At 65.4% G+C, this 56386-nt stretch carries 53 protein-coding genes, 5 tRNA genes, 1 pseudogene and 2 riboswitches (1 of these 61 cut by a window edge); of the genes and pseudogenes, 30 read left to right on the forward strand and 29 right to left on the reverse strand.

Annotated elements, in window-relative coordinates:
• Positions 1-17 precede the first annotated feature (17 nt).
• From rplL to H6844_00050, 10 genes are all read right to left on the reverse strand, one after another.
• Positions 18-407, reverse strand: a complete 390-nt coding sequence (gene rplL / locus H6844_00005; protein ID MCB9927792.1) for a 50S ribosomal protein L7/L12 — start codon at positions 405-407, stop codon at positions 18-20.
• Between the two features lie 89 nt (positions 408-496).
• Positions 497-1042 carry a 50S ribosomal protein L10 gene (rplJ, locus tag H6844_00010; protein ID MCB9927793.1) on the reverse strand — a complete coding sequence of 182 codons (546 nt, stop codon included), beginning with the start codon at positions 1040-1042 and terminating at the stop codon, positions 497-499.
• A 405-nt stretch (positions 1043-1447) separates the two neighbouring features.
• Positions 1448-2152 (reverse strand): 50S ribosomal protein L1, encoded by a 705-nt coding sequence (gene rplA, locus H6844_00015; GenBank protein ID MCB9927794.1) that lies wholly within the window; start codon positions 2150-2152, stop codon positions 1448-1450.
• Between the two features lie 10 nt (positions 2153-2162).
• Complete coding sequence (rplK, locus tag H6844_00020) at positions 2163-2594, reverse strand: 50S ribosomal protein L11 (protein MCB9927795.1); 432 nt, start codon at positions 2592-2594, stop codon at positions 2163-2165.
• Positions 2595-2686: 92 nt separating this feature from the next.
• The gene (gene nusG, locus H6844_00025) at positions 2687-3220 is read right to left on the reverse strand and encodes a transcription termination/antitermination protein NusG (protein MCB9927796.1); all 534 of its coding nucleotides are present in this window, start codon (positions 3218-3220) and stop codon (positions 2687-2689) included.
• A gap of 4 nt (positions 3221-3224) precedes the next feature.
• Positions 3225-3416 carry a preprotein translocase subunit SecE gene (gene secE / locus H6844_00030; protein MCB9927797.1) on the reverse strand — a complete coding sequence of 64 codons (192 nt, stop codon included), beginning with the start codon at positions 3414-3416 and terminating at the stop codon, positions 3225-3227.
• Between the two features lie 197 nt (positions 3417-3613).
• Positions 3614-3689 (reverse strand) — tRNA-Trp (locus H6844_00035).
• A gap of 64 nt (positions 3690-3753) precedes the next feature.
• Complete coding sequence (gene tuf / locus H6844_00040; GenBank protein MCB9927798.1) at positions 3754-4944, reverse strand: elongation factor Tu; 1191 nt, start codon at positions 4942-4944, stop codon at positions 3754-3756.
• A gap of 88 nt (positions 4945-5032) precedes the next feature.
• Positions 5033-5106: transfer RNA gene (locus H6844_00045), tRNA-Gly, on the reverse strand.
• Positions 5107-5160: 54 nt separating this feature from the next.
• Positions 5161-5246, reverse strand: a tRNA-Tyr gene (locus tag H6844_00050).
• A 156-nt stretch (positions 5247-5402) separates the two neighbouring features.
• Here H6844_00050 and rlmB point away from each other — a divergent pair.
• The 4 genes from rlmB (at position 5403) to H6844_00070 (ending at position 7947) form a co-directional block, all read left to right on the forward strand.
• Positions 5403-6236 carry a 23S rRNA (guanosine(2251)-2'-O)-methyltransferase RlmB gene (gene rlmB, locus H6844_00055; GenBank protein MCB9927799.1) on the forward strand — a complete coding sequence of 278 codons (834 nt, stop codon included), beginning with the start codon at positions 5403-5405 and terminating at the stop codon, positions 6234-6236.
• A gap of 16 nt (positions 6237-6252) precedes the next feature.
• Positions 6253-6328, forward strand: a tRNA-Thr gene (locus H6844_00060).
• Between the two features lie 340 nt (positions 6329-6668).
• Positions 6669-7532, forward strand: coding sequence for an acyl-CoA/acyl-ACP dehydrogenase (locus tag H6844_00065; protein MCB9927800.1), 864 nt, complete (start codon positions 6669-6671; stop codon positions 7530-7532).
• A 7-nt stretch (positions 7533-7539) separates the two neighbouring features.
• Positions 7540-7947, forward strand: coding sequence for a hypothetical protein (locus H6844_00070; GenBank protein ID MCB9927801.1), 408 nt, complete (start codon positions 7540-7542; stop codon positions 7945-7947).
• Between the two features lies 1 nt (position 7948).
• Here H6844_00070 and H6844_00075 read toward each other — a convergent pair whose 3' ends face one another.
• The 4 genes and pseudogenes from H6844_00075 to H6844_00090 all read right to left on the reverse strand — a co-directional run bounded on the left by H6844_00075 (position 7949) and on the right by H6844_00090 (position 14798).
• Positions 7949-8566, reverse strand: a complete 618-nt coding sequence (locus H6844_00075) for a ferric reductase-like transmembrane domain-containing protein (GenBank protein ID MCB9927802.1) — start codon at positions 8564-8566, stop codon at positions 7949-7951.
• Between the two features lie 17 nt (positions 8567-8583).
• Positions 8584-9096 (reverse strand): twin-arginine translocation pathway signal, encoded by a 513-nt coding sequence (locus H6844_00080; protein ID MCB9927803.1) that lies wholly within the window; start codon positions 9094-9096, stop codon positions 8584-8586.
• A gap of 723 nt (positions 9097-9819) precedes the next feature.
• Positions 9820-10922: pseudogene (locus H6844_00085) on the reverse strand (IS3 family transposase).
• A gap of 2058 nt (positions 10923-12980) precedes the next feature.
• Positions 12981-14798, reverse strand: coding sequence for a DUF262 domain-containing protein (locus H6844_00090; protein ID MCB9927804.1), 1818 nt, complete (start codon positions 14796-14798; stop codon positions 12981-12983).
• A 113-nt stretch (positions 14799-14911) separates the two neighbouring features.
• Between H6844_00090 and H6844_00095 the strand changes: the two genes are divergently transcribed.
• The 5 genes from H6844_00095 to H6844_00115 all read left to right on the forward strand — a co-directional run bounded on the left by H6844_00095 (position 14912) and on the right by H6844_00115 (position 19054).
• On the forward strand, positions 14912-15331 hold the full coding sequence (locus tag H6844_00095; GenBank protein ID MCB9927805.1) for a transposase: 420 nt from the start codon (positions 14912-14914) through the stop codon (positions 15329-15331).
• Positions 15220-15681, forward strand: a complete 462-nt coding sequence (gene tnpB, locus H6844_00100) for an IS66 family insertion sequence element accessory protein TnpB (protein ID MCB9927806.1) — start codon at positions 15220-15222, stop codon at positions 15679-15681. Before H6844_00095 ends, tnpB begins: the two co-directional genes overlap by 112 nt.
• Before the next feature lie 55 nt (positions 15682-15736).
• Positions 15737-17323, forward strand: a complete 1587-nt coding sequence (locus H6844_00105) for an IS66 family transposase (protein MCB9927807.1) — start codon at positions 15737-15739, stop codon at positions 17321-17323.
• Positions 17324-17840: 517 nt separating this feature from the next.
• Complete coding sequence (locus tag H6844_00110; GenBank protein ID MCB9927808.1) at positions 17841-17984, forward strand: hypothetical protein; 144 nt, start codon at positions 17841-17843, stop codon at positions 17982-17984.
• 104 nt (positions 17985-18088) lie between these two features.
• Positions 18089-19054, forward strand: coding sequence for an ISL3 family transposase (locus tag H6844_00115; GenBank protein MCB9927809.1), 966 nt, complete (start codon positions 18089-18091; stop codon positions 19052-19054).
• Here H6844_00115 and H6844_00120 read toward each other — a convergent pair.
• A protein-coding gene (locus H6844_00120) for an IS5 family transposase (protein ID MCB9927810.1) occupies positions 19051-19817 on the reverse strand; the annotation gives its coding sequence in 2 pieces (ribosomal slippage) (positions 19051-19502 and positions 19502-19817; 768 coding nt in all). The two genes, H6844_00115 and H6844_00120, sit on opposite strands and share 4 nt — an antisense overlap.
• A gap of 119 nt (positions 19818-19936) precedes the next feature.
• Complete coding sequence (locus tag H6844_00125; protein ID MCB9927811.1) at positions 19937-21844, reverse strand: hypothetical protein; 1908 nt, start codon at positions 21842-21844, stop codon at positions 19937-19939.
• Positions 21845-22311: 467 nt separating this feature from the next.
• On the opposite strand from H6844_00125, the gene H6844_00130 reads away from it, so the two are divergent.
• Together H6844_00130 and H6844_00135 are read left to right on the forward strand one after the other, a co-directional pair.
• Positions 22312-22767 (forward strand): transposase, encoded by a 456-nt coding sequence (locus H6844_00130; GenBank protein ID MCB9927812.1) that lies wholly within the window; start codon positions 22312-22314, stop codon positions 22765-22767.
• The gene (locus tag H6844_00135; protein ID MCB9927813.1) at positions 22764-23336 is read left to right on the forward strand and encodes a plasmid pRiA4b ORF-3 family protein; all 573 of its coding nucleotides are present in this window, start codon (positions 22764-22766) and stop codon (positions 23334-23336) included. Before H6844_00130 ends, H6844_00135 begins: the two co-directional genes overlap by 4 nt.
• A gap of 101 nt (positions 23337-23437) precedes the next feature.
• Here H6844_00135 and H6844_00140 read toward each other — a convergent pair whose 3' ends face one another.
• Positions 23438-23665, reverse strand: coding sequence for a hypothetical protein (locus H6844_00140; GenBank protein ID MCB9927814.1), 228 nt, complete (start codon positions 23663-23665; stop codon positions 23438-23440).
• A 64-nt stretch (positions 23666-23729) separates the two neighbouring features.
• Between H6844_00140 and H6844_00145 the strand changes: the two genes are divergently transcribed.
• A tRNA-Leu gene (locus H6844_00145) sits at positions 23730-23813 on the forward strand.
• Positions 23814-23920: 107 nt separating this feature from the next.
• Here H6844_00145 and H6844_00150 read toward each other — a convergent pair.
• Together H6844_00150 and H6844_00155 are read right to left on the reverse strand one after the other, a co-directional pair.
• On the reverse strand, positions 23921-24106 hold the full coding sequence (locus tag H6844_00150; GenBank protein MCB9927815.1) for a hypothetical protein: 186 nt from the start codon (positions 24104-24106) through the stop codon (positions 23921-23923).
• A 220-nt stretch (positions 24107-24326) separates the two neighbouring features.
• Positions 24327-25469 (reverse strand): transporter substrate-binding domain-containing protein, encoded by a 1143-nt coding sequence (locus H6844_00155; GenBank protein ID MCB9927816.1) that lies wholly within the window; start codon positions 25467-25469, stop codon positions 24327-24329.
• 275 nt (positions 25470-25744) lie between these two features.
• Here H6844_00155 and H6844_00160 point away from each other — a divergent pair, with 275 nt between their 5' ends.
• The 3 genes from H6844_00160 (at position 25745) to H6844_00170 (ending at position 30016) form a co-directional block, all read left to right on the forward strand.
• The gene (locus H6844_00160) at positions 25745-28186 is read left to right on the forward strand and encodes an outer membrane beta-barrel protein (GenBank protein MCB9927817.1); all 2442 of its coding nucleotides are present in this window, start codon (positions 25745-25747) and stop codon (positions 28184-28186) included.
• A gap of 208 nt (positions 28187-28394) precedes the next feature.
• Positions 28395-29561: a hypothetical protein gene (locus H6844_00165; protein MCB9927818.1), complete on the forward strand. Its 1167-nt coding sequence runs from the start codon at positions 28395-28397 to the stop codon at positions 29559-29561.
• Positions 29562-29650: 89 nt separating this feature from the next.
• Complete coding sequence (locus H6844_00170; GenBank protein ID MCB9927819.1) at positions 29651-30016, forward strand: hypothetical protein; 366 nt, start codon at positions 29651-29653, stop codon at positions 30014-30016.
• A gap of 69 nt (positions 30017-30085) precedes the next feature.
• Here the strand turns inward: H6844_00170 and H6844_00175 are convergent, their stop codons facing one another.
• Entirely contained in the window at positions 30086-31645 is a 1560-nt protein-coding gene (locus H6844_00175; protein MCB9927820.1) for an altronate dehydratase, read from the reverse strand.
• A gap of 290 nt (positions 31646-31935) precedes the next feature.
• Between H6844_00175 and H6844_00180 the strand changes: the two genes are divergently transcribed.
• From H6844_00180 to H6844_00210, 7 genes are all read left to right on the forward strand, one after another.
• Positions 31936-33426 carry a SulP family inorganic anion transporter gene (locus tag H6844_00180; GenBank protein ID MCB9927821.1) on the forward strand — a complete coding sequence of 497 codons (1491 nt, stop codon included), beginning with the start codon at positions 31936-31938 and terminating at the stop codon, positions 33424-33426.
• 11 nt (positions 33427-33437) lie between these two features.
• Entirely contained in the window at positions 33438-34292 is an 855-nt protein-coding gene (locus tag H6844_00185) for a universal stress protein (protein MCB9927822.1), read from the forward strand.
• 98 nt (positions 34293-34390) lie between these two features.
• Complete coding sequence (locus H6844_00190; protein MCB9927823.1) at positions 34391-35110, forward strand: SDR family oxidoreductase; 720 nt, start codon at positions 34391-34393, stop codon at positions 35108-35110.
• A 35-nt stretch (positions 35111-35145) separates the two neighbouring features.
• Entirely contained in the window at positions 35146-35970 is an 825-nt protein-coding gene (locus H6844_00195) for a phytanoyl-CoA dioxygenase family protein (protein MCB9927824.1), read from the forward strand.
• A 130-nt stretch (positions 35971-36100) separates the two neighbouring features.
• Positions 36101-36274, forward strand: coding sequence for a hypothetical protein (locus tag H6844_00200; GenBank protein MCB9927825.1), 174 nt, complete (start codon positions 36101-36103; stop codon positions 36272-36274).
• A 34-nt stretch (positions 36275-36308) separates the two neighbouring features.
• Positions 36309-37523: an MFS transporter gene (locus tag H6844_00205; protein ID MCB9927826.1), complete on the forward strand. Its 1215-nt coding sequence runs from the start codon at positions 36309-36311 to the stop codon at positions 37521-37523.
• Positions 37524-37638: 115 nt separating this feature from the next.
• Positions 37639-39309 carry a Na/Pi cotransporter family protein gene (locus tag H6844_00210; protein ID MCB9927827.1) on the forward strand — a complete coding sequence of 557 codons (1671 nt, stop codon included), beginning with the start codon at positions 37639-37641 and terminating at the stop codon, positions 39307-39309.
• 35 nt (positions 39310-39344) lie between these two features.
• Here H6844_00210 and speE read toward each other — a convergent pair whose 3' ends face one another.
• From speE to H6844_00225, 3 genes are all read right to left on the reverse strand, one after another.
• A complete protein-coding gene (gene speE / locus H6844_00215; protein ID MCB9927828.1) occupies positions 39345-40199 on the reverse strand; it encodes a polyamine aminopropyltransferase in 855 nt (284 codons plus the stop codon).
• Positions 40196-40780 (reverse strand): adenosylmethionine decarboxylase, encoded by a 585-nt coding sequence (gene speD / locus H6844_00220; GenBank protein ID MCB9927829.1) that lies wholly within the window; start codon positions 40778-40780, stop codon positions 40196-40198. The genes speE and speD overlap by 4 nt, the downstream gene beginning before the upstream one ends.
• Before the next feature lie 250 nt (positions 40781-41030).
• The gene (locus H6844_00225; GenBank protein MCB9927830.1) at positions 41031-42806 is read right to left on the reverse strand and encodes an acyl-CoA dehydrogenase; all 1776 of its coding nucleotides are present in this window, start codon (positions 42804-42806) and stop codon (positions 41031-41033) included.
• A gap of 130 nt (positions 42807-42936) precedes the next feature.
• A riboswitch (glycine riboswitch) is annotated at positions 42937-43036 on the forward strand.
• Positions 43037-43158, forward strand: a riboswitch (glycine riboswitch).
• Between the two features lie 51 nt (positions 43159-43209).
• Between H6844_00225 and gcvT the strand changes: the two genes are divergently transcribed.
• From gcvT to H6844_00250, 5 genes are all read left to right on the forward strand, one after another.
• Complete coding sequence (gene gcvT / locus H6844_00230) at positions 43210-44352, forward strand: glycine cleavage system aminomethyltransferase GcvT (GenBank protein MCB9927831.1); 1143 nt, start codon at positions 43210-43212, stop codon at positions 44350-44352.
• 62 nt (positions 44353-44414) lie between these two features.
• Positions 44415-44795 (forward strand): glycine cleavage system protein GcvH, encoded by a 381-nt coding sequence (gene gcvH / locus H6844_00235; GenBank protein MCB9927832.1) that lies wholly within the window; start codon positions 44415-44417, stop codon positions 44793-44795.
• A 147-nt stretch (positions 44796-44942) separates the two neighbouring features.
• On the forward strand, positions 44943-46298 hold the full coding sequence (gene gcvPA, locus H6844_00240) for an aminomethyl-transferring glycine dehydrogenase subunit GcvPA (protein MCB9927833.1): 1356 nt from the start codon (positions 44943-44945) through the stop codon (positions 46296-46298).
• Complete coding sequence (gene gcvPB / locus H6844_00245; GenBank protein ID MCB9927834.1) at positions 46295-47860, forward strand: aminomethyl-transferring glycine dehydrogenase subunit GcvPB; 1566 nt, start codon at positions 46295-46297, stop codon at positions 47858-47860. Before gcvPA ends, gcvPB begins: the two co-directional genes overlap by 4 nt.
• A 187-nt stretch (positions 47861-48047) precedes the next feature.
• Positions 48048-49274 carry an FAD-dependent oxidoreductase gene (locus H6844_00250; protein ID MCB9927835.1) on the forward strand — a complete coding sequence of 409 codons (1227 nt, stop codon included), beginning with the start codon at positions 48048-48050 and terminating at the stop codon, positions 49272-49274.
• Positions 49275-49643: 369 nt separating this feature from the next.
• Here the strand turns inward: H6844_00250 and H6844_00255 are convergent, their stop codons facing one another.
• From H6844_00255 to H6844_00270, 4 genes are all read right to left on the reverse strand, one after another.
• Positions 49644-49922, reverse strand: coding sequence for a nitrile hydratase accessory protein (locus H6844_00255; GenBank protein ID MCB9927836.1), 279 nt, complete (start codon positions 49920-49922; stop codon positions 49644-49646).
• Between the two features lie 76 nt (positions 49923-49998).
• The gene (gene nthB, locus H6844_00260; GenBank protein ID MCB9927837.1) at positions 49999-50658 is read right to left on the reverse strand and encodes a nitrile hydratase subunit beta; all 660 of its coding nucleotides are present in this window, start codon (positions 50656-50658) and stop codon (positions 49999-50001) included.
• A gap of 4 nt (positions 50659-50662) precedes the next feature.
• Positions 50663-51304 (reverse strand): nitrile hydratase subunit alpha, encoded by a 642-nt coding sequence (nthA, locus tag H6844_00265; GenBank protein MCB9927838.1) that lies wholly within the window; start codon positions 51302-51304, stop codon positions 50663-50665.
• Between the two features lie 76 nt (positions 51305-51380).
• Entirely contained in the window at positions 51381-52631 is a 1251-nt protein-coding gene (locus H6844_00270; protein MCB9927839.1) for a CoA transferase, read from the reverse strand.
• 156 nt (positions 52632-52787) lie between these two features.
• On the opposite strand from H6844_00270, the gene H6844_00275 reads away from it, so the two are divergent.
• From H6844_00275 to H6844_00285, 3 genes are read left to right on the forward strand one after another with little or no spacing between them, the layout of a single operon-like run.
• The gene (locus H6844_00275; GenBank protein ID MCB9927840.1) at positions 52788-53825 is read left to right on the forward strand and encodes an LLM class flavin-dependent oxidoreductase; all 1038 of its coding nucleotides are present in this window, start codon (positions 52788-52790) and stop codon (positions 53823-53825) included.
• The gene (locus H6844_00280; protein ID MCB9927841.1) at positions 53822-54397 is read left to right on the forward strand and encodes a UbiX family flavin prenyltransferase; all 576 of its coding nucleotides are present in this window, start codon (positions 53822-53824) and stop codon (positions 54395-54397) included. Before H6844_00275 ends, H6844_00280 begins: the two co-directional genes overlap by 4 nt.
• Positions 54398-54418: 21 nt before the next feature.
• Positions 54419-54850 carry a DUF1489 domain-containing protein gene (locus tag H6844_00285; protein MCB9927842.1) on the forward strand — a complete coding sequence of 144 codons (432 nt, stop codon included), beginning with the start codon at positions 54419-54421 and terminating at the stop codon, positions 54848-54850.
• Positions 54851-55008: 158 nt separating this feature from the next.
• Here the strand turns inward: H6844_00285 and H6844_00290 are convergent, their stop codons facing one another.
• Entirely contained in the window at positions 55009-55824 is an 816-nt protein-coding gene (locus H6844_00290) for an enoyl-CoA hydratase/isomerase family protein (protein MCB9927843.1), read from the reverse strand.
• Between the two features lie 80 nt (positions 55825-55904).
• Positions 55905-56386 carry the 3' portion of a hypothetical protein gene (locus H6844_00295; protein MCB9927844.1) on the reverse strand. Its footprint extends 19 nt past the window's final position, so the window shows 482 of its 501 coding nt (coding positions 20-501); its start codon lies off the right edge, out of view; its stop codon occupies positions 55905-55907.

Genomic DNA, 56386 nt, shown 5'->3' on the forward strand with positions numbered 1-56386 from the left:
GGCGGTGTCCATCGAGCCTATTTCAGCTCGACCGACGCACCGGCATCCTCAAGCTGCTTTTTCAGCTTTTCGGCCTCGTCCTTGTTGACGGCTTCCTTGACCGGCTTCGGAGCGCCCTCGACCAGGTCCTTGGCCTCCTTCAGGCCCAGGCCGGTGATGGCGCGGACTTCCTTGATGACGTTGATCTTCTTGTCACCGGCGCCGGTGAGGATCACGTCGAACTCGTCCTTTTCCTCGGCGGCGGCCGGGGCAGCGGCGTCGCCGCCGGCAGCGGCCATCATCGGCATCGCCATCGGGGCGGCCGCGGCGGACACGCCCCACTTGTCTTCCAGAAGCTTCGCCAGATCGGCGGCTTCGAGAACGGTCAGGTTGGAAAGGTCTTCAACCAGCTTTTCCAGATCAGCCATGGTTTTGAATCCTATTCAGATCGGTTGCATTGGGTTTCGGTAAGGGATGGGTCGAGCATTCGCATGCGTCGTGCAGCACCACCGCCGGCTCAGCCGCCGGTCGCGCCATAGGCCGCGAACACGCGCGCAAGCTTGGCCTGCGGCGCGCCCACAAGCGTGACCAGCTGCTCTGCCGGCTTCGGCAGCACAGTGACCAGCTTGGTCGCCGGGGCGTTGAGCAGCCCGACGATCTTGGCCCGGAATTCGTCCAGAGACGGCAGCTTGGACAGCTGCTCGACCGCCTGGGCGTCCATGACGCGCTCGCCGATGACGCCGCCGACGATCGAGAACTTGTTGTTCTCGTTCGCATAGGCCACGCACACCTTCGCCGCCGCCACGGGATCGGCCGAAAAGGCCACCGCCGTCGGTCCCTGGAACAGATCCTTCGCGCCCACGAACGGCGTGCCTTCGATCGCAATCTTGGCCAGCCGGTTCTTGGTCACGCGGAAGGTTGCTCCCGCCTCGCGCATTTTGGCACGGAGATTGGTCATCTCCGCCACCGTCATGCCGGACTGTTGCACAACAATGAGCACGCCCATGTCTTTGAGCTGCTCGGAGAACTGCTCGACCAGTTCTTCTTTCTGCTTGCGCAGCACTGGTCTTCACTCCATCCAGAGCACAAGCACCGGGCCAAAGCCCTTATGCCCATGCCGGTTGCACCATGGCCGGACACCGGCGAACCGCCGCCCGACCGTTGACCCGCCCGCCCGGCCGAAGCCTTGCTGGCGGGGGTTCGTCCTGTCCCTCGAGCCAGCCCACCGTTGCCGGTGCGCCGAGGCGAGGCCGATGCTGGCCGAACCCTTGACGCGGGTGCGTCGCAAGCCAACCGATCTAGCCCCTATCTCATGCGGGCGGCGATTAAGCCGGAGGCTCCCCGGGGGGAAGAACCGGCACCCACAATCTCGGACAGGTTGGCCGCCTTGCCTTGCCATCGGAATGGCGCGGCGCCGCGGCCGGACCCGCCACCCAGCCGAAGCCAAATGGCGGAAACTCGTATACGCCTAGGCGTTCGCCGGCTCCACGGAGCGGAAGTCGGCAATGTCGAGGCGGATGCCCGGCCCCATGGTGGAGCTGAGCGCAATCTTCTTCAGATAGACGCCCTTGGCGCCGGACGGCTTCGCCCGGTTGATGGCGTCGACGAATGCGCGGACATTGCCTTCGATCTGGTTCGGGTCGAACGAGATCTTGCCGGCGCCCGCATGGATGATGCCGGCGCGCTCGACGCGGAACTGCACCTGGCCGCCCTTCGCCGCCTGCACGGCCTCGGTCACGTCGTTGGTGACGGTGCCCAGGCGCGGGTTCGGCATCAGGCCGCGGGGACCCAGCACCCGGCCGAGACGGCCGACCACGGCCATCATGTCCGGCGTGGCGATGGCGCGGTCGAAATCGATCGTGCCGCCCTGGATGGTCTCGGCCAGATCCTCGGCCCCGACCACGTCGGCGCCGGCGGCCGTGGCCTCCTCCGCCTTGGCGCCGCGGGCGAACACCGCGACGCGCACGCTCTTGCCGGTGCCATGCGGCAGGTTGACGACGCCGCGGACCTGCTGGTCGGCATGGCGCGGGTCGACGCCCAGATTCATCGACACTTCGACGGTCTCGTCGAACTTCGCCAGCGCCGCACCCTTCAGGAGCGCGATGGCCTCGTCCAGCGAATACAGCTTGTTGCGGTCGACGGCTTCGTTGTTCTTGCGGATGCGCTTACCGATCGCCATTGCCTCAGCCCTCCACCACGGCCAGACCCATGGAACGGGCGGAGCCGCGCAGCATTTCCACGGCGGCATCGACGTCGTTCGCGTTCAGGTCTTTCATTTTCTGCTCGGCAATCTCACGCAACTGGCTGACGGTCACCTGGCCGGAGCGCTCGGTCTTCACGTTCTGGGCACCCTTCTGGATGCCCGCGGCCTTTTTCAGGAAATAGGTCGCCGGCGGCGACTTGGTAACGAAGCTGAAGCTGCGGTCGGCATAGACGGTGATGACGGTCGGAATCGGCATCCCGGCCTCCATCTGCTGCGTCGCGGCGTTGAACGCCTTGCAGAATTCCATGATGTTGACGCCGCGCTGACCCAGCGCCGGCCCGATGGGCGGCGACGGGTTGGCCTTGGCGGCCGGCACCTGCAGCTTGATATAGCCGGTGATTTTCTTTGCCATGCGTTGGTCTCCTTACAAAGCCGCCCGGCCCTGGCAAGGCCGGCGGTGCGCGGTGCGGGCAGGGAGCGGCCCTCCCGCGCGGGATCTTGTGGTCAAACGGCCTTTTCGACCTGGGAATATTCGAGATCGACCGAGGTGGCCCGGCCGAAGATCGAAACGGAAATCTTGAGGCGCGACCGCTCGGCGTCCACCTCCTCGACCAGGCCGTTGAACGAGGCGAACGGGCCGTCGCACACGCGCACCTGCTCGCCCACCTCGTAGATGACGGAGGGCCCGGTGCGCTCCACGCCCTCGGACACCTGGCTGATGATGCGCTGGGCCTCGGACTCGCTGATCGGCACCGGCCGGTTGCCGCCGCCGAGAAAGCCGGTCACCTTGGCCGTGTTCTTGACCAGGTTCCAGGCATGGTCGGTCATGTCCATCTTCACCAGCACATAGCCGGGGAAGAACTTGCTCTCAGCCTTGTATTTCTGGCCGCGGCGGACCTGCACGACTTCCTCGGTCGGCACCAGGACATCCTCGATCTGCTCGCCGATGCCCTGCTTGTCCGCCTGCTCGCGGATCGAGGCTGCGACCTTTTTCTCGAAGCCCGAATAGACGTGGATCACGTACCAGCGCGCCACCATCCCGCTACCCTCCCAGACCGAGGATAAACCGGACGCCGAACGCCAGGGCCTGATCGACGACGAAGAAGAATACCGCCGCAATGGCCACCATCAGGAACACCATCATCGTGGTGATCCCGGTTTCCTTGCGCGTCGGCCAAGTCACCTTGGACGCTTCCTGTCGGACCTGGCGGATAAACTCGCCGGGATTTGCCATAATCGCCAGTGCCTGTTGCCAGCCGGATTGTTCGGTAACGAAGCGGCCTGCCTCGCTTTCGCGCGCGCGCCGCCTTCATACGCAAAGGCCCGCCGCATCTGGCGGGCCTGAGACGAAGCCTTCCATTAGGACAAGGCTTCGTCCGATGTCAACCCCTCATCGCCGGAAAGCGTCGCCGCACCCGGCGGCGGAGAGGTTGGCAGGAGTGGAGGGACTCGAACCCCCAGCCCTCGGTTTTGGAGACCGATGCTCTACCAATTGAGCTACACTCCTGTGGGCACCGGAGCGGCTATTGCTTAGCCGATCCGGCGCCGGAACTCAAGCGAACGCGGCGCCCCTATTCGATGATGGAGGCGACAACGCCGGCGCCGACGGTGCGACCGCCCTCGCGGATAGCGAAACGCAGGCCCTCATCCATGGCGATCGGCGCGATCAGGTTCACCGTCATCGCGATATTGTCGCCCGGCATCACCATTTCCGTGCCTTCCGGAAGCTCCACCGTCCCGGTCACGTCCGTCGTGCGGAAGTAGAACTGCGGACGGTAGTTCGAGAAGAACGGCGTGTGACGACCGCCCTCTTCCTTCGTCAGCACATAGCACTCGCACTTGAACTTCGTGTGCGGCGTGATCGAGCCCGGCTTCGCCAGAACCTGGCCGCGCTCCACGTCCTCGCGGCCGACGCCACGCAGCAGGCAGCCGACATTGTCGCCCGCCTCGCCCTGGTCCAGCAGCTTGCGGAACATTTCCACGCCCGTCACCGTCGTCTTCTGCGTGTCGCGGATGCCGACGATCGCAACTTCCTCGCCGACCTTCACCACGCCCTGCTCGATCCGGCCCGTCACCACCGTGCCGCGCCCCGAGATCGAGAACACGTCCTCGATCGGCATCAGGAACGGACGGTCCTTCGGACGCTCCGGCTGCGGGATGTAGTCGTCCACCGCCCGCATCAGTTCCAGGATCGCGTCATGCCCGATCGCCGGATTGCTGTCCTCCAGCGCCGCCAGCGCCGAGCCCTTCACGATCGGAATGTCGTCGCCCGGAAAGTCGTAGGACGACAGCAGCTCGCGAACCTCGAGCTCCACCAGCTCCAGAAGTTCCTCGTCGTCGACCTGGTCCACCTTGTTCAGGAACACCACCAGCGCCGGAACGCCCACCTGGCGCGCCAGCAGGATGTGCTCCCGCGTCTGCGGCATCGGGCCGTCCGCCGCCGAAACCACCAGGATCGCGCCGTCCATCTGCGCAGCACCCGTGATCATGTTCTTCACATAGTCCGCGTGACCGGGGCAGTCCACGTGCGCGTAGTGCCGGTTCTCGGTCTCGTATTCCACGTGTGCGGTCGAGATCGTGATCCCGCGCGCCTTCTCTTCCGGCGCCTTGTCGATCGCGTCGTACGCCTGGAACGTCGCGCCGCCCGTCTCCGCCAGAACCTTCGTGATCGCCGCCGTCAGCGACGTCTTGCCGTGGTCAACGTGGCCGATCGTGCCGATGTTGCAGTGCGGCTTCGTACGTTCAAACTTTGCCTTCGCCATAGTCCCGCGTCGTTCCTCAGACTCTAGTAGACCAATCACAATTGCACGGCGGCCGATCCGGGCTGGTTTGGCCGCCACATCGGGAGGATGGAGCGGGTGATGGGAATCGAACCCACACGACCAGCTTGGAAGGCTGGGGTTCTACCATTGAACTACACCCGCGCACCTTCAAGCCCGAAGCGGACCATGCCTTCACCGGCGTTCGCCATAGAGGAATGGTGGAGGGGGTTGGATTCGAACCAACGTAGGCGTACGCCAACGGGTTTACAGCCCGTCCCCTTTAGCCACTCGGGCACCCCTCCGACCGCTTCGCCCTCCGCGGGGGAGGCCGAACCGCTATCGCGAGGCGCGAGAGTTATTGCGCTCCCCCCCGAATGTCAACTAGGGAAGGGCCGGCCCGGCCGCTTTTTCCCATCGGCTGAGGCGATCTGTCTGCACCCGCCCGCGTCGGAACCGGTATGCCCAAACCCCCTTCCCGCCCCTCCGGCCGCCCCCAGGGCCGCCGTTCCGGCCCGAACGAGCCGCCGCGCCGCCGCCGCACCGCGCCGCGCGGCCTCTGGCTTTATGGCCGCCATGCGGTGTTCGCCGCCCTCGCCAACCCCAGGCGCCAGGTGGAGCGTGTGGTGGCGACGGCCGAATTCCGGCAACGCTTCGCCAGCGAATGGCCGCGCCCGGTCGCGGTCGAGACCGCCGACCGCGCGCAACTGGACGACCTGCTGGGCCCCGGCGCCGTGCACCAGGGCGTCGCCGCCCGGGTGCTGCCGCTGCCGCTGCTGGCGATCGAGGACCTGATCGCCCACCTGCCCGCGACGGGACCGGCGCAGGTGCTGGTGCTGGACGAGGTCACGGACCCGCGCAATGTCGGCGCCATCCTGCGCTCGGCCGCCGCCTTCGGCGCGGCGGGGGTGGTGGTCACCCGCCACAACGCGGCCGAGGAGACCGGCGCGCTCGCCAAGGCGGCCTCGGGCGCGCTGGACACGCTGGCGGTGGCCGAGGCCGGCAATCTGCGCCGCGACCTGGAGCGGTTGCAGGCGGCGGGCTTCTGGTGCCTGGGGCTGGACCACCCGGCGCCGTCGCTGGTGGGCGCCGCACCGCCGCCGGACCGGCTGGCCTGGGTTCTGGGCGCCGAGGGCCGCGGCCTGCGCCGCCTGACCGCCGAGACCTGCGACGCCCTGGTGGCGATCCCGATCGCCCCCGCCATGGAGAGCCTAAACGTTTCCAATGCGGCGGCGATTGCGCTATACGAATGGTGCCGTTGCCACGGCCTTCCGACAGAGGGCGCGCAGGGGTGACGACCGCTTTCCGGCAGCCGGCTTAGCTCAGTTGGTAGAGCATCTGATTTGTAATCAGAGGGTCGGGGGTTCGAGTCCCTCAGCCGGCACCAATTAAATCAGAGAGTTACCAACATTTGACACGCGGCCATACCCAGAATTTAACTATGGGGTAACGTAAGGGGTAACGAGCAGCACTGCATCGCGCCAGCCTTCTGCCGCTCGAAATTTTATCCGCTGGGGAACCCCGCGTGGGCAGCAATGATTGATCAACGCGTTCATTCGATGTCGCGTTTCGGCCCTGTGCGGAGCTTAACAGCGCACGAGTGGAATGACTGCTTCAGCCTTGAAGCCGGTCGCTAGAGCGGTTGTGGATTTGACTGAGCCGCGAAGGATTCCCGGAGAGGTGTTTTTGTGGTTCAGAGTGAGGGCTGGCGAAGGAGGCCAGTTCGCATGACCTACCGCATCTCCCATGCAACACCAGAGGGTGCACGTGTTGTCGCTATTGCCGAGAGCCTGATCCCGGCACTGCAGGAGCGAGCTGACGCTGCCGACCGGGCCAACAGCATCTGCCCTGAGAATTACCGGGACATGCAGATCTCCGGCCTTGCCGCCGCTTTCGTGCCGGAAAAATTGGGCGGCATTGGCCTGCGCTCCATGCATGACTGGATCCTGACCATCGCAACGTTGGCGAAAGGAGACGGGTCGGCGGCGATTGCGATCAGCATGCATCTCTCCGCGACGCGCGGCCTCGCCGACGTCTACCGCGCCAACCTGCCAGGCTCTGCGCCGCACAAGCGCAGCAAGGGCATCCTCGAGAAAGTCGCCAAAGGCGAGGTCTTAATCTGTTCAACCACTACTGAGCGCGGAAACGACAACCTTCACCCACTGACCGAGGCCTTCACGCACGACCAAGGTTGGCGCATCAATGGCACCAAGCACTTCGTCACCATGTCGCCGGTGGCGACCCACATCGCGACCAACGTACGGATGCGCGACGACACAGGCGATCATATCACCAACGTCCTCTTTCCGATGACGACGCCCGGTGTCCGCCAGCACGGCAATTGGGACGCTCTCGGCATGCGAGCCTCCGGCAGCCAATCCGTCAGTTTCGACGACTGCATTGTGCCAGCGGACGCGCTCCGCAAGATCGGCCCTTGGGGGCGGTGGAGCATCCCGGTTCTCGTGAACCGCACTCTGGCCAACATGCCGCTGGTTGGCGCGTTCCTTGGTCTCGCGGAGGCGGCGATTTTGCCATCGTCCAGCCATGCGCCAGTGAGGCGCGTTCCTTGGTCTCGCGGAGGCGGCCTTTGACTATGCGTTGGATCACCAGCGCAAGGCGCGGGGCGCAGCGGACCGCGCCGGCGTTCCGCACGCACTGGCCGAGATGGAGATCTTACTCGCCGCTTCGCAAAGCATTTTGGCCCGTATGGGGGAGCAACTCGACGCCTTCATGACAGAGAGGCATGGCCGCGCCGACATAACCTGGGAGCAAGGGCACGAGTTGATGAAGGACTATCAAACCGCCAAATGGGTGGTGAACCGCAACGCCATTCAGATCGTCAGCCAGGCAATGGACCTGTTCGGCGGCGGAGGTTTCATGGCCGGCAACCGGCTATCTCGCCTCTACCGCGACGTCCGCGCCGGCCCGTTCATGCAGCCGTTCTCTCCTGTTGACGCGCGGGAGTATGTTGGCAAGGTTCTGCTGGACGCTTATCCGGAGCGGTAGGTCAAGCTTTGGTCCACCGTCGTGTCAACGGTATCCAAGGGCGAACGTCGACGATGGCTTTGGTCAGCGCCGCCACAACCGACAGGCAGAGCACCGCTTTCGACACGGTCCCCATCGTCCCCTCGATCAGCATGGCATGCACCACGCTGCCCATGACGATCACGACCGCTAGACTCATGTGAAGCAAGCGCCAAACTGGAGCCCGCAGGCGCAGGCGCCGACGGAATGCGGTGATCAGTGCGGTGGCAAACACCGTCCACATTGCAACCACTCCCCATACTGAGAACGGCGTTGGCGAGCGGAACAGCAGCACGTCGATCACGTCCGGTGGGCTGGTCACCCAAAGGGCACCAACATGGATTACCACCGCAGTGACCAGCCCGCTTCCGACCCACTTGTGCCACCTTCGTCCGGTCCGACTGGGCAGATCCGGCAGGTAGCCGCCCGCGAGCAACGGCTGCAATAGCAGCAACCCCATCGCCACAATGCCCGCAAAGCCCGCCGCGATATAAATGGGGTCTCGCCAAGCAAGCAGCGGGCTTCCCGCTGCTACAGCAATCGGTATGACAATAGCTGCCACAAGGGCCGCCCAGATCAGGGTCGTCCGCGCCACGCTCACAACCGACCCTGCCGAGATTAGACCGCCCTCAGCACGAAATGTGTGCGTAGGCTGGTGTCACCGGAACTCTGCATGACGGGGCGAAGGAAGACGGTCTCGAAATTAAGATCATCGTACTCCGCATCGTAGGCGAGGTGACCGTGCGGCTGGCCGAAGGCCGGTACGATTTGTGGCATGTCCATGCGGAATTCGCCGTTCGCATCGGTCAGCGTTGCGCCATGGCTGCGCGCGTCGCGTTCGTACCCTTCCGTTGTGTGCGCCCAGATCTGGATGCGAATCCCTTCCAGCGGCGCACCGTCGCCCGCCCGCCGAACCGTCCCGGACATTGTGAAGCCGCCGCCACCGATTCGCTCCACAATCGGCGCACCAGGGCGGTAATTGTTGGCCCCACCCCGCATGGTCGGTGTAGGCGCCAGGCCCTTCGCCTGTGCCGGTACAAGCAGGCCCGAGGCGCCTGACGTGAGGATTGCCCCAGTGGCGACAGCGCTCCCGACAAGAAGGGCACGACGGGTCTGCAGGGACGAGGTCATATCGGACTTTCCTTCTGCTGCTTGCGGGCGGAGAGAACTTGATGCGGACGCCAGCGCTCGTAGTAGTTAAGCTAACAAGATAATGTAGGGAGTGAGCGCATAGCATAAAGTGCATCGACGTAGCGTTGTCAGATTAAATTTACGCAGTCTGACTTAATCTAAACCGGGTGCTTTAAAGCGGGGTGGCCTGAACACTTGCAGGGGGTAGGCCACAAACTAAGGATTGAGCGTCCGGGCTACACGGAAACCTATCATCTCGTTTCTTCTGTGTGGTGTTTTAGGTGCGCTCGCCGGCTGTTGTCGCTTCAACCCAGATTGCTTTGACGTTGCCCCGATCATTTCTCGGTGGCGCCTCGGGTTGCCGCGGAGGCTTACCCTGTTAGTGAAGAGTTGGATGTCCGTCGTCAGAGTTTTTCGGACTTCGATTGCGTTTTGGTAACGGAGGCTCTGGTTCGCTTTTTGGGATCAGTTTAGGCTGAGCCTCCCCCACTGAAATGGTCCACCATAATGTTCAGGGAGGCGGAGGATTGAGCTTCTCCCCGTCTGAGGTCCGGGCGTTATGAGAGGTGGTCCTGGTCGTTTGGACAGGTTGGCAGCGTTGCTAAGGTGTATCCCGCTTGCTGATCAGGCTGCCAAAATCCCATTGATAAATTTTTGTTGCTGCTGGGCCTGTGGAGATGTGGGCAAGGCGTCAGTCTTGTCCATCATATCCAGCAGGCCGGTTTCATACGCTTCTGCCGGTGTCCGGCCGTCAAGGGCTGAGTGCGGGCGGGTGGCATTGTAGAAAGTCAGCCACTCGCCGATGACGCGCCTTGCGGCAAAGCCGTCGGCAATCTCGTGCAGGTAGATAGCCTCGTATTTCAGCGACCGCCAGAGGCGCTCGATGAACACGTTGTCGAGCCAGCGGCCGCGCCCGTCCATGCTGATCCGGATCTCGTGCGCCTGCAGAAGGCCGGTGAAATCGGAACTGGTGAACTGGCTGCCCTGGTCGGTATTGAAGATCTCCGGCTTGCCGTAGCGCGTCAGCGCTTCGTCCAGTGCTTCGACGCAAAAGTCGGCGTGCATGGTATTCGACAGCCGCCACGACAGCACCCTGCGGGAGTGCCAATCCATGATCGCCACCAGATACAGGAACCCGCGTTGGACAGGGATGTAGGTGATGTCGCTGCACCAAGCCTGGTTCGGGCGGCCAATGACCAGGTCTTTGAGAAGATACGGATAGATCCGATGCTCCGGATGTGGCTCGCTGGTCTTCGGCGCCTGGTAGATCGCCTGCAGGCCCATCAATCGCATCAGCCGGCGAACCCGATGCCGGCCGACCGGGTGCCCGTCCCGGCGTAATTGGCGCATGATCTGCCGGCTGCCATAGAAGGGACAGGCCAGGTAGATCTCGTCGATCCGCCGCATCAACGCCAGCGTCTCCGCATTGGCAGGCCGCGGGCGGTAGTACAGCGACGACCGACTGATCGCCACCAGACGGCATTGCCGGCTCAGGCTCAACTTGGGATGGTCGGGCTCGATCATGGCCTGGCGAACGTCCCGGCTCATCGCTTGAGCCCTCGTGCCAAAAAATCCCGTTCCACCGTCAATTCGCCGATCTTCGCGTGCAGATCGCGAACAGCCGCCTCATGATCCCGCTCCGTCTTTTCGGCCTTGTCCGAAAACACACCGCTCAGGCCATCGACCGCCTGCTTCTTCCAGGTGCTCACCTGGTTGGGATGCACGCCGTACTTTGCAGCGATGTCCTGGATCGGACGTTCACCCCGCAGCGCTTCCAGCGCAACCTTGGCCTTGAACTCACCCGTAAATCGGCGACGCTTCGCCATACTTGGTTCCTCCGATGCTCGGTGGAACACACCTTAAGCCCTTGTCCAACTTTTCGGGACCAGCTCTCCTGCCCGAAATTATCGATCACTTCCTGGGTCCGAACATCAGCTTCAACGCTCCCGCCGTCCACCCGCGCCACCTGACTCTCAGAGAGGTTCAGGTCCGCCTGCAGGCGCTCTGCGAGCCAGGAGACAGTGGCGATTCGCTCAGAGAAGATAACGAGCCGGTCTCGCAGGGCTTTTCCGGTCCAGCGTAGGTCACGCAGCATCTGGATTAAATCCTGATACTTGGTGAAGGCGGCCGTATCGATCGCGGCCACATGATCTGCGAGCGCCTTGAGCCGCTCCCGATCCTCTTCCGTCCCGCGGGCGGTACCGTTCTCAATCCCGCGGATGCGGCGGGTGAGCGTTTCGAGGCAGGCGGCTGGGCTCGAGAAGATCGCCTTGGCTAGCGTAGTCCGAAATAGGTCGATGGCGCGGCTTCGGGTTGATTGTTCATCGAGGTCTAATTGAAGCTCGGCAATCGACTGATAGGCGATCTCTTCTTCCGTGCTCAGCGGGAAATTTCGGCGGATCAGTTCTCGCTTTGGCACTTGCTGTCCGATATCCGCCGCGACGTTCTTGTCCGACCGAAACCTTCTGACCACCAAATCCTCGATATCCGATCGGTGCAGCCGGGTCGGGTCAGGAACCCGAGTCGGGTCCAGCATTTCGATCAGGCTGGCGAAGCTTTCCTGGGACCCGTCATGTGGTGTGGCGGTCAACAAAAGCAGAGAATCGGTCCGGCGGGACAGGAGTTGGGCAAGTTCGGCACGTTGAGACTTTAACCCAACGGCCGCCTTCCGTGCCGCCGCATTATGCGCCTCGTCAATGATGATCAAATCCCAATAGGAGTGCTTGATTGCATCTCGAATTTGAGCGTCTCGTTTCAGTGTGTCGATTGAAACAATAGAGCGATCGAACTGATCGAACACGTTGTAATGCGCAGGAATCCTGTTCCGCATCCGCCGTATAGCTGCGCTATCGAGACGAGACAGCGGGATCGAGAACCGGGTCCAGAACTCCTTCTGAAACTGAGTGAGCATAGCCCGGGTTGTGACGACAAGGATTCGGTCTGCTCGGCCACGCAGCGCCAGTTCAGAAGTGATCAGTCCCGCCTCGAGGGTTTTCCCGAGGCCGACATCATCGGCAATGAGCAAGCGAACCCGATCCTGCGCCAAAGCGCGCTCTACAGGCAGGTGCTGGAATGTCAGGTCATCTATCGCGGCGCGCCCCAAAGTCAGCGGCTGGCGGGTTGTCGTGGGTGTATTTCTGAATGCCGCCTCCAGATGAAGCTTTGTGTCTATGAGTCCTGATGACGTGTCGGAAACAAGGCGCACCGCGGCAGGATCCAGGATCCGTGTGTCTTTTTCTAAGTCCCAGACGAAACGAGCTTCCTTGTCTCGAACAAGGCCTGAAAGTCCACGGCAATGGATTTCACGATATCCCTGTTTGAGCATTGAGGTGCCCAGCACTTTCCAAGTGACCGAGCGCAATTGGATGACATGGCCTGGCTGAGGTACTGAACTCATGCTGTGGCTCCTGGTAACGCTTCGCGGTTCAGCAGATGATCTGTTGGTCCCCCCTGGCGACGGGACCGGTGTCAAGGCCGAGGCTCTTGAGCGCGGAGTAGAGCAGCGCCTTTCGCACCGAGACCTCGGCTTTTCTACCCTTCATGCTGTAAGTCGAGAGCTATGACTTCCTGCTGCGTCTCCCGCAGCTCGGGGTGCGGTCTGATCGCGCTGGATGCTTGGTGCACTGATATTCCGAACTGACCCATCAGATCGCTGACCTGCTTCCCGAGAATTGGGCCGTCCTGAACTGGAATTTTCCACCAGTTTCCCAGTCAGGAAGGAGGAAGGTTCCATGAAGCGATCGAAGTTCACGGATGCGCAGGGGGCAGGGTCAGGGCCTGCGTACGAATTCGGCACGAATAGCAATTTGCAGTCCCACCAACAGTAGAAACACAGAAATAAAGCTCACCACACCTCGCCGCACCGTCCAAAATCGATTATAGCTCTATGCATCATCAGTTAGGGATGCATCCGGACGCGGCCAAAGTGTCTTGGCGGTTTGAAGCAGCACCTCTCCTCGACTCAAAATATCATGCTCGTCCCATTTACTGTGCTCGCGTTCGCGAAATGGCGCATTGAGCCGAAGATCACTGAGGTTCCCAATCTCCCGCGCCTTGTCCTTAAATGGACCGTTGCTGATTGACGTATTCAGCGGACCAGTCAGAAGTGTCAGATTACCGACCGTGTGTAAAAGACGTTGGCGTCGCTGCTCCGTCGTCTCCTCTCCGTTGAGGGGAAGATCATTTGGCAACGGATAATGCGCCTCCCATTCTTGAGGCAAGAGGTGCTCTACCGTTAGCTGCTCCGGTAAGACAAATGTTTCTGATTTGCTTGTTCGGAGCGCCTCGTTGAGGGCCCGAAGGATCATAGCGCTCCTGTCGGAACGTGATTTCACATAGAGGGGCGTATTAAGCCAGCCATAACGAAAGGCCTGGTCCGACGGCCATAGGACAGTCGGCTCGTTCGATTTAAGCAATTCAGCACGCGCCACTTTGGCCATGTCTTCTGCCCGTTCGCTGGCCCGTTTGAGACGACGAAGCAGGCTTAGAAAGAAGCGGTTGTAGTTCTTTGTGGTCATCTGACATATGAAGCGTCTCACCAAGTAGGACTCAAGATCGGCTATAATTCTATCTCGCGCATCAGGACTAAGTCGCTCAGGGGTCAGTTCCATTAAAAGAAGCAAGATGGGGTGGACCGTACTGGTATCGAGTGATCGCAACCGGCGTGCAAAGACCGACACGCGGTCAATGCCCTGCGGTAGGATTAGTCGAGCGAAATGGTCGCTGTGGCTCTTCAGGCTGGCGAGGTAATCTTCAGTCGTAGCCTGGGAGTTGGCATACCAGTCGCGAAATTCGCGAAAAAGCCGACCAATATTGAGATCGCGTTCGGTACGCACTGTCAAATCATGGAAGACAAACAAGTCGATGCGGGGCCGCGTCAGCCGGCCCTGGCGCTCGATCAAATGCCAAAACCGGTCTTCGCCTCGGGCATCCCGTTCATCAACTCGGCGCTCATCAAAATGCTGCCAATAACTTGTATAGAGACTGTCAATATCCTTGCCCTTACCAGACGCATCCAGAAAGACGGTGTTACGAATGAGATCCGACGGCAGGAGCGGCTGGCCCCGGGCATTCAGGGTCTCGAAAATAACCTGCGGGTCATCGCGCTCTTCCAACTCTATAACCACGACTTGGAGTGTCGTTTTGAGTGCATGAAGGATGGCGTAAAGTCTGTCCGCCCGCGAAGAGACCTGCAGAGCTTCAGCCTCGCCTACGTCTTCACCGCCATCCTCTGCCCCGCTGACGAACCCTGAAATGGAATCATAAAAAAAGCTGTAGGCTTCGGCCAGTTTAGGGAGTGGGATCTTGCCCCCGTCCGGACCTGTGCCGAGCCTAGCCTTAACATTCTGGATGGAACCGGCGGTCATCACGGTCTTGAAGACTGCGCGATCGGCATTTGTTGGCCAAACCTTCAGCCGCTCTTCCGACTCGGAGTCGCGCACCGGATTGAAGGTAAGGCGGCTGGCGTCATCAGCCACTTCATCTCTCACAGCCTCAGCGAAATCGCGGAGCGCCGCTAGAAACACTTGGAGCGTAGTAAGGCGCTGCTGGCCATCGATGACCTCGGAGCGGGCAAGACCGCGGCCGAAAACCTTGGCCACGTTAAAAACCACGGCGCCCAGGAAATGGCTTGTCGTTGCCTGCCTTTGTTCCTTCAAGGCGACCAAGCAATTGCGTGCCTGACGCTCAATATCCTCCCACAAGGGCTCCCATTGATCTTCGAGTGTCCACACATAAGCGGTAAGCGATGCGCACGCCCCACGTTGCTGATTGTGTGATTGAGCGGTTGAACGATCCTGATGAGAAGGATCGTGAGATGAAACGTTTCGACCAAAACGACATCGGTTTGTTAGACGACGTTCGCGACCGTGTTTCGCGAATGGAGGTTCTGGAGGGACCGACGGGCCGTCGGTCTTGGCCGGACGATGTGAAGGCACGGATCGTGGCCGAGAGTTTCGAGTCTGGAGCGCGGGTGTGCGATGTGGCGCGGCGCCATGGGCTGGCGCCCCAGCATCTCTCCACCTGGCGGGGCCTGGCGCGCAAGGGAAAGCTCGACGTCGCCATTGGGCCAGAGGATATGCCGGCTTTCTCGGCACTCGAGATTTTGGACGACGAGGCTTCGGCATGTTCGACGCCGATCGAGATCGAGGCCGACGGCATCACGATCCGTCTCGGCGCCGACACGCCGGCCGATCGGATCGCCGAGATCGCCGCCGCCTTGCGCCTCGCCCGGTGATCGTTCCCTTCCAGGCGGTCAAGATCGTGATCGCAACCAAGCCCGTGGACTTCCGCAAGGGCCATGACGGGCTTGCCGCCTATGTCGAGAAGGAACTCGGGCTGAAGGCGCATTCCGGGATCGTCGTGGTCTTTCGTGCCAAGCGCGCCGACCGGATCAAGGTCCTGGTCTGGGATGGAAACGGGCTCGTGCTGACCTACAAGCGGCTGGAGGCGGGGAAGTTCGCCTGGCCGGCGATCAAGGACGGTGTGATGCGGCTTTCGAAGGCGCAGTTCGAGGCCCTGTTCGAAGGGCTCGACTGGCGCCGGGTGCATGGCCGGCGGGTGCGCCCGCCGGTTGCGACGGAGTGATTCAGGCGGCATCTCAAAGGCCGTCGGCCGGCGATCTGGCAGTATAATCCATGGCATGTCAGCTGCCCCAAGCGATCTCGATTTGAGCGTCCTGCCGCCGGAATACCGGGCGGCTTTTGAAACGCTGCAGACACAGATTGCCGCCCTGAGCTCGGACAATTCCGCCCTGGCGGTATCGAACCGGCGTCTTGAAGCGCTGATCAAGGAATTGCGTCATGCGCTGCACGGCCGGAAATCGGAGAAGCTGACAGTAGACGAGCGTCAGCTTGCGTTCGAAGATCTGGAGACTGCGGTGGCAGAGGTCGAAACCGCGTCGGCAGCAGCCCACGCGACGCCTTCAGCGTCGCGCCCAAGACCGGCGGCTGTCAACCGCAACATCGGTAACCTGCCAGAGCATCTGCCTCGGATCGAGGAGATCATCGAGCCGGAGAGCCTCGAATGCCCCTGCGGTTGCGGGGCCATGCACCGGATCGGCGAAGACCGCACGGAGCGGCTCGACATTGTGCCGGCCCAGTTGCGCGTGATCGTGACCATCCGGCCGAAATACGCCTGCCGGATCTGCACCGACGGCGTGAGACAGGCGCCGGCGCGACCCTGGCTGATCGAAGGCGCGTTGCCCACGGAGGGCGCGATCGCCCACGTGCTGGTCTCGAAATATGCCGACCACTGTCCGCTTTATCGCCAATCCCAAATCCTGGCGCGTTCGGGCATTCAAATCGACCGCTCAACGCTGGCAGGATGGGTCGGCAAGGCAGCCTTCCACCTCGGCCCTGTCGTCGATCGTCTGGCCGAGCACCTGAAACGGTCGACCAAACTCTTTATGGACGAGACCACGGCGCCGGTCTTGGACCCAGGCAAGGGCAGAACCAAGACCGGATATTTTTGGACGCTGGCCCGCGACGATCGCCGCTGGGGCGGCCCGGACCCACCGGGCGTCGTCTACTTCTACGCACCCGGCCGCGGCGGCGGACATGCCGAGACCTTCCTGGACGGCTTCGACGGCATTCTCCAGATCGACGGCTATGCCGGCTACAACCGGCTCACTCGACTGTCGCGCAAGGGCGGCACTCCGCTCACTGTCGCCCACTGCTGGGCGCATGCGCGGCGCAAGCTCCGCGAGGTCTTCGAACGCGACGGCTCGGCCATCGCCCGCGAAGGGCTCGAGCGCATCGCCGGGTTCTACGAGATCGAAGACGAGATCCGCGGCACCGATGCCGGCCACCGCCTGGCCGTCCGTCAAGCACGAACGGCGCACCTGGTCGCCAACTTCCGGGAATGGCTGAACGCTGCCCGCGCGCGGGTGTCTGCAAAATCGCGCCTGGGTGAAAAGCTCGGCTACATCCACCGCCATTGGGACGGGCTGCAGACCTTCCTGACCGACGGCCGCGTCGAGATCGACTCCAATGCCGTCGAGAACCTTGTGCGCCCGATTGCCCTCAACAGAAAGAACGCACTCTTCGCCGGCCACGACGAGGGCGCCAAGGCCTGGGGCCGGATTGCCTCCCTGATCGAAACGGCAAAGATCAACGGTGTCGAACCGTTCGCCTATCTGAAAGGGACACTCGAAGCCATCGCGGGCGGCCACCCCAACGACCGCCTCGACGAGCTCTTGCCCTGGAATTGGACACCTACGTCAAGCTGATTGCTACGTGGGCGCACGCATCGCTTACCATAAGCGCGCTGAAAGAGCGGAACAGTGTAACGCCGTTCCTTCTCGAATATTTCGTGGATCGTCAGTGTTGCCGGCTGCATCGTTCCCCCGCTTAAGTGGCCGCATCTGCGTTCTCATGTCGGTGGTCAGGGCTTTTGGAACGGTCAAATTGCTGAGATAGGAGAGTGTTAGCCCATCAAGTGGTACATGCTATGCGGCGACGTGGCGATGTTGCAAGCGAAGGTGTTCACGGGACCGGAGTGAGCCTCCCCTATTGATTTGGTCCACCGTACTGTTCAGGAAAACGAGGGGAGCGGCTCACAACGCTCGTCGCTGGACTTCATGTCGGACCAGTTCGCCATGTGCCGGCGATTCCGGGTGCTGAACATCGTTGACGATCACACCCGCGAGTGTCCGGGCCAGATCGTGGACTTCTCGATCTCCGGTGAGCGTCTGGCCCACTATCTAGACGACCTGGCGCTCATTTCACGGGCTGCCGGAAGAGATCGTGCTAGACAATGGCCCGGAGGGCACGTCGAAGGCCATGTTCGACTGGTCGGAGCGGACCGGCGTCGCCTTGCGTTTCATCAAACCGGGCAAGCCGGTGCAGAACGCCTTCATCGAGAGCTTTAAATGGCCGGTTCCGAGATGAGTGCCGGAACCAGCACTGGTGTGGATCAGCATGCAATTTTGGCTCTGACTCAATTCTGATGCATCTGCGGCAGATGTTGCAACTTTCCAGGGAGGCGTAACAGCATGTTGACGAAGGCGAGGTTTGGCGATGCGGCGCCGGCGGGATTGAGGATCGAGAGCGTCGAGGCGGGCGGGGACGTCGTTCGGTTGGTCGCGCGGCTACGGCTGGCATCGGCTGCCTGTCCGGATTGCGGCGTGTCCTCCCGCTCGGCGCATAGTCATTACGAGCGCCGCCTTGCCGATCTGCCGGCGCACGGGCGGCATGTGCGTCTGCGGGTTCGGATCCGGCGCTTTCGCTGCCTCTCCCCGCGCTGCGCTCGGAAGATCTTCGCCGAACGCCTCGATCCTTCGGTCGCCCGGCGATTTGGCCGGCGTATGGAACGGCACGAGGGCATCGTGCGCCACATCGGTCTCGTGCTTGGCGGCCGTCCGGGGGAGCGCACCGCCTCGCGGTTGCTTATTCCGGCGAGCAAAGACACGCTTCTCCGTGTCGTCCGCCGTGGCGCGGCGCCGAAACGCAACCTGCCGCGCGTGATCGGGATCGACGACTGGGCGTGGCGCAAGGGACATCGGTACGGAACCCTGATCTGCGACCTGGAGCGCCGGAAGGTGATCGACCTCTTGCCAGACCGGGAGGCCGCGACGGCCGCAGCCTGGTTGGCGGCGCGCCCTTCCATCGAGATTGTCGCTCGCGATCGCGGTGGCGGGTATGGCTCCGCCGCCCGGCAGGGGCGGCCCGAAGCGAAACAGGTCGCCGACCGCTGGCATTTGATGGAGAACGCGAGCGCCACCTTCCTCGTCGCTGTCCGTCGCCATATGGGCGAGGCGCGACGCGCGGTCGGACAGGGCCCGATCGACCCGGCGACGCTGACGGCGGCGGAACGCATCCAGTATGAGGGATGGCGCCGCCGGGTCGAAGACGGGGCTGCGGTTCTGGCACTCCATGGTAGGGGCGGGCCATCCCATAATCACGATTTGCCGCCTCTGAAAATCCCCTCAACGACTCCCTCTGATAAGAAAGCTCCCTAGGCCGTCGACTCATAAACGCGCAATCGGATGCGGATGGCCGCGAGCTTGATCATGGCGAGGTAAGTTGAGCCGAGCTTGTCGTAGCGGGTTGCGATACGACGGAAATATTTGAGTTTGTTGAAGAAGCGCTCGATGAGGTTACGCTCCCGGTACAAGGCAGGGCTAAAGCAAATGGGGTGTTTCCGGTTCGACCTGGCGGGAATATTGGCCCAGGCTCCAGCAGCGTACAGCGTCTCCCGTATCCAGTCGGCATCGTAGGCTTTGTCGGCCAGTAGCATCTCGCCGGAATCGATGGCGGATAGCAGATCCTCTGCCGCCCTGGCGTCATGCATTTGGCCGGGCGAAATCGCGAGGCGCACCGGCAGGCCACGGCCATCGACTACAGCATGGATTTTCGTTGTAAGACCACCCCGGCTTCGTCCGAGACAACGATCTGGGTGGCTTTTTTTAACGTCGCTGCCGAGTGATGGACGCGGACACTTGTGCCGTCGATCATCTTGATGCCGTCACCATAAGCATCTGTGATCGCGTCCATAATCTGGTCCCAGATGCCCGCCTTGGTCCAGCGGCGGAAACGGTTGTAGCAGGTCGTAACCGGGCCGTAGCGCTCCGGAAGGTCGGCCCAGGGCGCACCGGAGCGCAAGACCCAGAATATGCCGTTCAAAACGCGCCGGTCATCGACACGGGGAACACCGCGGGACTTCTGGGGCAGAACCGGCTGAATGACCGACCACTCGGCATCCGTGAGATCGTAGCGTGCCATGGACAATCCTCCTCCAGCACGCTTGAATCCGATTTGTCCACCTTTGGGAATCCCCAATGGCCGTTTATGAGTGCACGGCCTAATTTCCAGCATTCGATTTACGGAAGTTGTGCCAGTTATTATTTCAAATTGGGTCTTATCTTGTCAATATATGTGGCTTTATCTACACCTATGTGTTGCAGAAATGTCCTGAAAACCCTGACACTAACTGGATCTCGGCAAGGTAAGATGAAGGCGCGACGGTCCGGTCCGGTCCATTTCTCGTGACTCCCCTTACCACTCTTTGGGTCTTTCACATGTTCGAAATACCTCAAAGCTTCTTCCAGTTCTCGTCGTGCTGGCACATTGAAGTGAGCTGGCTGGCTAAGTAAGTGATCGGCAATTACCCCTCGGCCAACAAAACGGATCGGAATATCGATTGATTGGAAGTCAAAGGGCAATGCGCCAACAAGCAGGCTCTCCAAGGGCAATCCAACAACCCGAGGTCGCGATTGTATCCGTCCTTGAACGAGTTGAGTGGTTAGGGTGCGCCAATTGGAAAGATCCTCGCCTTTTCGCCAGTCACGGTACCCCGGCGGCGATAAATCAAGGACGTTTTCAACGGTTTGTTCGAGATTTCCGATCAGCCCCCCAGGCCAATTATCAATATGTTCTTGCACACCCTCAGATTTGAACCACTCCCAAGAACTCCAATTTGCCAGGGCCTCTTCCAGCCAATCTGGCGTGCCCCGAACGACATCATATACATCGCTGAAATATCGGCGATAACGCGGCTGGAGGGCAGCCAGTTCAAGCCAACTTGCTGCCGCATCGACGCGAGCATGGAACAGCTCGTGTGCCATCACAAGACCAAAGGCCAAAAATGCGGATATTTCATGCAATTTTTTTACATGAATATTTCCCAACTCCCTGAGTATATTATGCGATAAATCATCAAGTTTTGCAGCATCAAAGTAGATGCCCCACGTGTTTTCCGACCAAACATGGTAAGATTGATACCACGCTATCGCCTCGAAACCTCTGTCACGAAGACCCGACCGAAGCGGTTCTGTTCGCGCGTCATCATCTGACGGATCAAGCTCGATATCGCCAAAAATGCCGTTTAGCTCGTTAATGCCCTTCGGGTCGACAGTCGCAGAAAAGGTTGTGATCGAAAAATCGAAGTCTGGGCGTCCTAGGGCAGACGAGCGAGGTTTAGCAAATGCTTTAGGCAGAAGTTTTTGAACCGTGGCCCTTATTTCTGGATAGGACGGCGGGCCTGAATATGGCTGCCACACCAAGAGCCCAAGAGCCTCTTTGTGCGGCCTTCCTGGAAGTATTCCGCTGTACGTTCCGTCACGAGACGGCGCCCAGGTGCTCGCAGTTATGGCTTGGATCGCCCGACGCTCGATTGTGTTGATCGCCGCTGTTCCAACTCTAAATGCAGTACCTTTCGGAAGGAGTGGCAACAATTCAGCTGTATTTAAAATGGGAGCCTCGCGCTTCTCTTTTATGGCTAACTCCATATCAGAAAAATTTTTGGCCGATTGCGCCTCAGGCTCCTTAAATAATGCTTCGATCTTTGATCGTTCGGACTCTATATTGGCGCGAAACACTTCATATGCAGCATGATGCTCCATCAACATTCTGTTGGATTTCTCTCTACATTCATAAGATATGAAGTCATAATGGTGGGAATTTGACGTTCCTATGGCAACTGCTATTTTCTTTTCGCTTGGCAAATGAACAGCCGCAATTAATTTTACTTCAATTAATTGGCCAATACGCGCGCTCCAATCCTTTGGCAGGAGCATTTTCGGATTTTTCACTGACTTTTCTAATTCTATTTCCAGAGATTTATTTTCGTTAAATGACTTTTTTATAACGAAGTCTATATCTGCATTTGATTTTAGAGGTCTCGAGATTTCGACATATTGGGCGCCGCCTGCAATAAATCTTAAGATACCTTGATCATTTTCTGAAACAAGGATGACGGAAATATCGTCTCCGACGGCAAACGCGATGTCAAAATCAAGCATATTTTGCATTCATACTCTCCGTTGTTCATTCAATAAGCCAGATTTTTTCCAGTCCTGAGGACAGATCGGCCAGATCAAACCGATCTGCCCAAGTACAAGACACAGAGGTCAGCTACAGGATTCGTCCTTTGCGTTCGCACATCGGGCTATTTCGGACCCCAAATATTGCCAACCAGGAGATCGCTCCATGATTAAAACACATTAGAAGACTTTACGACTCGAGGGGGCCGTCGGTTAGCCCGTACGATCCGTGAGGGCAACATGATTGTATCTTTTGAATTTGGCAGAGCGACACCGGTCTTCTCTTTATGAAGTTGAGCCACCGATTTTACCTTCGATAGGGCATCGCCACCTTTGAGAGCATTTTGATCGTTCCCATAATATTCGAACCAGGGCAAACCAGCATGTGTGTATGTTTCAGCCGTTGGTGGTTCTTTAAGAGCAGGTTCGCCGGTAACGGTCTTCCAGTCTTTGGCATGAGTCAAGCTATTGAGAAGCAGGCAAGAGGCTCCCCGCCGGACGAGCGGGTCCGATTACGCCAAGCCGGAGCTCAGCCGCTATTGGACGATCTGGAGACCTGGCTGACTGCGCAGTTGCGCCGGATCTCCGGCAAGTCCCCCCTGGCGCAGGCTATCCGCTATGCGCTCACCCGGATCAAGCGGTTGCGGCCCTATCTCGGCCACGGCTTCCTGAAGATCGACAACAACGCGGCCGAGCGCAGCATCCGGGCAATCGCTCTTGGCCGAAAAAATTGGCTGTTCGCCGGCTCCGAGCGCGGCGGCCGATCGGCGGCTACCGCCTACACGCTGATCGAAACCGCAAAGCTGAACGGCATTGACCCGCAGGCTTGGCTGACCGACGTTCTCGGCTGCATCGCCGATCACAAGATCAACCGCATCGACGAACTCCTGCCCTGGAACATCGCGAGATGACTGCTGCTGCCCGCCTGCGTGTCACCCTCCTTGACCTCAATCCGGCCCCCTGGCGCACAATCGAGGTGCCGCTTTCGATCTCCTTCAAGGGATTGCACGACGCGATCCAGGCCGCATTCGGTTGGTTCGACATGCATCTCTGGGAGTTCGACTTCAATGGCCGAGCCTATGGCCCGCCGATCGAGATCGATCTCGACGGAGGGCGCATCTACAACGCCTCTAACGCCCACCTCACCAAACTTCGTACAGCCGAGGCCGAGTCATTCCTCTACACCTACGATATGGGAGATGATTGGGTCCATCAGGTTGACGTTGTCGCCCTCTTTGAGGCCAAGCCGGACACACCGTTGCCGCGCTTCATCGAAGGCGAGTGGCGTGCACCGCCAGAGGATGTCGGAGGATCGTCCGGCTTCGAACACTTTCTCGACGCCATCTCCGATCCCGACCATGAGGATCACGACGATCTGATGGATTGGCATGGCGGACCGTTCGATCCCACTGACATCGACGAGGACACGGTCCACGCTCAATTCAAACGCCTCGCCAAAAAGCGCCGCAGCAAGACCTGACCTGAGCAGCAAGGCGGGTCAGGCCACACGCTTACGGTCTATGTCCCTTTCCGTGAACAATTGAGAATTCCTCAACAGTTGGAGCGCCAAGGCACCCGCCCCTACTCCAGCCGCAGCCGCTTCTTGAACGCCGCCTCGGCCTGGGCGGCCGTCGCGCGGTGATAGCGGGAGAGGATGGAATAGACGCTTTGCAGCGTGTGCCCGGTGACGCTGGCGATCTGCGGGACGGAGACGCCGGCGTCCGCCATCTCGCAAACCGCCGTGTGCCGCAGCAACTGGAACCGCAGGTGCGCGCAGTCCGGCCGGTCCTTCGCCGCCTCGCGCCGCACCGCCTCTCCTGCGACACGCCCTCTTGAAGCGCGAACGGACACCTGCTACCACCGCCGCCGCATAGCCCGGATGGTGGAACGGTAGACACACCAGACTTAAAATCTGGGTCCTTCGGGAGTGCGAGTTCGAATCTCGCTCCGGGTACCACGTCACCAGCGACATGACACGGTGACATGAAGAAACGATCCAGCGCCAGACTGGAAATCGGCCTGGCCCGATGCGGGTGCCGATCCGCAGCGCCTCGCGCGCAGCCGCTACGCCACCAGCCACCAAATGCCGCCGGCCCAGATGGCCAGGGACAGCAATGCCGCCCCCACCAGACCCCACGACCCGCTGGGACGGTGACGGCGGGCCGGGCGCCGCAGATGCGCCGGGCGATCCGCATGGAAACGCTCGACCAGATGGGCGGTTTCCCACTGATACAGATCGGCTTTCCGCACGAGCCCACTTTCCATCGCACCCGGCCTCCCGTCTTGCGCGAGAAATACAACCGTAGATTACGATGGGTGCCCGTTCAAGCGCTTCCGATGACCGAGACGTCAAAAACAATCGGAATCATAACATCTTACGATTGCGGGTTTGACGCTTCGCTCCGCCCCGACCGCAGCCGAAGAAGCCGATACTATATTATGCAGTCAGGTCGGCACGGCCCTCGGGGCATCAGAACGGGTCGTCGTTGCCGAAATACTGTCGTTTGAGCGCGCGCCAGTCCGAACTGCCGATAATCTTGAGGATTTCGGTGTTGATGGGTTCGCGCAACGCGCTGTCCTTCGCGATGGCGAAGCCGTAATCGTCGCGAATCAAGCGCGTGTTGTCGACGGCAATGTCATCGAACTCCTGTTGCGTCCAGTATTTCAGGATCGGCGCATCGTAGACGACGACATCGGCCGTGCCGTGCTCGACCGCCCGGATCGCCTCCGGCAGCGACGGATAGGTGAGCATGCGCCCGCCTTGGTGCCGCACATAGGCGGCCGCGCTGCTCTGCTCGACGGTTGCAACCACCAGGGCCGAGATGGGCTTGGTGCGCATGCCGTCATTCGCAAGCCGGTTGGCCGTGAGCGAGGCCGCGATCGCGGCGGTAAAACTCGCGACGATGATCAGGCTGAGGAACATCCAGACCAGACCGACAACCCGCCCGCCGACCGTTTTCGGCGCCTTGTCGCCATAGCCGACGGTGGTCATGGTCACCGCCGACCACCAGAGCCCGGCGCCGAGCCCCCGTGCGACGCCGCCGCCGCCGAACTGCTCCGGGTTGGCCTTGCGCTCGAACAGCCAGACCAGGGCGCCGGCAACCAGCAGGACCAGAAGCAGGGAGCCGACGGCGCTCAAGAATCCCATGGAGACGAAGGCGCGCAACATAGCCAGCCAGCCGCTGCCGCCCTCGCGATACCCGCGCGCCAGGCCGGAAATATAATAGGGATGCGAGAATTCGACGATTGCCTCGCGCTCGGCCGTGATCGAAAGCGAGGTGATGGCGATGTCGACGGTGCCGTCGGCCACGGCCGCAATGGTTTTCGCCAGCGGCACCTCGACCCATTCATACTGCCAGCCAAGGTCTTGGGCCATCGTTTGCCAGAGCGCAACCGAAAGCCCTTGCCACTCCCCATCGGCATTTTTCGAGGCGAAGGGCGGCGACTGGCGGACCGCGACCTTGAGCGGCGCCGTCACTGCCGGGGATTCGGCGGCGGTCCGAGCCGTTGCGGTTTGCGCGCCGGCCGGCATGGCCGCCAGGACCAGGCCGACCAGAACGAGGACAGGGACCATGACCCGCAGGATTTCGGCCTGCAATCGACGATAGAGCATACTGTTCCCGACTGTTCGCAATCCCTGACCAAGGCAATTCCCGCGGCCCCCACCAGCCCATCCCGAAAGCCGGGATGCGGGCGGCGATGCCGTCAAACCCCAAATACCACAATGCCGTCCGAACGCCTAACGCCAACAGGGCGGACGGGCCGCACTGTCTCCTGCCGGAAGACCCCGACCGTCACCGATAGTTGCGCGACATCAATTGTATTCACGAAAATCCATGATACTAAGGATTTTATGAAATTTTCGCATATATAGCAGGGTAACGACATATGTTGCGTGTTCGCTCCGACATCGGTTCGGGTGTGGCGGTCGTGGTTGCGGCCAATATCATCGTGTCGGCGCATGCGGAGCCGATCATGGTGGGACCATTGGCCGTCACTGCGGCGGTCTCGGTCGCCGAAGAGTACTCGGACAATATTTTCGATACCGAGAATGACCGGATCGACGATCTGATCACGATCATCCAGCCCTCGCTGGGCCTCGGTTTCGAGGGGGAACGGGGCAAGGGCAGCGTCGGTGCGGACCTGGAAATCGGCCGCTTTGCCAGCCACACCAGCGAGAATTACGAGGACCTCACCCTGCGCGCTGCCGGGGAAGTGCGGGTTCTGCCGACGATCAAGCTGTTCGGTGGCGGCGACTATGCCTGGGAACACGAGGACCGCTCGTCGCCCGATGACGTGAACGGAATCGAGCCCACCCAATACCAGGAAGGCAGCGCGTATCTGGGGGCGCTCGGCGAGTTCGGGCAATGGACCGTCCGGGTCGGCGGCAATCTGCGCCGGTTCGATTTCCGCGACGTCGCGTCCACCACCGGGACGATCAACAACGATGACCGGGACCGGCTGGAAACGGAAGTCGGCGGCCGAGTCGGCTACAAGCTGGACCCGACGACGGAGGTGTTCGGTCAGGGCATTTACGACAACCGCGCCTATCGCGCCGACCGGGACGATGCCTTGTACCAGCGCGATTCCGATGGCTTCCAGCTGGGCGTCGGGGTCAAGGGGCGGCGCGGTCCGGTCAGCGGCGAGATCAAGCTGGGCGTGCTGCACCAGACCTATGACGACGCGCGCTTCGATTCCGTCACCACGCTGGATCTGGACGCGGACCTGCGCTGGCTCGTGAACCGCGACATGATCGTCGCCGGCAGCCTGGCGCGCTCGATCAACGAGACGACGCTGGCCGGCGCGTCCTCCTATACCGACACCACCGCCGGCGTGGCCCTGAACCACCGCGTGGCGCCGGACGTGTTCGCCAACGCCTATTTCAGCCTGAGCGAAAATGCCTACAACGGCGTGGATCGGACGGACTATCTGGCGTTTGCCGGGTTCGGCCTGCAATATTTCTTCCTGCCGCACGTCTATGTCGGCGCCGAGTACAATTATGCGCAGCGGCTGTCGGATGCCTCCGGCGTGCAATACGACAGCCACAGTGCGCTGCTTCGCGTCGGTGCGCAGCTCGACCGGGCCTTCCCCGAAGGGGCGCCGACCGCGAAATTGACCGGCCGTGGCTTCTATGTGGGAGCCTATGCCGCCGACGGCGGATTGGAAACGCGGGTGGATGGCCCGCGCGGCGGCCCCGGTGGGCCCGGCGGCCCTGGCGGCCCGACCGCGGGCAATCTGACCGCAGGCTTCGGCGACCACGGCATCGCCGGCGGCGTGCTGGGCGGCTACCGCATCGAACTGGCGGATTTTGTCGTCGGCGCCGAACTCGACCTGCAGATTGCCGACCCGGAATGGAACCATACGGCCAACCGCACCTATGGGGTGAGCAAGGACAACCAGGTGGGCCTGAGCCTGATCGCCGGGCACAAGGTGCGGGGCGACGCCCTGCTCTATGCGCGCGCCGGCGTGGAATCGACCGCGTTCGACAGCACCTACCGGCGCGGCGGCAACCGGACGGCGCTGGACGACCGGCAGTTGGGGTTGAGCCTCGGGCTTGGCACCGAATTCCCCATCGCCGGCGGGTTCTCCGCCCGCATGGAGTATGTGGTCACCGCCTACGAAGACTACCGCATCGGGGCACCGCTGGGCAGCGATGACGACAACTTCGCCAATGTCGAGAACCAGGCGCGCCTCGGGCTGATCTACCGGTTCGGCGCCAAGCCGGCCGCAGAGGCACCGGCGCCGTTCGATTTCAACGGCCTGTATGTGGGCGCGCAGGGCGGTCACGGCATGCTGGCGACCGACAATTCCGGCCCGCGCCAGGACAGCAACGGGCCGGACTTCGTCCTCGATGCGACCCGCGCCGGCCAGGGCTTCACCGGCGGCGTCTTCGCCGGCTACGGGCACCGTTTCGGCTCGCTGTTCGCGGCGGCGGAGGCGGAGGCCGAACTGTCGAACGTCGATTGGAATATCGAACGCGATCCGAACGGCCGCATTTATTCGGCGGAGAAAAACTGGACCGTCGGCCTGAGCGCGCGCGGCGGCTACATCCTGAACGACTCGGTGCTGCTCTATGGCCGGGTCGGCGTCGTCGGCTCCGGGTTCCGGACGGACTACAGCGTCGGCTCCGACCGGGTCAGCCGGGACAAGGTGCTGGCCGGCGTGCGGTTCGGCGGCGGGGTGGAGGTGGCGATCGCCGACGCGACCACCGTCCGGATGGATTACACCCGCACCGAATACGGCTCCTACACCCTGGACTACACATCCGGGACCGACAGCTTCGACCACAGCGAAAACCTGTTCCGGGTCGGCATCACGCAGCGGTTTTGAGGGGGAGGCCGGTTGGCGTGGACGGGTTTGCAGATCTGTCGCGCCCGTTACTCCAATAGGGAAATATCAAACTGTCGCACGACTTGGCTGGCTTGATTTAAATCAAGGAAATGCAACTTTATGCATGTAAATTGAATATTAGCTCTGGTTGGAGGTCCACGGGTCCGTGTGGTTGCGGATCCGCGTATTCGGCACAAAGGAAAGCGAAATGAGCATGGGTGCAACGAAGAAAGCCCGTTGGGCTTCGTCTTGGCGCTCCGGGTGTGCGGTTGCGGCACTGGGATTGGCACTGGCCGCGGCGCCGGTGGGCGCGGTGCTGGCTGCCGGCCAGGGAGCCGGCGCGCAACAGGGCGGTGGCCATGGCGCGGCCGGCAAGGGCATGAGCGGTCAGAAGGGCAAAGGCTCCGACCAGATGACCCACGGCAAGGGCGGCAAGAGCCTGAGCGACATTTTCCGTGAAGTTACGGGAGAAGAGGACGACTCGGATCGGCCGTCATGGGCCGGGACGCCGGGCGGCAAGGATGGCGCCGGTGGCGGCAAGCCCTCGATCGCCAGTTCGAAGCGCGGCGACCTGTTCGGCGACCTGTGGGTGATCCTGCGCGATTCGAACGGCGTGCCGATCCTCACGCCCGAAGGGTTCGTGCAGCCGCTCGACGCCAATGGCGACCCGATCCCGCTCGACGCCGAAGGCGCGCCGGTCGACGAGTCGCTGGTGGTGGAGGTCGAACTCGGCCGCCTGAATGTCGGCCGCGCGCCGACCCAGGTGCTGGACCGCCGCGCCGACGAGGTGGTGGCGCTCCTGAACAGCGCGACCGATATCGCGCTCGATCCCGCCGGCCGGCTGGTCCTGACGGTGGATGGCGTTGCGCAGACGATCGATTCGCCGCTGGAAAATCTGGCGATCTATGTGGCGCTGATGACCACCGGCTCGATCCCGGACGTGAGCGACCTGCCGGGCGATGCGTTCGACTTCATGGTCGATGGCCAATTCACCATCAAGGATGTCGAGGCGGCGGCCGCGTTCCTGGCGGCGGCAACCGACAAGAGCAGCGCCTTCACCTCCGATGAAATCGCCTACATCAACGCTTTCCTGGACATCAACACGAAGAAGGTCGGTGACGTCGTCTACACCGACATGAACTTCAGCACCTTCACCTATGACCGGTCCACCACCTTTGACGGCGTGACAGCGGTGGTGCTGATCGAACAGGCGGACGGCTCGTTCAAGCCGACCGAGGTCGACATCTACGAGGCGGTGTTCGCCGACGTCAACGCCACCGCATCGGGCTCGCTGGACGCCTTCACCCAGGCGGCGGACGATGCCCGCCTGGTGATCGACTATCTGCACGAGTACGCGGTGCCGGTGTCGCAGTAACCCCGCGCGTCGCACGGGCACGGAGCCGCTTGGCTTCGTGCCCGGCGGCGGTTTTACGGACTTTTCTTCCTGCCAGGGATCGTTTTGCCATGACCGGTTATGTCTCCCGACGCGCCCTGATCCTGGCCGGCGCCGGCCTTTTGGGCGCTGCCGTCGCGGCGCCGTCCGCAATGGCGCAGAACCACACCTCCGGCGGCGGCGGACATGGCGGCGGGGCCGGACGCGGTGGGGCCGGACGCGGCGGCACGGGCGGCAGCCCTTCCGGCGGCCACGACTCGGACACCCACACGGGCGAAGAACACACCGACGAGGGCCATACCGAGGGCGACCACGCCGACAAGATCGACGAAGGCGGCAAGGGCAAGGGGCCGAAATACCGGGGCGGCCGCGACGTCAGCCACCCGTCCGAGCGCATGGGGCATTCGCTCGAAGACCGGGTGTTGCGCAAGGAATAGGCCGGGACCGCCTCCGGCGAGGCGAGTCAGGCGGCGGGGGCCTTGGGGCTGGCGGCGGCGCAACCGGCCCTACATGGTCGCGCCGATCTGCCAGGGGATGAACTCCGCGTCGCCGAAGCCCTGGGCCTCGCTCTTGGTCTGGGCGCCGGAGGCGACCTCCATCCAGCGGGCGAAGATTTCCTCGCCCACCTCCTGCACGGTCTTTTCGCCGTCGGCGATGGTGCCGCAATTGACGTCCATGTCCTCTTCGATGTGCCGGTACATGGCCGTGTTCGTGGCGAGTTTCAGGCTCGGCACCGGCTTGTTGCCATAGACGCTGCCGCGGCCGGTGGTGAAGGTCACCAGATTGGCGCCGCTCGCCACCTGGCCGGTGATCGAGGTCGGATCGTAACCGGGCGAGTCCATGAAGACGAAGCCCTTGGCCGTCGCCGGCTCGCCGTATTTGTAGACGCCGGTCAGGTTGGTGGTGCCGCCCTTGGCCGCCGCGCCCAGCGACTTCTCCAGGATGGTGGTGAGCCCGCCCGCCTTGTTGCCGGGCGAGGGGTTGTTGTTCATCTCGCCGCCATTGCGCTCGCAATAATCCTCCCACCAGCGGATGCGCTCGATCAGCCGGTTCGCCACTTCCTCGGAGACGGCGCGGCGGGTGAGCAGGTGTTCGGCGCCATAGATTTCCGGCGTCTCCGCCAAAATGCCCTGGCCGCCATGGCGCACCAGAATGTCGGTGGCGGCGCCCAGCGCCGGGTTGGCGGTGATGCCGGAATAGCCGTCGGAGCCGCCGCATTGCAGCGCCACCGACAGGTGCGAGGCATCGACGGTCTCGCGCCTTGCCTTGTCGGCCTCCGGCGCCATCTCCTCCAGCATGGCCTTGCCCCAGTCCACCGTCTTGCGGGTGCCGCCGGCGTTCTGGATGTTCATGGTCTGGAAGGTGGGGCCGCGCTCGATGCCATAGGCCTCCAGCAGGAAGTCGATCTGGTTCACCTCGCAGCCAAGGCCGACCATCAGCACGCCGCCGAAATTCGGGTGGCGGGCATGGCCCCAGAGCACCCGTTGCAGATTGTCATAGCCCTCGCCCGCGCCGGCCATGCCGCAGCCGGTGGAGTGGGTCAGCGCCACGACGCCGTCGATATGGGGGAAGCGCTCCCGGAAGTCCGGCGTCTGCACCGCCTGGGCGATGAAGCGGGCCGCACTGGCCGAGCAGTTGACGCTGGTCAGCACGCCCAGATAGTTGCGCGTGCCGACCCGGCCGTTGGCGCGCCTGTAGCCCTGGAAGGTGGCGCGCTCGTGCGCGGCCAGGAAATTCACCTCGCGCGCGTCCTGGCCGATGGCGTAGTCGCGGGCGAAATCGGCCATGGCACAGTTGTGCTCGTGCACATGGTCGCCGGGCGCGATTGCCCGCGAGGCGAAGCCGATGATCTGGTTGTATTTGCGCACCGGCTCGCCCTCGGCAATCGCCACGGTCGCGATCTTGTGGCCGGCGGGCACCGCGGCGCCGGTGGTGACCGCCTCGACCGGAGTGCCGGGCAGGATGTCGGCACGGGCGACGACGACATTGTCGGCGGCGTTCAGGCGCAGGAAGATCGGCGGGGTGGCGGACAGAGCGGTAGACATGGCGGTGTTCTCCCAGAACATGCCGGACGCCGCGCGGCGCGGCGACCGGTGAGGCTTATCGTTTCGCACGCGGATTTTAGCACGCCGCCGCACGGCCGGTTCGATTTTGCCGCCATGCGAACACGGGCTGCGCCGATATGTTGCGTTGCAACGTAAGGACGGACTGATAGCCTGACCAACTTATTGGCTTTTCGGACATATTTCCAGAAAATCGCCGGTCGGGATGCGGCCCGGGATATGTCGCGCCGCAACAAACCCCATTCCCCGCGCTTCGAACGGCTGCCCGTCCGGGTGGCGATGGAGAGTGATTCTTGCAATCGGATGTCCTGTTCGCCCTCAAGACGGAATGGCTGGGCAATATCCGCGGCGATGTCCTGTCGGGGCTGGTCGTGGCGCTGGCCCTGATCCCGGAGGCGATCGCGTTCTCCATCATTGCCGGGGTCGATCCGAAGATTGGCCTCTATGCGTCGTTTTCCATCGCGGTCGTGACCGCCATTGTCGGCGGCCGGCCCGGCATGATCTCCGCCGCGACGGCGGCGACGGCGGTGCTGATGGTGACGCTGGTGCGCGACCACGGCCTGCAATACCTGCTGGCGGCGACGGTGCTGGCCGGTGTGCTCCAGATCGCCGCCGGCGCCCTCAGGCTCGGCAATCTGATGCGCTTCGTCTCGCGCTCGGTGATGACCGGGTTCGTCAACGCGCTGGCGATCCTGATCTTCATGGCCCAGCTGCCGGAACTGATCGGCGTTCCCTGGCTCACCTATGTCATGGTGGCCGCCGGACTGGCGATCATCTACCTGTTCCCGCGCCTGACCAAGGCGGTGCCCTCGCCGCTGATCTGCATTCTGGTGCTGACCGCGGCGGCAATGGGCCTGGGGCTCGACCTGCGCACGGTCGGCGACATGGGCGAACTGCCCTCGACGCTGCCGGTGTTTCTGATCCCGGACATTCCGTGGACGCTGGAGACCCTGCTGATCGTCCTGCCCTATTCGGTGGCGGTGGCGGCGGTGGGCCTGCTCGAGTCGCTGATGACCGCCTCCATCGTCGACGACCTGACGGACACGCCCAGCAACAAGAACCGGGAATGCGTCGGCCAGGGCATCGCCAACGCGGCGACCGGCTTTATCGGCGGCATGGCCGGCTGCGCGATGATCGGCCAGTCGATGATCAACGTGAAGTCGGGCGGCCGCGGCCGGCTTTCGACCTTTTGCGCCGGTGTGTTTCTGCTGTTCCTGATCGTCGTGCTGGGGGATTGGGTCAAATCCATCCCCATGGCGGCCCTGGTGGCGATCATGATCATGGTCTCCATCGGCACGTTCAGTTGGTCCTCCATCAAGGCGATGCGCACGCATCCGCGCAGTTCCAGCGTGGTCATGCTGGCGACCGTGATCGGCGTCATCGCCACCCACAACCTGGCCATCGGCGTCGCCATCGGCGTGCTGCTCTCCGGCCTGTTCTTCGCCTGGAAGATCGCGCAGATATTCCGGGTGACGTCCGCGCTGTCGGCGGACGGCCGCACGCGGCGCTACAGCGTCGAGGGCCAGTTGTTCTTCGCCTCGGTCGAGGCGTTCAACCGGGCGTTCGACTTCCGCGAGGCGCTGGAGCGGGTGGTCATCGACGTCAGCCGGGCGCATATCTGGGACGTGTCCAGCGTTGCCGCGCTCGACATGGTCGTGTTGAAATTCCGCCGCGAAGGCGCGGACGTGGAGATTGTCGGCCTGAACCGCGCCAGCGAAACCCTGGTGGACAAGCTGGCGATCCACGACGAACCGGGCGCGCTCGATCGGCTGATGGGCCATTGAGGATGAGCGATTTGACCAATCTGATCGCGTTGATCGACGGATCGATCTATTCGCACAGCGTTTGCGACCATGCCGCCTGGGCGGCGCGGCGGCTGGAGGCGTCCGTCCGGGTCGTCCATGCCATCGGCCGCCGGGATACGGCGAGCGCGCCGGCGAATCTGAGCGGCAGTATCGGCCTGGGCGCGCGCACGGCCCTGTTGGAGGAATTGGCGGAACTGGACGCACAGAAGGCCAAGCTGAGCCAGAAGCGCGGCCGCCTGCTGCTGGAGGAGGCCGAGGCGCGCCTGCGCGAACAGGGCGTCGGCCAGGTCGCCACCCTGTTGCGCAATGGCGACGTGGTGGAAACCGCGCACGAGCTGGAGCCGGAAGCCGACCTGTTCGTCATCGGCAAGCGCGGGGAGGCCGCGGATTTCGCCCGGCTGCATCTGGGCTCGAACCTGGAACGGGTGGTGCGCGCGATCCACAAGCCGATCCTGGTGGCGGCCCGGTCCTTCAAACCGGTCGAGCGGTTCCTGGTCGCCTTCGACGGCGGCACCAGCGCCATGAAGGCGGTGGACCACATCGCCCGCAGCTGGCTGTTCGCCGGCCTGGACTGCCGCTTGCTGATGGCCGGTGCGGATACGCCGGCGGCGCGCAAGCAACTGGAGGACGCGGCGGCCCTGTTGCGGGCGGCGGGCTATGCGGTGCAGGCGGATATCGAGCCGGGCGGCGCGGCCGCGGCCATCGCCCGGCGGGTGGAGGCGGACGGGATCGACCTGCTGGTGATGGGCGCCTATGGCCATTCCCGCATCCGCAGCATGATCATCGGCTCGACCACGACCGAGATGATCCGGTCCTGCCTCGTCCCGGTCATGCTGTTCCGCTAGACCCTGGCGATAGGGCGACGGGCGCAGGATTGGGTTGCGGTCGGGCGGTATCGCTTTAGCATTCCCGGCCAACACCCAAAACCGGAGGACCACCCGCCATGACCGACTACACCCTCGTCACCGGGGCCGCGCGCAATATCGGCCGCGCCATCGCCACCCGCCTGAAGGCGGACGGGCAGAACATCCTGATGCTGGACGTCATGGACCCCGAGGATCCGAGCCTGGGCGAGTTCCGCAAGACCGACCTTTCCAGCGTCGCCGACACGGCCCAGGCCATGGCCTGGGCGCTGGGCGAGGGCCGGCGCATCACCCGCGTCGTCAACTGCGCCGGCGTGGTCGCCACCGGCAAGGTCGAGGACGTGACCGTCGAGGATTACGAGCGGGTCATGGCCGTCAATGTCCGCTCGTATATCGAGGTGATGAAGGCGCTGGTGCCCGGCATGAAGGCGGCGGGTTTCGGCCGGGTCGTCAACATCGCCAGCCGCGCCGCACTGGGCTACACCAACCTGACGGTCTATTCCGCCAGCAAGGCCGCTGTCGTCGGCCTGACCCGCACCTGGGCCAGCGAGCTGGCGCCGCACGGCATCACCGTCAACGCCATCGGCCCCGGCCCGATCGAGACCGACATGCTGAAAGCCGCGCACAGCCCCGAAACCTATGCGGCCTATGCCAACAAGGTGCCGGTGGGCCGCTTCGGCCGCCCGGAGGACATCGCCAATGGCGTCAGCTTCTTCCTGGACGAACGCTCCAGCTTCGTCACCGGCCAGGTGCTGTTCATCTGCGGCGGCCTGACCGTCGGCGGCGCCGGCGTCGTCTGAGCCGCGACTGCACAGGGCCATGACGGATTAAGGCCATGACGGATTCCCGCATCGCAGCGGCGGCCGACGCGGTGGCGGAGCAAGGCTTCGCCATCGTCCCCGACGCCGTGCCGCCCGCCCTCCGCCGCGACCTGATCGCCGGCCTGGAGCGGATCGAACGCGCGCACGGCCACGGCTTCGGCGAGACCGCGTTCGAGGGCCGGCGCACGGTCCGCATCTACAACCTGCTCCGCTATGGCGCGCCGTTCACGGCGGTGCCGGTGGCGGAGCCGGCGCGCTCCATCGCCGAGGCGGTGCTGGGCGAGGATTTGCTGCTCTCCTCGCTCTCCGCCATCACGCTGGCGCCGGGCGAGGCGGCGCAGGCGCTGCATTCGGACTCGCAGCTCATCAGCCTGCGCCGGCCGCATCCCTGCCTGATGCTGAACGCCTTCTGGGTGCTGACCGACTTCACCGAGGCGAACGGCGCGACCCGGATCGTCCCCGGCAGCCACAAAAACCCGAAGCCGCCGAAATACGGCGAGACCTACGACACGATCCCGGCGGAGGCGCCGGCGGGCAGCCTGATCCTGTTCGACAGCCAGCTCTGGCACGGCGGCGGCGCGAACCGCACCAGCGAGCGGCGCTGGGCGATCTCCAACTATTATTGCGCCGGCTGGGTGCGGCAGCAGGAAAACCCGTTCCTCAGCCTGCCGGCGGAGACGGTCAGGGGCTTTTCGGAGCCGTTGCAGCGCCTCTGCGGCTATGGTCTCTATCGCGGCCTTTACGGCCATGTGGAGGGTCGCGACCCGCGGGCGCTGCTGACCGGCGAGCCGGGCCGGCCGAATGTCTGGCAGGAAACCGACGCCCTGTCCGCCCCCTAGGAGCGGACGCATGTTCCGGCAAGGCGGCGGCTCCTGGCAGGATTTCCCCCTCTCTGCGCACAGGTGGTGTTCGCCGGCGGGGATGTGGCAACGATTGTCCGCGGGCCGCCCGGCGCGTAGATAGCTAGGCATGACCGGAAGCCAACCGACCGACAAGCGGCCGTCCGGGCCGCGCGCCTTGCACCTCTGGCTGCCGCCGCTGGTGCTGGTCGGCCTGGCCTTGCTGGCCGCCCCGTTTTACAGCCGGGTAATGGAAAACCTGCTGTGGATGGGGCAGACGGTGCGGGCGCTCTGCGGCTTCTGAACCGGATCGGGGAGCGCGAAACGCCGTGCCCACTATGACGACGAACGGACGGCCGCTGATGCTGGTCGTGACCGCCGCGGCGGTGATTGCCCTGCTGTCCATGGGATTGCGCGCGGCCATCCCGCTCTATCAGGTGCCGATGCTCCAGGATGTCGGCTGGGGCCGCACCGAATTCGCGCTGGCGCTGGCGGTGCAGCAATTGCTGTGGGGCGCGTTTTCGCCGGTGTTCGGCGGATTTGCCGACAAATACGGCGCCGGCAAGGTGCTGGCCTTCGGCGGCCTGCTCTATGTCGCCGGCCTGGCGCTGATGGGGTTCAGCACCGACCCGCTGAGCTTCACCATCACCGCCGGCCTGATGGTCGGCAGCGCCCAGGCGGCGGCGGGCATGGGCATCGCCCTCGGCTCGGTCGGGCGCATGGTGCCGCCCGAGCGCCAATCCTGGGCGTTCGGCCTCGTCACCATGGGCTCGTCCGCCGGCATGCTGGTCATTCTGCCCATCGGCCAGGTGTTTCTGGAGGCGTTCGGCTGGTCCATGGGCTTCGTCGCCCTGGCGGCGGTCGGCCTGATCATGGTGCCGCTGGCCTTCCTGCTGAGCGGCAAGCCCGCGGGCCCGAGCGTCGGCGCGGTGGCCGACATGACCATCGGCGCGGCCCTGCGCGAGGCGCTTCGCCATCGCTCCTTCCTGCTGCTGGTAGCGGGATTTTTCGTCTGCGGCTTTCATGTCTCGTTCATCGGCATCCATCTGCCCGCCTATGTCAGCGATCTGGGCATGCCGCCGGAGACGGGGGCGCTGGCGCTGATGCTGATCGGCGTCGTCAACGTGGTCAGCGCGTATTTCTCCGGCGTACTCGGCACCCGGTTCCGCAAGACCCGGCTGCTGTCGCTGATCTATCTGAGCCGGGCGGTGTTCATCGTCGCCTTGCTGATGGCGCCGCCGACGCAGTTGACGATCTATCTGTTTGCCGCCGGCATGGGCCTGTTCTGGCTCTCGACCGTGCCGCTGACCAGCGGGCTGGTGGCGGTGATGTTCGGCACCCGCTACATGACCATGCTGTTCGGCATCGTCTTTTTCGGCCACCAGGTCGGCTCGTTCCTGGGCGTGTATCTGGGCGGGCTGCTGTTCGACGAGACCGGCAGCTATGACGTGGTCTGGTGGATGGGCGTCGCGCTCGGCCTGTTCGCGGCCGTGATCCACCTGCCGATCCGCGAGACGCCGGTGCAGCGCCCGGTGGCCGTGGCGGCGGAATAGGCGGCGCGGCCGCACCGTCCGAGGCCGCACCGTTCGGGGCCGCGGCGGCGGGCCCCTCCCCCCCGCTAACCCCGGACGCGTTGCCAAGCGCGTCCGAGCGGGTTTTGATCGGGCCATGGTATCGGACCTGTTGATTGCCGCCGGCGGGGTCGGCCTGTTCCTGGTCGGCATGGTGGTGCTGACCGACAGCCTCAAGGCATTGGCCGGGGCGTCGTTGCGGCGGCTGCTGACCCGCGTCACCCGCACCCCGTTTTCCGGGGCGCTGGCGGGGGCGCTCGCGACCGCCGTGGTGCAGTCGTCCAGCGCCACCACGGTCGCGGCCGTGGGCTTTGTCGGCGCCGGCCTGCTGACCTTCCCGCAGGCGGTGGGCGTGATCTTCGGCGCCAATATCGGCACCACGCTGAAAGGCTGGCTGGTCGCCCTGGTCGGCTTCAAGTTGGACCTGGCGCTCTGGGCCTCGCCGCTGTTGCTGGCCGCCGCCCTGCTGCGCCTGCTGGGGAACCGGCGGGCGGCGCAACTGGGGTGGAGCCTGGCCGGCCTCTGCATCCTGTTCCTGGGCATCGAGGCGATGAAACAGGGGCTGGCCGGGTTCGAGGGCCTGGTGACGCCGGCGGACTTTCCCGACGACACCTTGCCGGGACGGCTGCAACTGGTCGGAATCGGCGTGGTCATCACCCTGGTCACCCAGTCGTCGAGCGCCGGCGTTGCCATGAGCCTGGTGGCCCTGGGCGCCGGCACGGTCTCGCTGCCGCAGGCGGCGGCCATGGTGATCGGCATGGACATCGGCACGACGGCCACGGCGCTGCTGGCGACGGTGGGCGGCTCCACCGCCATGCGCCGCACCGGCTATGCCCATGTGGGCTATAATTTATTGACCGGGGCAATGGCCTTCGCCCTGCTGGAGCCGTTCGCACGCGCGGTGGCGGGCTTCCAGGGCGGCCCCGGCGACGCGCAGCTGGCGCTGGTGGCGTTTCACACGGGCTTCAACCTGCTGGGCGTGGCGGTCGCATTGCCCTTTACCCGCCTGTTCGCCCGCGCCATCGTCGCGCTGGTGCCCGAAGGGCGCGACTCCTTCGTGCAGCGCCTGGACGACAAGCTGCTGAGCGATCCGGCGGCGGCCCTGGACGCGGCGAGCGCCACCGCCCGCGACATGACCGAGGCAACGTTCCGGGCCGTCGCCGACCTGATCGCCGCACCGCGCCGGCGCGGGCACGCGGACCGGACGCTGGCGAGCGTGGAGGAAGGGCTGGTGGCGCTGAACCGGTTCCAGGACGATATCCGCACCGGCATCGCCGAGGCCGGCCTGTTGCGGCGCCATGGCGAGCTGTTGCATGCGCTCGACCATTTGGCGCGCCTGATCCACCGCGCCCGCCAGGCGGACCGGGTGGAGAGCCTGGCCCGGGAGCCACGCTTGCGGGAGTTGTCGGGTCTGGTCCGCCGGGTCGCGGCGACCGGCGGTGCCAGCCAGCCGTTTGCGTTCGATCCGGACGAGGCGAACCGGGTACGCCGCCGGCTTCGGGTGGAGCGGGACGGCTATCGCAGCGCCACCATCGCGGCGGCCGTGGCGGACGCCATCAGTGCGGAGGCAACGCTGGCGCGGCTCGACGGCATTCGCTGGCTGCACCGGGTGAGCTATCACCTCTGGCGCCTGGCCTATCACGTGCCGCGCTCGCTGGTGGACCCGCCGCCGGAGCCGGAGCCCGAAGACGGGCCAAACGACGACGGGCCAAACGACGACGGGGCAAACGACGACGGGGCAAACGACAACGGGGCGCCGCCGGCCTGAACCGGAGGCCGGCACAAGACCGGCCGCGGCCGGGTTCAGGCGTCGCCGATCAGCTTGCGCATATAGTTCGGCAGGGCGAACGCGGCGACGTGGATGTCGGGATTGTAGTATTGCGGGTCGATGCCGAGCGCGTCGAAACGGGCCTGGATCGTCTCCGCGCCTTGCCGGCGCAGGTCCGGATTGTCCGTCGCCCAGCCCAGCGCCATGAAGCCCAGCGCATAGGTCGGGCACGAGATGACATAGGCGCTGCCATCGGCGAACAGCGAGCGGAAATGCCCGACCGAGCTTTTCAGCTCGTCGCCCTGGACGAACGGCACGCCGTTCTGGGTCACCAGCACGCCGCCCGGATGGAGGCAGCGCTTGCAGTCGGCATAGAATTCGCGCGTGAACAGCACCGCGCCCGGCCCGATCGGATCGGTGGAATCCACCAGGATCGCGTCATAGCGCTGGTCGGTCTCGGCCACGAATTTCGCGCCGTCGCCGATGATCAGCTCGGTGCGCGGGTCGTCATAGGCCCGGCCGCAAATGCTGGAGAGATGCTCGCGCGCCACCCGGACGACGCCGCCGTCCAGTTCGACCTCGGTCACGTGCTCGACCGGGTGTTTCAGCACCTCTTCGAGCAGGCCGCCGTCGCCGCCGCCGATGATGAGCACGCGCCGGGCATTGCCGAGCGCCAGCAGCGGCACGTGCGCGAACATCTCGTGATAGACGAACTCGTCGCCTTCGGTGGTCTGGACAATGCCGTCCAGGGTCATGATCCGGCCGAACTTCTTGTTCCGCAGGATCTTGATGTCCTGGAATTCGGTCTTGCCCTCGTACAACACCTCGGCGATTTCGAGGCGCTGCCCGACACCGTCGTGCAGCACCTCGTCAAACCAGATGGAGCTCAACGGGCCGGACCGTCCAGTTGCAGGCCGCGGCGATGCTCGGTCAGGTGCACGGCACCCGGCGCGAACGCCTTTTTCAGCACCGGAATGGCCTTGTAGGGGTTGCAGTCGCCGCACATGAAAATGTCCAGCGCCGCGAAGTCCCGCTCGGGCCAGGTGTGGATGCTGATATGGCTTTCGGACAGCACGACCACGCCGGAAATGCCGCCATTCGGCTGGAAGTGGTGCAGGTCGACGTTCAGGATCGTCGCCCCGGCCACGGTCGCCGACTCGCGCAGCGCGGCTTCCACCGTCTCCAGATCGTCGAGCCGGCTGGCGCCGGACAGGTCGATCAGCAGATGGGTGCCGGCATATTCCAGGCCGTCTTTCTTGACGAAGAAGTCGAGACGGTCGTCCTCGACGGGCGCGACGTAGGCCGTCGCGCCGGTGGTATGGCTTCGGCCCGCCTTGTTGCGATCCTCGCAATGCGGATCGACAACCCGAACGGCTTCGTGCTCTTCAGGCTGTAAGGCGGACGAGAAGTCGTTCGACGTCTCGTACCCCGCGACAACAGCCAGCTCTGCGAAAGTGCGATTATCGTCCATCGCAAGACTCCCGTAAAACCGGTATTGGGGGGTGGTGGGAAAGGCGCGCCTTATGACGGATCGAAGGGGGCGGCGCAAGAGAAAATTTCGAAAAATCCGTCCGATCCGACTTTTTGACCATAAGCGACCGGCCCGAGCCCCTAAGTGGGGGCCACATCGCCGCCGTGCAATGGGTCCATGCCGACGCCCGCCCGCGGCGACGCCCTGCCAAAAGGCACCGCTGCCGGCGGGTTTTGCCCGGAAACCGGGCTCAGAACGCGTCCGGGCCCATGGCGGCGACCAGCGCGCCGCCCGTGGTAATCGGTCGCTCCATGGCGATGCCTTCGGGGATGAGCTGTTCGGCAAAGAAACGCGCCACCTGCCGCTTCTGCACCGCAAAGGCATCGTCGCGGCCGACGGTGGCCAGCGCCGCCTTCGCCATCAGCCAGCCGCCGACCACATAGCCGGCCAGCCGCAGATAGCTGGTGGCGCCGGCCAGCGCCTCGCCCGGCTGCTGGCCCAGATGGCCGACCATCCAGGTCGTGGTGCGCTCCAGGCTGGCGAGGCCGTCGGCCAGCGGCTCGATCAGGGCGGCCAGGTCGGCGTCATCCTGGCGGCGCAGATCCTCCAGCGTCGCGGCGATCTCGGCGGCCAGTGCCGCCATGGCCTCGCCGCCGTCGCGGCCCAGCTTGCGGCCGACCAGGTCGATGGCCTGAATGCCGTTCGTGCCCTCGTAGATGGCCGAGATGCGGGCGTCGCGATAATGCTGGGCCGCGCCGGTCTCCTCGATATAGCCCATGCCGCCATGCACCTGCACGTTGGTGGAGGCGGCCTCGACGCCCACATCCGTGCTCCAGCCCTTGACGATGGGGATCAGCAGGTCGACCCGGCGCTGCGCCGCCTTGCGCGCGTCGGCGTCGGTCAGGCGGTGGGCCAGGTCCAGGCCGGCGGCGGCGGTGTAGGCCAGCGCGCGCATGGCCTCCACCTGGGCGCGCATGCGCAGCAGCATGCGGCGCACGTCCGGGTGGTGGATGATGGTCACGGCCGCGCCGCCGCCGCCCACGGCATCGCGCATCTGCACCCGGTCCTTGGCATAGGCCACGGCCTGCTGGTAGGCGCGCTCGGCCACCGACAGGCCTTGCAGGCCGACGCCGAGGCGGGCGTTGTTCATCATGGTGAACATGTATTCGATGCCGCGGCATTCCTCGCCGATCAGATAGCCGACCGCGCCCTCGTTCTCGCCATAGAGCATGACGGCGGTGGGCGAGGCGTGGATGCCCATCTTGTGCTCCAGCGAGCCGGCGCGCAGGTCGTTGCGCTGCCCGGGCGAGCCGTCGGCGTTCACCAGGAATTTCGGCACGATGAACAGGCTGATGCCCTTGATCCCGGCCGGCGCGCCCTCGGTCCGGGCCAGGACCAGATGGACGATGTTCTCCGCCATCTCGTGGTCGCCATAGGAGATGAAGATTTTCTGGCCACTGATGCGGTAATGGTCGCCGTCCTTCACCGCCCTGGTGCGCAGCGCGCCCACGTCGGAGCCCGCCTGCGGCTCGGTCAGGTTCATGGTGCCGGTCCAGCGGCCGGTGATCATGTTTTCCAGATAGGTGTCTTTCTGCTCGGCCGAGCCGTGCGCCGCCAGCAGTTCGACCGCACCCTGGGTCAGCAGCGGGCCGAGGGAGAAGCCGAGATTGGCCGAGCCCCAGATTTCGTTCAGCGCGGTGCCGACCAGCCAGGGCAGGCCCTGGCCGCCGCGCTCCGGATCGAACACCGGCCCGTTCCAGCCGCCCTCGACATAGGCCTTGTAGGCCTCCGGGAAGCCGTCCGGCATGCGCACGACGCCGTTTTCCAGGCGCGCGCCCTGCTGGTCGCCGACGCGGGAGAGCGGCGCCAGCACGCCGCTGGCAAACTTGTCGGCCTCGTCCAGGACCGCGTCGACCAGGTCGGGGCTCAGATCCTCGAAACCCGGCAGGGCCAGAACACCGTCCAGGCCGGCGACCTGGGCGAGGGCGAAACGGATATCGGCGAGGGGGGCTGCGTAGTCAGACATGGCCGGACCTGTGGATGGTTGCCGTGAAAAAAGCTTCAGGACCGCTATTTAGATCACGTCGGTATGCCATCCAATAACGCTTTTGATTGACCGGAGCGATTCGCCCGATATTTTAGGGGCCATCATGCCATCGACCCCTGCGGGAGAGCCTGGCCGGCCGCAATGCCGGGCAGCGCCGAAGGAGCAACCGGCCCCGGAAACTCTCAGGTACCGAGGACCGCAGAGCGAGGCAACTCTGGAAAGTGGGCTGGCTTCGTCGAAGCCATCTCCGCCGAAGAAGTAAGCGACGGGCGGCCGCTGTCAGGGCGGCGCCGGCGTGAATCTTTCAGGCGCCCGGGACAGAGCGGGGAGGGTTCGAGCCCAGGGTTCGGACGCCACCAACCCGAGTCCGAAGGCCCAGACCATGGCAGACGCAACCCCCGATACCCCGCTGGCCGATACTCCGTTGGCCGAAACGCCGCTCGCCGCCCTGCATGCGCGCCTTGGCGGCAAAATGGTGCCGTTCGCCGGCTATTCGATGCCGGTGCAGTACAGACTGGGCATTCTGAAAGAGCACCAGCACACCCGCGCCGCCGCCGGCCTGTTCGACGTCTCGCACATGGGCCAGGCGAGCCTCAGCGGCCCCGGTGCTGCCGATTTCCTGGAATCGCTCTGCCCCGGCGACATTGCCGGGCTGGAAGCCGGCCGGATGCGCTACAGCGTGCTGTTGAACGCCGAAGGCGGCATTCTCGACGACCTGATGGTGCTGCGCCTCGCCGACAACGCCTTCCATCTGGTGGTGAACGCCGCCTGCAAGGCCGAGGATTTCGCCCACATCGCGGCGCACCTGCCGGCGGGCCTGACCTTCACGCCGCGGCCGGAGCTGGCGCTGGTGGCGTTGCAGGGGCCAGAGGCGGCGGCGACGCTGGCGACGCTCGCCCCCGGCGTCGAGCGGCTGGACTTCATGCAGAGCGCCCACGCCTCCATCGACGGCATCGACACGCTCGTCACCCGCTCCGGCTATACCGGCGAGGACGGCTATGAGTTGTCCTGCGCCAACGGCGATGTCGAACGCCTGGCGGAGCGGCTGCTGGCGTTCGAGGCGGTGGAGCCCATCGGCCTCGGTGCGCGCGACTCGCTCAGGCTGGAGGCGGGGCTCTGCCTCTACGGCCACGACATCGACACCACCACCTCGCCCATCGAGGCCGGGCTGATCTGGATCATCCCGAAGGCCCGGCGCGGCGCCGAGGCCGGCTATCCGGGCGCCGCCCGCATCGCGGGCGAGATCGCGGACGGCGTCGGCCGCCGTCGCGTCGGCATCCGGCCGGAAGGCCGCGCGATCGCGCGCGAGGGCGCGGCGATCCTGTCGCCCGACGGCGAGCGCATCGGCGTCGTCACCTCCGGCGGTTTCGGCCCCAGCGCGGACGGCCCGGTCGCCATGGGCTATGTGCCGCCGGCGCACGCCAGGGCGGGCTCGCCGCTGCTGCTGGAGGTGCGCGGCAAGCGGCACCCGGCAGCGGTGGTGAAACTGCCCTTCGTCCCGCACCGCTATTATCGCGGCCAGTAACCTATCACGGCCAGTAAGCGCCGCCGTCCCCAACAGAGAGCCTTCCCCAGGAGACCGAAACCATGGCCAACGAACGTTACACCGAAGAGCACGAATGGGTCCGCATCGAGGGCAATGTCGCCGTCTGCGGGATTTCCGACTACGCGCAGGAGCAGTTGGGCGACGTCGTGTTCGTCGAACTGCCGGAAATCGGCCGCGTCGTCTCGGCCAAGGACGAGATCGCGGTGGTCGAGTCGGTGAAGGCCGCGAGCGACATCTACGCGCCCGTCTCGGGCGAGGTGGTGGCCGTCAATTCCGCGGTCGAGGACGACCCGGAAACCGTCAACCGCGATGCGCTGGGCAAGGGCTGGCTGTTCAAGATCAAGCTCGCCGACAGCGGCGAGGCCGACAGCCTGATGGACGAATCCTCCTACGAGGACTTCATCGCCGGCCTGGAAGACTAGAGCGAACCGCACCGCCACGCTTCACCCCGAGTAGGGCCGTAGAGGCCCGTATCGAGGGGCGTGACCGGTCCCGCCACTGACCCCTCGATACGCCGCTCCGCGGCTACTCGGGATGAGAGAAGCCAAAGGTACGAGGTTAGAACGTCCATGCGCTACCTTCCCCTCACCCAACAGGATCGCGAGGCGATGCTGGCAACCGTCGGTGCGGCCAGCATCGACGACCTGTTTTGCGACGTGCCGGCCGAAGCCCGGCTCGACGGCCTGCTCGACCTGCCCCGCCATGCCGGCGAAATGGCGGTCGAACGCCACCTCTCCCGTCTGGCGATGCAGAACCACGCCGCCGGCGAGGGGCCGTGCTTTCTCGGCGCCGGCGCCTATCGCCATCATGTGCCGGCCAGCGTCGACTATCTGATCCAGCGCGGCGAGTTCCTGACCGCCTACACCCCCTACCAGCCGGAAATCGCCCAGGGCACATTGCAGGTGCTGTTCGAGTTTCAGACCCAGGTGGCGCTGCTGACCGGCATGGAGGTGGCGAACGCCTCCATGTATGACGGCGCCACCTCGTGCGCCGAGGCGGTGATGATGGCCGCCCGGGTGACGCGGCGGCACAAGGCGCTGCTCTCCGGCAACCTGCACCCGCATTATCGCGACGTGACCGAGACGCTCTGCCGGATGACCGACTTCCCGATCGCCGAGACGGCGCCGACCGTCGCCGGTGCGGATGTCGACGCACTGGCCGCCGCCGTCGACGACACGGTCGGCTGCGTCGTGGTGCAGTATCCGGACGCCTTCGGCCACATCGCCGACCTGACCCCGCTGGCCGAGGCCTGCCACGCCGCCGGCGCGCTGATGGTGGTGGTCTGCACCGAGGTCGTGGCGCTCGGCGCGCTGACGCCGCCGGGGGCGATGGGCGCCGACATCGTCGTCGGCGAGGGCCAGGGCATCGGCAACGCCCTGAATTTCGGCGGCCCCTATCTGGGCCTGTTCGCGACGCGGAGCAAGCTGGTGCGCCAGATGCCGGGCCGGGTCTGCGGCGAGACCGTGGATGCCGACGGCCAGCGCGGCTATGTGCTGACGCTCTCGACCCGCGAGCAGCACATCCGGCGCGAGAAGGCGACCAGCAATATCTGCACCAATTCCGGCCTCTGTGCGCTGGCGTTTTCGATCCACCTGTCGCTGCTGGGCGAGGCGGGGCTGCACCGCCTGGCGGCCTGGAACCATGCGACGGCGGTGCAGACCGCCGAACGCCTGGCCCGGGTGCCGGGGGTGGAGGTGCTGAACCCCGCCTTTTTCAACGAATTCGCGGTGCGGCTGCCGCAACCGGCCGCGCCCGTGGTCGATGCGCTGGCGGAACAGGGCCTCCTGGCCGGCGTGCCCGCCTCGCGGCTCTACCCCGACCGGCCGGAACTGGCGGACGTGCTGCTGGTGGCGGCGACCGAGACGGTGGAGCCCGAGGATATCGAGGCGCTCGCCCTCGCACTGACCAAGGAGCTGGCGGCATGAGCGCCATGAACACCCAGGGCCGGGCCACCCGCCCCATGGCCGCCAATGACGAGACCGAGACGGCGCCGGAAACCTTCACCGGCAACCGGGCGCTGCACCTGGAAGAAAAGCCGATCTTCGAGAAAGGTGCCGAGGGCCGAACCGGCGTCGACCTGCCGGAGCCGCCGGCCGTCGCCGACCGGCTCGGCGGTCTCGCCCGCAGCGCGCCCGTCGGCCTGCCGGGCCTCAGCGAGCCGCAGGTGGTGCGCCATTACACCCGGCTCAGCCAGAAGAACTACGCCATCGACGCCGGCCTGTTCCCGCTGGGCTCGTGCACCATGAAGCACAATCCGCGCCTGAACGAACGCCTGGCGCGTCTGCCGGGCTTTGCCGACCTGCACCCGATGCAGCCGGAAAGCACCATCCAGGGCGCGCTGCAACTGATGCAGGAACTGTCGCACTGGATCCTGACGCTCACCGGCATGCCCGCGGTGGCGCTCTCGCCCGGCGCGGGCGCCCATGGCGAGCTGACCGGCATGGCCGCGATCCGCGCGGCGCTGGAGCATCGGGGCGAGGCCGACAAGCGGCGCAAGGTGCTGGTGCCCGACTCTGCGCACGGCACCAACCCGGCCACCGCCGCCTCGCTCGGCTTCCAGATCGAAAGCATCGAGGAGGACGACCGCGGCCGCGTCGACTTCAAGGCATTCGAACGGCATCTGGGCGACGATGTCGCCGCGATCATGCTGACCAACCCGAACACCTGCGGCGTGTTCGAGTATGACATTCGCCGCATCGCCGACGCCCTGCACGAGGCCGGCGGCTATTTCTACTGCGACGGCGCCAACTTCAACGCCATTGTCGGCCGCGTCAGGCCGGGCGATCTGGGCGTCGACGCCATGCACCTGAACCTGCACAAGACCTTCTCCACCCCGCATGGCGGCGGCGGGCCGGGCAGCGGGCCGGTGGTCTATTCCGAAGCCCTGGCGCCGTTCGCGCCGGTGCCGCGCCTGCACCGCAACGCCGACGGCACGTTGAGCCTGATCGAACGCGCGGAGGGCGAGGCGGCCCAGGCCTTTGGCCGGGTCAAGGGCTTCCACGGCCAGATGGGCATGTTCGTGCGCGCCCTCACCTATATGCTGAGCCACGGCTCGGACGGCCTGCGCCAGGTGGCGGAGGATGCGGTGCTCAACGCCAACTATCTGAAGGCGCGCCTGAAGAGCGAGTTCTCGCTGCCCTATGGCGACACCGGGCCCTGCATGCACGAAGTGCTGTTCGACGATCATTTCCTGAAGGGCACCGGCGTCTCGACGCTGGATTTCGCCAAGGCGATGATCGACGAGGGCTTCCACCCGATGACCATGTATTTCCCCCTGGTCGTCCACGGCGCCATGCTGATCGAGCCGACCGAGACCGAGACCAAGAACGCGCTGGACGAGTTCGCCGACGCGCTTTTGGGCCTGGCCCGGGCGGCAAAGGCGGGCGACACCGAGCGCTTCGCCCAGGCGCCGCGGTTTGCGCCGCGCAAGCGCCTGGACGAGACCCAGGCGGCCCGCAAGCCGGTGCTGCGCTGGCAGGCGGATTGAGCCGCACCCTACCCCGGACGGTGTGGAGCACCGATCCGGGGCCGGTGTCGTCTTCGAACACCGCCGGTTTGGGTGTTCGCCCGCCGCGATCGGCCCCGGATCGCGGCCCGGCTCGCGGCCTCGCATTGGCCAGAGTACCGAAGCGGGCTTTTCCTCCGAACCGACCGCCACGGAGTCCGCCCCAACCATGGTTTCGTCCGTCGATATTGCCGTCATCGGCGCCGGTGCCGCCGGCATTGCGGCGGCGCGCGCCCTTAGGGCCGCCGGCGCCTCTCACATAGTGCTGGAGGCGGCGGCCCGGCTCGGCGGGCGGGCGCTGACCGACCATTCGCTCGGTTATGCGCTCGACCTCGGCTGCACCTGGCTGCACTCCGCCGACCGCAACCCGCTGGCCGACGGCCCACCGGCGCAATACGGCCAAGACGCGCCCCGCTCGCGCCTGTTCCGCGACGACCTGGGCCGCTGGGCCAGCCCGGCGGAGGAGACGGCGCACGACGCCTATATCGCCCGGTGCGAGGCCGCGGTGGAGGCCGTCGCCGCCCGCGGCGAGGACCCACCGGTGGCGGACGCGGTGCCGGACGATCCCGACTGGCGGCGGCATTTCGAATGGTGGTGCGGCGCCTATACCAGCGTCGGCAGCCGCGACCTGGGCGCGCTCGACTGGGCGCGCTATGTCGACACCGACCGCAACTGGACCGTGCCGCACGGCATGGGCGCCCATATCGTGCGGCGCGCCGCCGGCCTCGCCATCCGGCGCGAGACGCCGGTGCTGGCGCTGGACCGCAGCGGCCCGCGCCTGCGCCTGCTGACCCCCGCCGGCGTGCTGGAGGCCCGCGCCGTCATCCTCACCGCCGGGACCGAGGCGCTGAAGCGCATGCGTTTCACGCCGGCCCTGCCGCAGGCGACCGCCGCCGCCATCCACCGCCTGCCGCTCGGGCGGGCGAACAAGGTGCTGGTGCGCTTCGACCGGCTCGACCCCGACTGGCCGTCGGCGCGCAGCGGCGTGCTGTCGGTGCGGGTCGGACGCTTCGGTCGGCCGGTGGCGGAATCCTTCCTGGAAGCGGGTGCGGTGCGGGCGCTGGAGGCGGAGGGCGAACGGGCCGAGATCGCCTTCGTGCTGGAGCAGTACGCGACCATGTTCGGCAGCGGTGTGCGCCGCCGGGTGCGGGCGGCGCGAGCCTCGACCTGGGGGACGACGCCCTGGATCTGGGGCGCCTACTCGGCCATGGCGCCGGGTGGCGGCGATCCGCGCGCCGACCTGGCGCGTCCGGTGGAGGACCGGCTGTTCTTCGCCGGCGAGGCCACCCACCCCACCTTCTTCACCGCCGCCCACGGCGCCTGGGCGAGCGGCGAGCGCGCCGCGGCGGAGGCGCTGGCCGCCATGCGCGACGCGGATCGCCGCGGCCGAGGGTGAGTGACGCGCGATCCCCGCTCCCGCTTCCCGGCCCTCCCCTTCCCCGGCCCTCCGCTTCCCGTCCACCCGCTTCCCCGGCCTTGAGCCGGGATCCATGCCTGAGCGCTTCCGACAACGTTGGGGCCGTGTGGGGGAGGCGCAGGCATGGGTCCCGCGTCAAGCGCTGGACGGGGGTCATGAAATCAGAACGGCGCCAAATCAGAGGGAGAGACTGTCGATATCGACATGGGCTGTTCCCCGGACGCTGCGGAGCGGCGATCCGGGGCCGGCGTCTGCCTTCGAACACAGCCACCGGTAGTGTTCGCACGCCGCGAGCGGCCCCGGGTCTCGGCGCTGCCTCGCCCGGGGAACACAGCCGTCTGACGTGAGTCACGCCGCCGGGCCGGTCTCCGCACCCAGCAGGATCGGGCGGCCGTGCGGGGTCGCCTTGGCGGCGCGATCCCAGGCGTCCTTGCGCGCGGCCAGTTCCGCGGCGGACGTGGCGCCCTTTTCCGCCACCAGCCGCTCCAGCGCGGCGAGCCAGTGGTGGTAGTAGGTGTCGCCGGTGTCCGGGTCGCCCGCGGCCTGGGCGCGCCTGATCTCGTCCGCCAGCGCCGCGGCCCATTCCGGCCAGGTGAACAGGCCGCGGGCGTGCAACTGCACCGCCATGGCGAAGGCCTGCGCCTGCCAGGGCTCGGCGAACACCGGCGCGCCGTCGTCATCCAGCGGTTGGCCGGGCAGGCGGTCAGGCGGGCTCAAGATAGGACTCCCAGAGGTCGATATGGGCGCACGTGCCGGGCTCCGCGTCCGGCCCCCACAATTCCGCCCCCTCGAACCGCACGGTGTAGAGCGGCTGCGGCGCCTCGCCGGCAAAGAGCGCGTTCGTGTCCGGGAACACGTGCGCGCCGTGGGTCAGATGCACGGTGCCGGTCTTGCCGCGGGCATAGCGGGGCAGGCGGGTGTGGGTCGCCGGGTTGAGATTGCGGGCACGCACACGGTCGCCGACGCGGAAGCGGGGCTCGGCCGCGGCCTGCCGGGAACTCGGCCCGCCCTTGGCCAGCGCGGTCGCGACGTCCGCGGCCTTCAGCACGCGGGCCTCCGGCTTCGGCTCCAGCGCCGCCTCGCCGCTGGCGATTTCGGCCGGCGAGGCCATGCCGCGCTCGACCAGCAACTGCTCCAGCCCGAACAGCCAGTGCTCGTAATAGCCGGTGGAGAGATAGGCCGCCGGTGCCATCTGCTCGCGCGCAAACCGGCTCGCGTCGATATTCCACTGCCCGGTGAAGCCGGCGGCGAGCGTCAACGCGAAGCAGCGCCGCTCCCAGGGGGCGTGGAACAGGGGCTCGTGCGGGTCGGCACCGATCGGGCCGAAGCCGTGCATGCCGCCCAGATCGTGAGCGCCGTTCATCGCCTCAGCCCTCTGCCGCGGGGCGCCGAGGCAGGCCGACCCCGATCATGGAGTCGCGCGTGACCCAGTCGACCAGTTCCGCCTCGCCCAGGCCGCGGGCCGCCGCCGGCTGCTGCGGCAGCACCAGATAGCGGATTTCCGCGGTGGAATCCCAGACCCGCACCTCGGTCGCCGCCGACAGCGACACGCCGAATTCGGCCAGCACCGCCCGCGGCTGCATCACGGCGCGGGCGCGATAGGGGGCGGCCTTGTACCAGGTCGGCGGCAGGCCCAGCACCGGCCAGGGATAGCAGGAGCAGAGGGTGCAAACGACCATGTTGTGCACCGTATCGGTGTTCTCCACCGCCACCATGTGCTCGCCCTGGCGGCCGGTGAAGCCGAGTGAGGCGATGGCCGCGGTGGCGTCCTGCAACAGCCAGCGTTTGTAGGCCGGGTCGGTCCAGGCCTTGGCCACCACCTGGGCGCCGTTCTTCGGGCCGACCTTGGTCTCGTAGGTGTCGATCAGGGCGTCCAGGGCCGCCGGATCGACATAGCCTTTCTCCACCATCAGCGATTCCAGCGCCCGGACCCGCAAGTCCAGGTCGGAAAGCTCGGAATGCTCGTGCGAGTGGTGGTGCGTGTGGGCGTGGTCGTGTTCGTGCGACATGGCCGGGCCTCTTTCGGGCAGGGAGCGACGGGTCGGCCCTGCCAATCTGGCAGAGCCGGACCCTTGCGAAAAGCCTTTAGCGGCGGCGTTGCTCCACCACCACGCCGGCGGCGATCAGGGCAGCGACCTCGTCCGGTGAGAGACCGGCTTCCGCCAGGATATCGCGCCCGTCCTGGCCGAACTGCGGCGGCGCCCGGCGCACATTGCCCGGGGTGCGCGACAGCTTCGCCTGGATGCCGAGGGCGTTGTAGCCCTGGCCGTCGGAAACGCGCATCCGGCGGTGCAGCGTGTGCTCGCTGGTCATGGCCGTCGGCACGTCGTTGACCGGGCCGGCCGGGACGCCGGCGTCCAGCAGCGCGCGGGCGAGGTCGTCGCAATGCCAGGTGGCGAACGCGCCCTCCAGCGCCGGCTTCAGCGCCTCGCGGTTGACCGAGCGCTGCGGCGCGGTCGCAAAGCGCGGATCGTCTGCCAGTTCCGGCTGGCCGATCACGCCGCAGAGGCGGCGGAACTGGCCGTCATTGCCGACGGCGGTGAACAGGTCCTTGTCCGCCGTCTTGAACGAGTCGTAGGGGTAGATGTTCGGGTGGGCGTTGCCGGTGGTCTTGGGCGCGGCGCCGTTCATCAGGAAGTTGTTCGCCTGCGGGTGCAGCAGCGCGACGGCGCAGTCGTAGAGCGTCATGTCCAGATACTGGCCGCGGCCCGAGTTGTTGCGCTCATACAAGGCCATGAGAATGGCGATGGCGGCGTTCAGGCCGGTGCCCATGTCGACGATGGGGGTGCCGAGGCGGGTCGGGCCGCTGGTGGGCGTACCGTTGATGCTGGACATGCCGCTGACCGCCTGCACCACCGCGTCATAGCCGGGATCGCCGCCCATCGGGCCGGTGGCGCCATAGCCGGTGACGCGGCAATGCACCAGGCCGGGAAAGCGCTGGGAGAGCACGTCCTGGTAGCCCAGGCCCCATTTCTCCATCTGGCCCGGCTTGAAATTCTCGATCAGCACGTCCGCGCCCTCCAGCAGGCGCAGCAGCAGCGCCTTGCCCTCCGGCTTGCCGAGGTCGAGGCCGAGTGAGCGCTTGTTGCGGTTCACGCCCATGTAATAGGCCGCCATGTTGCCGGCCGGATCGTCGTTCAGGAAGGGCGGGCCCCAGTCACGGGTCTCGTCGCCCTGGGGCGGCTCGATCTTGATGATGTCGGCGCCGTGGTCGCCCAGGATCATGGTGCAATAGGGACCGCCCAGCACGCGGGTCAGGTCGATCACCTTCAGGCCCTTGAGCGCGCCGGTGACCGGGGCGTCGGGGCCGTCGAAATTCAGGATCTGGTCGGACATTCACTGTTCCTCGGCAGGGGCTTCGCGCCCCCTTATTGCCCGGCGGGCGGCTTGCGGACAAGATCGTAGGCGCCGCGCCGGCGTCGCGGTACGATGGCCGCCGAACCGCCCGCCCGCTCGCCATACCGACAGCCCCGGGGTCCGCACATGCCGCAAATGCCCGCTTTTGGCCTGAACCGTTTCGACTATTCGTCTCCGCAAGCCTTCGCCGCGGACGCGCGCCGGGCCGAGGACCTGGGCTGGGACTATGCCTTCATCCCGTCCTCGCCGCTGTTGTTGCAGGACCCTTACGTCAATCTGGCCTTCGCCGCGACCCAGACGACGCGGATCGGCCTGGGGCCGCTGATCGAGACCCCGGCGATGCGCGATCCGGCGGTCCTGGCCTCCTCCATCGCCACGGTCGAGCGCCTGGCACCGGGCCGCGCCCTGCTGGCGATGGGCGTCGGCGATACCGCCGTGCGGCTCATGGGCAAGCGCCCGTCCAGGGTGGCGGAGCTGGAACAGGCGACGCGCACGGCGCAGGCGCTCCTCGCCGGCGAGAAGCTGGAGGTCGGCGCGGCCCGCCCGGCGGCGCTGCGCCATGCCCGCCCGGTGCCGGTGTGGATCGCGGCCGGCGGCCCCCGCACGCTGCGCATGGCCGGGCGGGTGGCCGACGGCGTCTTCATCCGGGTTGGCCGCCATCCGGCCAACATCCATGCGGCCATCGCAGCGGTTCACGCCGGCGCCGCCGAAGCCGGGCGCGACCCGGCCGCCATCAAGATCGGCCTGATCCTGCACACCATTCTCAGCGACGATGCAGAGCGCGCTGGCCTGATCGCCCGCTCCATGGCCGCCGGCTACTACGAGTACTCGCCGATGCTGTTCGATCCGCCCGGCTTCGCCTGGGACGGTCCGGATATCGAGGAACTGAAACAACAGGTCTGGCCGGACTTCCATCACGCCGCCGACCTGGAGGCGTCCGGCCGCGTCGTCTCGTTCCTGTCCGACGCGATCGCCGACGCCTTCGCCCTCTATGGCTCGCCGCAAACGATCGCCGAGCAACTGGCGCAGGTGCTGCGCCTCGGCCATCGCATCGACATGGTCATCCCGCATCCGATGCCGACCCCGCCGCCGGGCGGCCCCCGGCCCGACTTCATCGAGCGCATGGCGACCGAACTGTTCCCCATCCTCAAAACCCTGCTCGCCGGCCAATGACCGCCCGCCTCGTTATCGGCATTTCCGGCGCGTCCGGTGCGATCTACGGCGTGCGGCTGCTGCAATTGCTGCAACCGACGCCGGTCGAGACGCATCTGGTCATGACCCGCTCGGCCCGGATCACGCTCGCGCACGAGACGGATTTCAAGCCGGCGGACGTCCAGGCGCTGGCCGATGTCAGCTATGGCCCGGACGACATCGCCGCCGCCATTGCCAGCGGCTCGTTCCGCACCGCGGGCATGGTGGTGGCGCCCTGCTCCATGCGCTCGCTGGCGGAAATCGCCTATGGCATGACCACCCACCTCTTGACCCGCGCGGCCGATGTCTGCCTGAAGGAGCGCCGCCGGCTGGTGCTGTTGCCGCGCGAGACGCCGCTGCATCTCGGCCATCTGCGCGCCATGACCGCGGCGACCGAGGCGGGTGCGGTGATCGCGCCGCCGCTGCCGGCCTTCTATGCCAGGCCGGAAAGCGTTGCCGATCTGGTCGATTACACCTGCATCCGCACGCTCGACCTGTTCGAGGGTCTGGGCGAAATCGCCCTGCCGGCCGCGAACCGCTGGAAGGGCGGTTAGGGAGTCGCTACGAATGCGGGCATGAGCCAGCCCACCTTGCACATGATCAAACTCTCCGTCGGCAGCGAGTCCGTCGAGAGCCTCGCCCGCTGGCAGGACGGGCGGCGGCAGGAGACCGGCAGCGACCACAACCGCCACCTGACCCGCAATTTTCCCCGCCGCGGTCAGGAAATCCTGGACGGCGGCGGCTCAATGTACTGGGTGATCAAGGGCGTGATCCTGGCGCGCCAGCCGATCCATGCCTTCGAGGCGCGCGAGAACGCGGAGGGCGAGCGGCGCTGCGCCATCGTGCTGGAGCCGGAACTGATCCCGACCGTGCCGCGCGCGCAGCGGCCGTTTCAGGGCTGGCGCTATCTCCAGCCGGCGGACGCGCCGCCGGACCTCGCCGACAGCGAAACGGACGCCCTGCCGCCGCATCTGGCCGAAGAATTGCGCGCGCTGGGGTTGTTGTAGCGGACGGAAGTCACCCTCTTCAGCCGTCATTGCGAGCGCAAGCGAAGCAATCCAGGGGCCTGGTAGTGGGGGGGCTGGATTGCGTCGTTGCCCTGCGGGCGCCTCGCAATGACGACCGAGGAGGCGTGGGACCTCGAACAGACTCGGCCCGCGCGGCTTTACCCTTGGTCCGGCGCCCAGGAGGGCCGGCGCTTGGCGAGAAAGGCCTTGATGCCCTCTTCCGCTTCCGGCTCGCGCAGCAGCCGGACCAGGTCCTCGGCCGCGTGTTGCAGCGTCTCGTCGCGGCTGCGGGTGGGGGCGAGGCGGATCAGGCTTTTGGCGGTGGCGAGCGCGTGCGGCGCGCTCAGCAGCGCGTCGGCGACGGCTCGTTCCAGCCGCGCCTCCAGGTCGGCGGTGTCGTCCGCCAGTTCGTGGGCAATGCCGAGGCGGAACGCCTCCTCGCCGCGGGCGATGCTGCCGGTCGCGACCATGGCGCGGGCCGGGCCGGGGCCGATGCGGGTGATGACGAAGGGCAGGATCTGGCTCGGGATGAAGCCCCATTTCGCCTCGGGCATGCCGAATTTGGCATCCGTCCGGGCGACCACATGGTCGGCGCAGCAGGCCATGCCGAGGCCGCCACCCACCGCCGCGCCCTCGACCGCCGCCACCACCGCCTGGGGCAGCGCGTCCAGCAGGCTGAGGGCGTGGCCCATCTCGCGATAGGCCGGCACCAGCGGGTCGGTGCCATCGGGATTTTTCGGCGCCAGGCCATGCATGGCGTCCAGGTCGCCGCCGGCGGAGAAATTGCCGCCCTTGCCGCGCAGCACCACCACCCGCACCGCCGCATTCGCGGCGGTCCAGCGCAGCAGCCGCGTCAACTCCACCATCATCTGATGCGTGAGGGCGTTGCGACGGTCCGGGCGGTTGAAGTGAATGTCGAGGCGCGGGCCGGTCAGGACGGGCGCCAGGGTTTCGAAGGCGTTCAGGTCAGTCACGGGCTTTGGCAGACGAAGAGACGGGCGGGACGATCATGGCGCATCCTAGCCGAACCGCCCGCCAAAGCCAGCGCCGCGCCTCAGGTCCAGACGAGACCGTCGACGCTCAGGGTCTGGTCGGCAAAGCCCAGCAGTTCGACATGGGTCAGCGTATCGACGCCGTCATTGCCGACCGTGTCCTCGACCCGGATGCTGCCGTCGCCGTCGAGGCTCAGCCGATAGTCCGCCGCATTGCCGGAAAACTCCGCCGTATCCACGCCGTCGCCGCCGTCGATGCTGTCATTGCCGCGGCCACCGATCAGGGTGTCGTCGCCGCCCATCCCCAGAATGGTATCGTCACCCCCTTTGCCGTTCAGCCGGTTGTCGCCGTCATTGCCGGTCATGTGATTGTCGTAGCGGTTGGCCGTCAGGCCGCCGGCGCCCTCCAGCAGGACGAAATTCTCGACCTCGCTGGCGACCGCCAGATAGTCGGCACGACTGTAGACGGTGTCGGTGCCGCCGCCGACCGCCTCGGCCACGGTGGTCTGGTTGACCTCGACGATATAGGCGTCGTCGCCAGCCC

It is taken from the genome of Alphaproteobacteria bacterium (genome assembly GCA_020638555.1).
Lineage (GTDB): Bacteria > Pseudomonadota > Alphaproteobacteria > Bin95 > Bin95 > JACKII01.

Coding starts and splice junctions, on each gene's coding strand:
- rplL (MCB9927792.1), bottom strand. CDS start 407: ATGGCTGATCTGGAAAAGCTGGTTGAAGACCTTTCCAACCTGACCGTT.
- rplK (MCB9927795.1), bottom strand. CDS start 2,594: ATGGCAAAGAAAATCACCGGCTATATCAAGCTGCAGGTGCCGGCCGCC.
- nusG (MCB9927796.1), bottom strand. CDS start 3,220: ATGGTGGCGCGCTGGTACGTGATCCACGTCTATTCGGGCTTCGAGAAA.
- secE (MCB9927797.1), bottom strand. CDS start 3,416: ATGGCAAATCCCGGCGAGTTTATCCGCCAGGTCCGACAGGAAGCGTCC.
- tuf (MCB9927798.1), bottom strand. CDS start 4,944: ATGGCGAAGGCAAAGTTTGAACGTACGAAGCCGCACTGCAACATCGGC.
- rlmB (MCB9927799.1), top strand. CDS start 5,403: ATGCCCAAACCCCCTTCCCGCCCCTCCGGCCGCCCCCAGGGCCGCCGT.
- H6844_00065 (MCB9927800.1), top strand. CDS start 6,669: ATGACCTACCGCATCTCCCATGCAACACCAGAGGGTGCACGTGTTGTC.
- H6844_00080 (MCB9927803.1), bottom strand. CDS start 9,096: ATGACCTCGTCCCTGCAGACCCGTCGTGCCCTTCTTGTCGGGAGCGCT.
- H6844_00095 (MCB9927805.1), top strand. CDS start 14,912: ATGAAACGTTTCGACCAAAACGACATCGGTTTGTTAGACGACGTTCGC.
- tnpB (MCB9927806.1), top strand. CDS start 15,220: ATGTTCGACGCCGATCGAGATCGAGGCCGACGGCATCACGATCCGTCT.
- H6844_00105 (MCB9927807.1), top strand. CDS start 15,737: ATGTCAGCTGCCCCAAGCGATCTCGATTTGAGCGTCCTGCCGCCGGAA.
- H6844_00115 (MCB9927809.1), top strand. CDS start 18,089: ATGTTGACGAAGGCGAGGTTTGGCGATGCGGCGCCGGCGGGATTGAGG.
- H6844_00125 (MCB9927811.1), bottom strand. CDS start 21,844: ATGCAAAATATGCTTGATTTTGACATCGCGTTTGCCGTCGGAGACGAT.
- H6844_00130 (MCB9927812.1), top strand. CDS start 22,312: ATGAGTCAAGCTATTGAGAAGCAGGCAAGAGGCTCCCCGCCGGACGAG.
- H6844_00135 (MCB9927813.1), top strand. CDS start 22,764: ATGACTGCTGCTGCCCGCCTGCGTGTCACCCTCCTTGACCTCAATCCG.
- H6844_00155 (MCB9927816.1), bottom strand. CDS start 25,469: ATGCTCTATCGTCGATTGCAGGCCGAAATCCTGCGGGTCATGGTCCCT.
- H6844_00160 (MCB9927817.1), top strand. CDS start 25,745: ATGTTGCGTGTTCGCTCCGACATCGGTTCGGGTGTGGCGGTCGTGGTT.
- H6844_00165 (MCB9927818.1), top strand. CDS start 28,395: ATGAGCATGGGTGCAACGAAGAAAGCCCGTTGGGCTTCGTCTTGGCGC.
- H6844_00170 (MCB9927819.1), top strand. CDS start 29,651: ATGACCGGTTATGTCTCCCGACGCGCCCTGATCCTGGCCGGCGCCGGC.
- H6844_00175 (MCB9927820.1), bottom strand. CDS start 31,645: ATGTTCTGGGAGAACACCGCCATGTCTACCGCTCTGTCCGCCACCCCG.
- H6844_00190 (MCB9927823.1), top strand. CDS start 34,391: ATGACCGACTACACCCTCGTCACCGGGGCCGCGCGCAATATCGGCCGC.
- H6844_00195 (MCB9927824.1), top strand. CDS start 35,146: ATGACGGATTCCCGCATCGCAGCGGCGGCCGACGCGGTGGCGGAGCAA.
- H6844_00200 (MCB9927825.1), top strand. CDS start 36,101: ATGACCGGAAGCCAACCGACCGACAAGCGGCCGTCCGGGCCGCGCGCC.
- H6844_00205 (MCB9927826.1), top strand. CDS start 36,309: ATGACGACGAACGGACGGCCGCTGATGCTGGTCGTGACCGCCGCGGCG.
- H6844_00210 (MCB9927827.1), top strand. CDS start 37,639: ATGGTATCGGACCTGTTGATTGCCGCCGGCGGGGTCGGCCTGTTCCTG.
- speD (MCB9927829.1), bottom strand. CDS start 40,780: ATGGACGATAATCGCACTTTCGCAGAGCTGGCTGTTGTCGCGGGGTAC.
- H6844_00225 (MCB9927830.1), bottom strand. CDS start 42,806: ATGTCTGACTACGCAGCCCCCCTCGCCGATATCCGTTTCGCCCTCGCC.
- gcvT (MCB9927831.1), top strand. CDS start 43,210: ATGGCAGACGCAACCCCCGATACCCCGCTGGCCGATACTCCGTTGGCC.
- gcvH (MCB9927832.1), top strand. CDS start 44,415: ATGGCCAACGAACGTTACACCGAAGAGCACGAATGGGTCCGCATCGAG.
- gcvPA (MCB9927833.1), top strand. CDS start 44,943: ATGCGCTACCTTCCCCTCACCCAACAGGATCGCGAGGCGATGCTGGCA.
- gcvPB (MCB9927834.1), top strand. CDS start 46,295: ATGAGCGCCATGAACACCCAGGGCCGGGCCACCCGCCCCATGGCCGCC.
- H6844_00250 (MCB9927835.1), top strand. CDS start 48,048: ATGGTTTCGTCCGTCGATATTGCCGTCATCGGCGCCGGTGCCGCCGGC.
- H6844_00255 (MCB9927836.1), bottom strand. CDS start 49,922: ATGGCGGTGCAGTTGCACGCCCGCGGCCTGTTCACCTGGCCGGAATGG.
- nthB (MCB9927837.1), bottom strand. CDS start 50,658: ATGAACGGCGCTCACGATCTGGGCGGCATGCACGGCTTCGGCCCGATC.
- nthA (MCB9927838.1), bottom strand. CDS start 51,304: ATGTCGCACGAACACGACCACGCCCACACGCACCACCACTCGCACGAG.
- H6844_00270 (MCB9927839.1), bottom strand. CDS start 52,631: ATGTCCGACCAGATCCTGAATTTCGACGGCCCCGACGCCCCGGTCACC.
- H6844_00275 (MCB9927840.1), top strand. CDS start 52,788: ATGCCCGCTTTTGGCCTGAACCGTTTCGACTATTCGTCTCCGCAAGCC.
- H6844_00280 (MCB9927841.1), top strand. CDS start 53,822: ATGACCGCCCGCCTCGTTATCGGCATTTCCGGCGCGTCCGGTGCGATC.
- H6844_00285 (MCB9927842.1), top strand. CDS start 54,419: ATGAGCCAGCCCACCTTGCACATGATCAAACTCTCCGTCGGCAGCGAG.